The sequence below is a fragment of the Actinokineospora sp. PR83 genome, assembly GCF_021056305.1.
In the GTDB taxonomy this organism is placed as follows: Bacteria; Actinomycetota; Actinomycetes; order Mycobacteriales; family Pseudonocardiaceae; genus Actinokineospora; species Actinokineospora spheciospongiae.
Genome location: NZ_JAJCXD010000093.1, coordinates 1 through 57,671 on the forward strand (window position 1 = coordinate 1; position 57,671 = coordinate 57,671).

The following is a 57,671-nucleotide window of genomic DNA, read 5'->3' on the forward strand; positions in this document are numbered from 1 at the left end:
CGCCACCCCGGACATGGCGGCGGCCAGCGCGGCCCGGTCGGTGAACCCGCCCGCCGCCAGCTCGACCCCGGCTGCGGCCAGCCGGGCCGCCGCCGGGGCGGCCGGGTCGCGGACCAGCGCCCGCACCGGCCGCCCGGCGTCGCGCAGCGCGCGCAGCACGGCGCCGCCCTGCCCGCCGGTGGCCCCGAGGACCAGGACGGGCGGTTCGGGCCGGGTCACGCTGCCCCCTCCACCGCGCGGAGGGCTTCTCCGCTGACGTCGGTGCCGTCGGCGAGCAGCGCGGAGATCACCGGGGCGAAGCCGGAGGCCCCGTGGACCGGGACGACCGTGGCGGCGCTCACGCGTGCAGGGCGTCGCGCAGGAAGTCGCCGCCCTGGCGGGTGGCGGCCTTCGCGGCGTTCGTGTCGCGCATGGCGTCGACCATGACGAAGTCGTGGATGATGCCCTGGTAGCGGACCGCGGTCGTGGGCACGCCCGCCGCGCGCAGCTTGGCGGCGTAGGCCTCGCCCTCGTCGCGCAGGACGTCCGCCTCGCCGACGATCACCAGCGCCTGGGGCAGGCCCGCGAGGTCGTCGAGGGTGGCGCGCAGCGGCGAGGCGGTGATCTCGGCGCGCTGGGCCGGGTCGGTCGTGTACTGGTCCCAGAACCAGCGCATCCCGTCGCGGGACAGGAAGTAGCCGGAGGCGAACTCCTCGTAGGACGCGGTGTCGAAGTTCGCGTCGGTGACCGGGTAGAACAGCAGTTGCGCGGCTAGGGCGGGGCCGCCGCGCTGCTTGGCCATGAGGGTGATCGCGGCGGTCATGTTGCCGCCCACCGAGTCACCGGCCACGGCGATGCGGGCCGGGTCGATGTCGTGCTCGGCACCGCTGGCGGCGATCCACTGGAGTGCGGTGTAGACCTCCTCGATCGCCACCGGGTAGCGGGCCTCGGGCGAGAGGCTGTAGTTGGTGAAGACCACCGCGGCGCCCGCGCGGACCGCCAGCTCACGGACCAGGCGGTCGTGGGTGTGGGCGTTGCCGAACACCCAGCCCGCGCCGTGGGTGTAGAGGACGGCGGGCAGCACGCCGGTGGCACCCGCGGGGCGCACGATGCGGATCGACACCTCGCCGGAGGGGCCGCCGGGGATCGTCAGGTCGGTGATGTCGGCGTCGGGGCGTTCCACGCCCTCGCCGGACTGGACGCCGTCCACGGCCTTGCGCCCCTCTACGGGGCCGAGGTCGTAGAGGAACGGGGGCTTGCTGGTGGCGTCGGCGAATTCCTGGGCGGCGGGTTCGAGCACCGGTGTGTCGGTCATGCCGCCAGCCTGCGCCGCGCGGCCCCGGTCGCGCATCGGTCGAACGACGCAAGTGGCCTCAGCGCGGTGCCAGTGCCTCGGCGAGGAAGGCGGCGCCCTGGCTGATCGCCGCTCGGGCCGCCGGGGTGTGTTGCAGGGCACGCAGTGACACGAAGTCGTGGGTGGTGCCCAGGTAGCGGGTCGCGGTGACCGCCACCCCGGCCGCGCGGAGCTGTCGGGCGTACTCCTCGGCCTCGTCCCGGACGACGTCGGCTTCGGCGGAGATGACCAGGGCGGGCGGTAAGCCGGTGAGCTGCTGCGGGGTGGCGCGCAGGGGGGCGGCGGTGGGCTCGGTGAGGTCGGCGGGGCGGTCGGCGTACTCCTGCCAGTACCAGTGGGTCTGCTCGCTGCTGAGCAGGTAGCCGTCGGCGAAGAGGCGGTGCGAGCGGCTGTCGCAGCTTGGGTCGGTGAGGGGGTAGTAGAGGAGTTGGGCGCGGATGCGGGGGCCGCCGCGCTGCTTCGACAGCATGGTCAGGGCTGTGGCCAGGGTCGCACCGGCGCAGTCGCCCGCGACCGCGAGGCGGGTGCCGTCCAGGTCGAGGTCGGTGGCGTTGGCCACGGCCCAGGTCAGCAGCGAGTAGCACTCCTCGATCGCGACCGGGTAGCGGGCCTCGGGGGTGCGGGTGTACTCGGGGACGACAAACGCCGCCCCGGAGGCGAGGGCGAGTTCGCGGACCAGCCTGGCGTGCGTGCGGCCGTCGCCGAGCATCCAGCGTCCGCCGTGGACGTAGAGGACGACCGGGAGGGGGCCCGGGAGGTGGGCCGGGCGGAAGACGGTGAAGCCCACCAGGCCGGACGGTTCCAGCGGGGCAACGGCGAACCGGGCGTGTACGCGCTCGTCGTCGCCCGTGTGCTCCTGGGACTCCAGCAGGGCCAGCCTGCCGTCGTCCGGGCCGAGCTGTTGCAGGTGCGGCGGGGCGGCGGAGGCGCGCACCAGCCGGTCCACCGCGGGGTCGAGGACCACGGGGACGCGCTCCGGGGGGACGTCACCCGCGTCGATCCGGTCGGATCCCATCGGCCTCACCTCGGTGCGATCCTACGGCTCGGGGCGCCGCGTCCACCACTCCCCGGCCGTTCGGAGGTACCGTTCCGGGACAGTCGAGGGGGCGGTCGGCGGAGCACCCGGGAGGCGCGTGTGGACCTGGTCGGGCGCACGGCGGAGCACACCGCCGTCCGCGACGCCGTGGACGGTGCGGCTTCGGGGCCGCGGGCGTTGCTGCTGCTCGGGGACCCCGGCGAGGGCAAGACGACGCTGTTGGCGGTGGGCACCGAGCGGGCGACCGCGGCCGGGTACCTGGTGCTGGCCGCGCAGGGGTGCCCGGCGGAGTCGGAGCAGTCGTTCGCCGCCCTGCACCAACTGCTGCGCCCGGTGCTGCCCGCCGTGGACAACCTGGCCGCGCACCTGCGCGACGCCGTGCTGACCGCCTTCGGCCTGGCCCCGGGCGTGCCGGACCCGACGTCGCTGCGGGTGGCGGTGCTGACCCTGCTCGGGGCGCTGTCCGCGCGGCGGCCGGTGCTGCTCGTGGTCGACGACGTGCACCTGGTCGACCGGGACTCCTGCGCGGTGCTGGGCTTCGCGCTGCGCCGCCTGACCACCGAGCGGCTCGCGGTGCTGCTGGCCGCGCGCGGCGCGGTCCGCCCGTCCCGGGTCGACGCGTCCGTGCCCGCGGTGGTGCTGGGCCCGCTGTCGGAGGGCGACGCCGCCCGGCTCCTCGACGGGCTGCCCGGTGCCCCGACCGGTCGGGCCCGGCTCGACGTGCTCCGGCGGGCGGCGGGCAGCCCGCTGGCCCTGGTGGAGCTGTCGCGGGCAGCGGGCGGCACCGCCGCGCCGCGGGTGCAGGAGGTCTTCGCCGAACGACTCCGCGACCTGCCCGAGGACACCCGGCGGCTGCTGGTCTACGCCGCTGCCGCCGAGCACGAGGACCTGGCGACCACCATGGCCGCAGCGGGCATCGGCGACGACCTGACCCGCTGGGCGCCCGCGGAGGACGCGGACCTGCTGTCCATCGTGGACGGGCGGGTGCGGTTCCGGCACCCGCTGGTCCGCGCCGCCGCCCACGACGGCGCACCCGCCGCGCTGCGCGCCCGCGTCCACCGCGACCTGGCCGACGCCCTGGGCGCGGACCCGGCCCGCCGGGCCTGGCACCTGGCCGAGGCGGCGGTCGGACCGGACGAGGACGTGGCAGGCGCCCTGGAGGAGACCGCGGCCCTGGCCCGGTCGCGCGACGGGGTTTTCGCCGCCGCGCGGGCGCTCGAACGCGCCGCGGAGTGCACCCCCGACCCCGGGGAGCGGGCACGCCGGTACGCCGCGGCGATCACCGCGGCCGACGACGTCGGCGACCCCGCCTGGGTCCTCGACCTGCACCGGCGGGTCACCCGGTTGACCGACGACCCGGACGTGCTGGGCGTGGCGGCCTGCGGGGCCGGGCACGCCCTGTCCCTGTCGGCGCACCAGCGCGAGGCGTTCACCCTGCTGTTGGCCTGCCTGCGCGAGCACCGCCCGCGGGCCGTGCGCACCGCGCTGGCGCTGACCGGTGTGCTCGCCGCGGTGTCGGTCCAGTCAGGACTGCCCGAGCACCGCGCGCCGCTGCCGGGCCTGCTCGCCCGCCTCGACCACGACGTGGTCGATTCGCAGGTGTGGCCGGTGCTGCGGGAGAACCTGCTCGCCCAGGCAGGCCCCGCCGCGAACGCCGTGCGCCTCATCAGGTCCGAGCGCGCCGCGGTGCACCGCGGCCTGACCGGGGCCGCCGAGGTCACCCGGCTGCTGTGCCTGGCGTCGGTGGCCTGGCTCGCCGACGAGTCCGACACCGCCGTCACCGCGTTCCGGCAGGCGCTCGCCGTGCTGCGCCCGCAGCGGTCGACCGGCGCGGTCGCCGCGTGCGCGCCCGCCCTGGCCTCGGCGCTCATCGCCACCGGCCGCTGGGCCGAGGCCGACGACCTGCTGGACGAGGTCTCCACGGTGGCGGCCGTGCACCGCCTGCGTCACCTCGCCGCCGACGTGGCGGCGCTGCGCGCGGAACTGCTGGTCCTGCGCGGCGGCCCGGGCGCCGGGGTGGCGCCGGTGTGGCCGTCGATCGAACTGGACGAGAACCGCGCCACCCACGCCAGGCTCCTGCGCGCCGCGGGCCTGGCCGCCCTGGTCGACGGGGACGGGGAGACCGCCTACCGCCACCTCCGGGCCCTCTTCGCCGCCGACGGGACGCCCCTGCACCACGTCCTGTCCGCCCACTCCGTCGCCGACCTCGCCGCCGCCGCCCGCCTCACCGGCGACCCCGGGCACGCCGACGACACCGCCGCCCTGGTCGCGGCCGAGCGCGCCCGCCACGGCGAGCAGCCCACCACCCGGGTGCGCCTGCTCCTGCGCCACGCCGAAGCCCTGGTCGGCGAGGTCGAGCGCGCCGACGGCCCGGCCCCGCTCGCCGACACCGAACGCGCCTACCGGCTGGCCGTGGTCGACCCGGCCGGTGAGCAGTGGCCGCTGGAACGGGCGTGCGCCCGCCTGCACTACGCCCGCTGGCTGCGCAGGCGCCGCCGCGCCCTGGAGGCCCGGCCCCTGCTCAGCGCCGCCCTGGACACCTTCACCCGACTGGGTGCGGTCGACCTCGCCGACCGCACCCGGGCCGAACTGCGCGCCAGCGGCGCCGCCACCGGTCCCGCGCCCGCGGCCGACCCGCTCGCGGACCTGACGTCCCAGCAGCGCGAGATCGTGCGGCTGGCCGCCCGCGGCCTGCGCAACCGCGAGATCGCCGAGCAGCTCTTCCTGTCGCACCGCACGGTCGGCTCCCACCTGCACAACGCCTACCCGAAGCTGGGCATCAGCGGCCGCCACCAACTCCGCGACGTCCTCGGCGACCGCTGAGCGCGCCGGACGGGCTGCCTCCCCGCGCGGGCGGGGATAGGGTTGGTGGCGTGGCAGAGCAGAGCGCGCAGAACTCCGAGCACACCGAAGGCGGCAAGTACACCGTCGTGGGCAAGGAGTTCACCAGGGACACCAACTACATCAGCACGCGGATCACCGCCGACGGGCGCGACGGGTTCCCGGTGGAGGCCGGGCGGTACCGGCTGATCGCGGCCAGGGCGTGCCCGTGGGCGAACCGGGCGATCATCGTGCGCAGGCTGCTGGGCCTGGAGGACGCGATCTCCATGGGGCTCGCGGGCCCCACGCACGACGCGCGGTCGTGGACGTTCGACCTCGACCCGGGCGGGCGGGACCCGGTGCTGGGCATCGAGCGGTTGCAGGAGGCGTTCTTCAAGCGGCAGCCCGGTTACCCGCGCGGCATCACCGTTCCCGCCATTGTGGACACCACCACCGGCGCCGTGGTCACCAACGACTTCCCGCGGATCACCGAGGACTTCTCCACCGAGTGGCGCGAGCACCACCGCCCCGGGGCGCCGGACCTGTGGCCCGAGGAGCACCGCGACGAGATGGCCGAGGTCAACAAGCGGGTCTTCACCGAGGTCAACAACGGCGTCTACCGGTGCGGGTTCGCGGGCAGCCAGGAAGCCTACGACAAGGCCTACGACCGGCTGTGGACCGCGCTGGACTGGCTGGAGGAACGCCTCACCGACCGCCGCTACCTCGTCGGCGACACCATCACCGAGTCCGACGTGCGGCTGTTCACCACGCTGGCCCGGTTCGACCCGGTGTACCACGGGCACTTCAAGTGCAACCGGAACCGGCTGACCGAGATGCCCGCCCTGTGGGCCTACGCGCGCGACCTGTTCCAGACCCCGGGTTTCGGCGACACCACCGACTTCACCCAGATCAAGCAGCACTACTACATCGTGCACAAGGACATCAATCCCACCGGCATCGTCCCCGAGGGCCCGGACCTGTCCGACTGGGTCACCCCGCACGGCCGCGAATCCCTGGGCGGCAGGCCCTTCGGCGACGGCACCCCGCCCGGTCCGACCCGCGAGTCCGAGCGGGTGCCCGAGGACGCCACTCCCCTGCGCTGAACCCCCGCCCGGCCCTCGGGTCGGGCGGGAGCACGCGGTGTGACCCGAGTCCGGCGGACTCGGGTCACACCGCACCGGAGCGCGTGCGCGCCGACCGGGTGGTGCCGATCAGGCGCAGGTCTGCGGGTCGGCCTGCAACAGCGGGTCCTGGCTGCCGCCGGTCACGGGCGTCCGGGACGTCTCGGTCGCCACGCGCCCGGTCACCGCGTAGGTGACGCGCTCCCCCTCGTAGACCCCGTTGTCCCAGTCGGTCAACTGGGCACCGACCGTCACGAGCTGCCGTCCCGTGGCCGTCTGCTCGCAGCCGTAGCGGCTGATCGCGCTGATGCCCCCGCCTTCCCAGAGCAGCAGGGGTGCCCGGTCGGCGGTGAGCATCGGGCGGAGGCCGCCGTAGAGGCCCCACACCCCCGACGAGGTGGTGTTGGCCCCCACGGATTGGACGACCAGCACCTCGTCCCGGCCGTCGCCGTCGAGGTCGACCACGCGCAGCGGCTGGACGCCCCCGTAGTTGTCCATCGGCGGCCGGGCGGTGAGCCGGACGCCGTTCACGGTGGCGACCAGGGACTGGACCTCCGGCGCACCGGCGACGGCCTCGACCACCACGCGATCCGCGCGGCCGTCCCCGTTGAGGTCGGCCTGGGCGGCTTCCCTGGCCGTTCCCGCGCTCGCGGGCTGGGCGAGCGCTGTGACACCCGCCAGGGCGGCGAGCACGGGCATGACGAACTTGTTCATCTGATTCCCCCAGAGATTCCGGCGCCCCCGGGGATTCCCGGGTGCCGGTGAGTCGACGCGATCCGCGTCACCCCCTGAGACGTGTCCACCTCAGCCTCGTTGGGCGACAGTGACCCGGGTCACATTCCAAGGGTGTTGATCAGGCGAACCGGCGGGGACCGACCAGTGCGGCGATGCCGATGAGCAGGTAGCCCGCGGTGGGGCCGAAGGCGCCCGGGCTGAGGTCGGCGAGTTCGACGCCCTTCGCCAGGTCGACCACGGCGGAGACGTGGACCCCGGACAGCGCCAGCAGGATGACCCCGGCGATGCGGCGGAACATGCTGATCGCCGTCTTCAACGCGAACGCCACGCCGATCGCCAGGACGAGCGCACCCGCGCCGATCGCCAACTGCTCGGCGCTGAACCCCTCCTCGACGCCGAACAGGCCGGTGAACGGGCCGAGCCCGAAGCGCAGGGCCACGTAGCCGAGTCCGAGGAGGGCGAGGCCGCCCCAGACGACCTTCATCGCCACCGACTCCAGCACAGCGGTGAAGGCGAGCAGGACGCCGAGCACGACCAGGGGGTAGCTGAACAGCAGGACGTACCAGTCGCCGAAGTCCTGGGGACCGCCGTCGGCGGAGACGGCCTTCCACAGGTCGATCAGGGAGGCGGAGTTGCCGCCCGCGCCGGTGAGCCAGGGCAGGAGGGTGAGGCTGACGACCTGGACCAGCGTGCCGAGGAGGGCCAGCACCATGCCGAGGCCGGGGACGCGGAACCCGCCACCGCCCGATTCGGCCCGCTGCGGCCGCTCGGGCCGCGACTGGGGAACGCGCGGCTGCGACTGGGGAACCCGCGGCTGCCGAGCACCGGGTTCTCGAACTTCCCGGCGGGGGGCGGAGGGCTGGTGTCCGCCATCCTGGTACCCGGCCTGGTAGCCGCCACCCTGGTACCCGGCGTCCCAGCCGCGACCTTGGTGACCGGCTTCCTGCTGCTCCCAGGCGCCCGGGTCCTGGTGGCCGGGGTCCTGGTACCCGGACTCGCGGTACTGGTCGCGGTACGGCTGCTCGGGGTTTCCCTGCTCGCGCCACTGTTCCGGGATGGGCCTGCGCGGCGGGTGGGGCGGTTCCGACATGCGGAAGACCGTACAGTCCTCAGGCAGGGACCACGAAGTACCCGCCACCCACCGTGAGCAGGTACGGGTGCAGGGCGTCGGCGGTGAGGCGCTGCTGGGCGAGGGCGAAACCCGTGCTGAAGTCGTTCTGGAAGGCCATGAACACGACCCCGTCGTCGCGGAGAGCACCGGCGGGGGTGCCCTCGTAGATCCAGGAGCGGCGGAGCATGCGCGGGGCCGGGGTGCCGGGGGTGCGCGGGTTCATGGTGCGCACGTGGGAGTCCAGCGGGGTGGTGGCGCCGTCGGGGTCGGCGGTGAAGTCGGGGGTGCCCAGTGGGGGTGTGCCGTCGAGCCAGGTGCCGTCGGGGTGGCGGCCGAGGATGCGGCGCTGGGTTTCCGGGGGATCGGCGTCCCAGAGCTGGTGGGCCATGCGGATGACCCGGACGGCGACGAGGCTCGCGCCGGAGGGCAGGAGGATCGCGTCGGCGGTGTTGGTCTGCCCTTCGACGAAGCCGAAGGGGTTGCGCTGCAACGGTTTGTCCCCCACGGCGTCGATGACGTCGCGGCGCACGGGGGTGCGCCAGCGGACCGCGAGGCCGGGGAGGGTGGCGAGGACGGCGTCGAGGCGGCGGGAGCACTCGGCCTGGTCGTCGCCCTCCACCTGGACGAAGGCGTCCGGGTGGGTGCGTTCGGGGAGCAGGACCTCGCCGGGGAAGTCCGGCATCCGACCGGCCTCGGGGGCCAGGGTGGCGCCGAGGCCGACCGTGACGTCCGCGGCCCGGGCGGCCAGCAGTGCCTCGCGCGCGGCGGGGGCCGCGCCGAGGAAGGCGATGGCCCCCGCCGGGCGCGGGGTGCGCAGCGCCGGGTGCAGCCCGGCCCGGTCAGGGGGTGAGCCGGGGTCGGCGCAGGCGGCGAGGCAGGCCAGGGCGGCCAGCCCGGCCGTGCGGCCCAGCAGTTCCCGCCGGGTCAGCGGGCTCATCCGGCGCTGCCGCCCGGGCGGCTGCCGACCTCGAACACCAGGTGGCCCCTGGCTTCCCGCTCGGTCAGCCGGGCGGTGACCGCGTCGGCCACCGCCGCGTCGGCGGCGTCCACCGCGAGCAGGTTGGGCGAGGACCACTCCAGCAGGCCGCCCGCGGCGGCCAGGTCGGCGGCGACCGCGTCGCGTTCGGCCTTGCCGAGCGGGGAGTCGCCGAACCAGGCGCGCAGGACCGAGCGGCCGGAGCGCACCTGCACCCCGACCAGGTCGTAGGCGGCGTCGGTGGTGACGACGTCGCCCAAGGCCACGTCGTAGAGGAAGAACGGGACGCAGCACACCTCGAACCGGTGCTCGTCGAGCCTGCGGGCCCAGAGCTGCTCGCTGCGGCCCGGTTCCGGCAGGGGCGCCCCGATGATGAAGTCGGAGCGCTCCCGCCACACCGGTTCCGGGTGCACGGCGTCCTGGGTCACCGAGGCCACCAGCTCGGCGGCCAACTGCCGCGGTAGCCCGCAGGCGGTGTCTTCGGCACGGTCCCGGAGCCCTTCGACGCGTTGCAGTGCGGGCAGGTCGTCTGCGCGTTCGGCAACGTGGCGTCGCCGCCCTTCACCCGGGGGATCGCGTGGTCGACCTGCGGGGTCTTGGTCTCCATCCGACAATACACACAGGTGCTGGGGTTCTCCTTGAGTGCCTGCTGCCGCACGCTTTCCGGGAACCGCTTGCCCGCGGTGGGACCGCCGGAGGAGCCGGGCTTGATCCCCGGGAAGGACTTGCCCGCCGACCCGAGCCAGCCGCCGAGGGCGCCCACCGCGCAGCCCGCTGCCGCGGAACCGCCCACGCCGCTCCAGCCCCAGTCGACCTTGCGGCCGGAGAGGCGCTGCCCGAGGTAGTCCATCGCGGCACCGGAGGCGGCGCCGACCAGGCAGCCGACCACGATCGGGTTGTTGCCGGACGGGTCGGTGTAGTTGGTGGGCGAGTTCTCCACGTAGGCGTAGAGGTTCGTGCCGCCCTGCAGGCCGATCGGGTCCTCGGAGACGAACCGCTGCGTGCCCGGGCTGTAGTAGCGGCCCCGGTACTGCATCAGCCCGGTGCCGTCGTCCTGGCGGCCGGTGAAGCCGAGGTCGGACCCGCGCTTGTCGCCGGTGGTCGTCGGCACGCCGAACGGGTCGGTGGCCAGGTCGGCCGCGGTGGTGCCGTCGGCGCGGCCGAGGGCGATCGGGGAGCCGAGGGCGTCGGTCAGGGTGGTGTCGGTGATCCCTGCCCTGGTGCGGGCGAACCACTGGTCCACTCCCCCGGACAGCAGGCTCGCCGACAGCGCGCCGGTGCCGTCGAGTTCGGCGGCGGCGTTCGCCCCGTCGTAGAGGAACCTGGTGGTGACACCGCCGACCGTGCGGGCGCTGCGGTTGCCCGCCGCGTCGTAGGTGAAGGTGGCGGTGAGGCCGGTCCTGCTGGTGCCGGTCAGCTCGCCGCGGGCGTTCCAGGTGTAGCCGGTGGTGCCGTCCGCGGTGAGGTTGCCGTCGTTGTCGTGGGTGACGCCCGCGGCGACGAGTTGGTTGGCGTCGTTGTAGTTCAGCGCGGCGCGGGCGGCGGGCAGGGTGGTCCTGGCGAGGGTGCCGGTGACCGCGGCGAGCCTGCCGGTGGGGTCGTAGGCGTAGCCGATGGCGCCCTTGGCGGTGCCGCCCTGGGCGTAGGCGATGCCGGTGACCTGGTTGGCGGCGTCGTGGGTGTAGGTCTGGGTCCAGCCGCCGGGCAGGGTGACGGTGGTCGGCCTGCCCGTGGTGTCGCGGGCGACGGTCACCGACTCGGTGCCGCGGGTGACGCCGGTGAACCAGCCCGCCGCGTCGTAGCCGTAGGTCGTGGTGGGCAGGCCCGGCAGGGTGGTCGAGGTCCGCCGGTCGACGGCGTCGTAGCCGTGGCCGACGGTGCCGTTGGGGCCGGTGGTGCTGACCAGCCGGTCGCGGGCGTCGAAGGTGTGGGTGGTGGTGCCGCCCGCGCTGTCGGTCAGCGCGGTGAGCCGGTCGAGGGCGTCGTAGGTGTAGGTGACCTGCGACTGCTGCGCGGTCGCGCTGGTCACCCCGAACCGGGTCTTGGTCGGGCGGTCGAGCGCGTCGTAGGTGGTCTCGGTGCGCAGGCCCGCGCGGCTGACCGACGCGGTGGGTCGGCCCGCGGCGTCGTAGGTGGTGGTGGCGCCGCGGTTGAGCGGGTCGGTGGTGGAGGTGGCCCGGTCCTGGCCGTCGTAGGCCCAGCGGGTGACCTTGCCGCGCTGGTCGGTGAAGGTGGTGATGTTGCCGCCCGCGTCGTAGGCGTAGCGGCTGACGCCCCCGTTCGGGTCGGTGACGGCGATCGGCTGGTTCTGCGCGTCGTACTGGGTGAGCGTCGAGGCGCCGAGCGGGTCGGTCTCCTTCACCGGCCTGCCCGCGGCGTCGACGAACATCGTCGAGACGCGGCCCAGCGGGTCCTTGACCGAGACCGGTGCCCCGGCCTCGTGGGTGATGGTGGTGACGGCGCCGCCGGGTGTGGTGACCGTCGCCGCCCGGCCCGCCGAGGTCCAGGTCATCGTGGACTTGCGGCCCAGCGGGTCGGTGACGGTGAGCGGGTTGCCCTTGGCGTCGTAGGTGTAGGTGGTGGTCTTGCCCGCCGCGTCGGTGGTGGTCAGCGGCTGGTCGAACGGGCCGTAGGTGACCTGGCCGGTCACGTACTGGTCGGCGGTGCCCACCAGGGCGGTGATCGCGGTGGGCCGTTGCTGGGCGTCGTAGGTGTAGTTGGTGCGCCGGTTGTAGGGGTCGACGACGGCGTCGATGCGGTTGTCGGGACCGCGCACGTACGTGGTGGTGCGGGCCAGCGACGTGCCGGACGCGGTGGTGTCGGAGGCGACCATGTGGTTGGCGTCGAAGGTGACGCGCCGGACCGAACCGTTGGGTTGGGTCACCCTGGTCTCGGTGACCTCGTTGGCGGCGTCGAGGGTGTAGGCGAACTGGTAGCTGCCGCCGTCGGCGAGGTTCTGCCGCTGCACCCGGCCGTTGGCGTCGTAGACGACGTCGAGGTAGGCCACGCCGCGCGCGTCGGTCATCCGGGTGATGCGGTTGGCCGAGTCGTAGGTGTAGCTGGAGACCTTGCCCGCCACGTCGGTCACCGTGGCCAGGCGGCCCGCGGTGTCGTAGGTGTAGAGGACCTGGCGGCCGATGTTGTCGTGGGCGCGGGTGACGCGGGCGGAGGAGTCGTAGTCGAAGGAGATCCACCGGCCGCTGGGCGAGAGGATCTGCGAGACCTCGCCGTTGCTGCCGCCGTTGCGCACGAACGTGATCTGGTTGCCGTTGCGGTCCTGCATGGCGCGGGCGCGGGCGTACCAGGGGAAGAAGTACTTGGTGCCGTCGCGCATGGCCAGCACCCAGTCGCCGTTGACCTGGGTGATGGTGGAGCCGGTGAACCTGCCGGGTGAGCCGACGGCGGCGAAGGCGGCGTCGCTGTACCCGGTGCCGGGCGAGGTGCGGGTGTAGTGCGCCCGCCCGCCGCCGGGGGTGTAGACGTCGACCTCCTGGTACTGCTGCTCGGAGGCCAGGAACAGGTTGAAGTCGGAGCCGGAGTTGAGGCCGAACTCGCGGCTGTGGTTGTCGCCCTGCCAGTACTGGCGGTTGACCGCGATGGGCAGGGTGTCGTTGAGCCCGAGGTCGGTGTGGGTGTCGGTGAGCAGACCGGTGGACAGGTCGACCGGGTCACCGGAGAGCTTGTCGAGCAGGTCCTGCCACCACGGCTTGTCCGGCTTGGGGTTGCCGCCGGTGTTGAACATGGCCCCGTCGAGGGTCCACAGCCGGGTCTTGTCGTCCGGCACGACCTGGCGGGCGTCGGCGCTGACCCTGCCGTGGCCGTAGACGTACCAGCCCTTGTCCAGCGGGTCGTAGTTCCAGAAGTCCACATCGGACCCGGCGGGCAGCCCGGTGTAGTTCGGGTACACCACGCTCGCGCCCTGCGGGAAGATCGACGCCCCGCCCGGCTGCACGGTGAAGTACACCGGCACGATCCCGTTGCGCGGCAGCGGGTACGGCGACCGGTCCAGCGGGATGGCGGTGATGCCCAGCTCGCGCACCACGTTGCCGTCCATGTCGCGCACCACCGACCCGGCGGGGATGCGCACCTCCAACCCGGGGATGTCCGGGGTGGTCAGCACGGTGTCGCGGGCGGTCGGCGCGTCGAGCTTCTGGGTGTGCTTGGTGTCCAGCCGCGGCAGCCACACCGTGGCGTCGAGCGCGGTGGTGGCGCCCTCGACGACCTTCGCGCGGATGCGGAAGGTGCCGTAGCGGGCGGGTTCGGTCTTCGCGGCCAGGCCGTCGACGATCAGCGTCGTGGCGTTGGCGCGCACCCCCGGGACCAGGAACCGGCCCTGGGCGTCGGTGGTGGTGCGGACGTTGTCCACCCGGACGGGGATGCCGCCGAGCGGGGCGCCGTCGAGGCCGCGGACGTGGCCGCTGACGGCGGTGACGCCCTTGTCGGCCACCAGGTCGACCACCGGGCCGGGGTCGGCGCGGCGGGTCAGCCAGTCGCGGCCCGCCAGGCTGCCCGCGTCCGGCTTCCAGGCCGCGGACGTCCTCGGGTCGCCGTCGGGCAGCGGGGTGGCGGCGTTCGGCGAGTCGGCGGCGGCGTCGACCACGGCTTCGCGGGCGGGCGGGGTGCCGACCGGGGCGGGCGTGCGGTCGAGCGCGGCCAGGCGCCTGGTCTCGTCCTGCGCGGCCACCGCGGGGTTGACCGGCTGGGTGGCCTTGGGCGCGGGCGGCGGGTTGGCGAGCGGGACGGCGGCGAGGGCGGTGGTGACGGTGGCGGTGAACGTGCTGCCGCCGACGAGCGCGGCGCCCGGGCCCATGACCAGCTTGTAGGCGCCCGTGGTGGGCAGGGTGATGTCGAAAGTGTAGTTCGGGTACTGGGTCGAGCCGACCCGGCTGCCGTCGGGGCCGGTGACCCACCAGGTCATCCCGCAGCAGCCGAAGGCGGCGGAGGTGGCCGAGGACTGGATGACGAGCCGCTGACCCGCCGTGCCGGAGAAGCCGGAGTAGGCGTCCTGGCCGGGGTTGGTGACGGTGATGGTCTTGGCCGTGCCGGTGAGCGGCAGGGCGCCCGCGTCGAGGTCGGCAGGCACGTTCCAGGCCGTGAGGGTGGTCGAGCCGACGAGCGTGCTGTCCGGGTCCACCCAGAGCTTGTAGGTGCCGGTCTGCGGCAGGACCGTGGTGTCGAGGGTGTAGTTCGGGTACTGGGTCGAGCCGACGCGGCTGCCGTCGGGCGCCTGCAACCACCAGGTCAGCCCACAGCACCCGAACACCGGGGACGTCGCGGACGACTGGATGATCACCCGCTGGTTCGCGGTCCCGGAGAACGTGGTGAAGGCGTTGCGGCCGGGGTCGGTGGTGGTGACGGTCTTGGCGGTGCCGGTGAGCGGCTGCGTACCCGCGTCGAGGTCGGCGGGGACGTTCCACGCGGTCAGGGTGGTGGAGCCGACCAGAGCGCTGTCCGGGTCGACCCAGAGCTTGTAGGTGCCGGTCTGGGGCAGTGTGGTCGTGTTGAGCGTGTAGTTCGCGTACTGGGTGGAACCCACGCGGCTGCCGTCGGGCGCCTGCAACCACCAGGTCAGCCCACAGCAGCCGAAGGCCGGGGACGTCGCGGACGACTGGATGATCACCCGCTGGTTCGCGGTCCCGGAGAAGGTGCTGAAGGCGTTCTGGCCGGGGGTGCCGATGGTCAGCGTCTTGGCGGTGCCGTTGAGCGGCTGGGCGCCCGTGTCCGCGTCGGCCGGGACGTTCCAGGCGGTGAAGGTAGTGGAGCCGACCAGGGCGTTGTCCGGGTCGACGATCACCTTGTAGGTGCCCGTCTGCGGCAGCGTGGTCGTGTTCATCGTGTAGTTCGGGTAAGACGTGCTGCCCACCCGCGTGCCGTCCGGCGCCTGCAACCACCAGGTGAGGCCGCAGCAGCCGAACTCGGGCGAGGTGGCGCTCGACTGGATCAGCACCCGCTGGCCGGTGGTACCGGAAAACGTGGTGAATGCGTTCTGACCAGGGTTGGCAATCGTGACGGTCTTCGCCGTGCCGGTCAGCGGCAGGGCGCCCGCGTCCGCGTCGGCGGGCACGTTCCAAGCGGTGAACGTGATCGACCCGATCAGGGCGTTGTCCGGGTCCACGATCACCTTGTACGTGCCCGTCTGCGGCAGGGTGGTCGTGTTCATCGTGTAGTTCGGGTAGGACGTGCTGCCCACCCTCGTGCCGTCCGGCGCCTGCAACCACCAGGTCAGTCCACAGCAGCCGAAGGCCGGGGACGTTCCGCTGGACTGGATCAGCACCCGCTGGTTGGCCGTGCCGGAGAACGTGGTGAACGCGTTCTGACCGGGGGTGGCAATCGTGACGGTCTTCGCCGTGCCGGTCAGCGGCAGGGCGCCCGCGTCCGCGTCGGCCGGGACGGTCCACGCGGTGAGGGTCAGCGAGCCGACCAGGGCGTTGTCCGGGTCGACGATCACCTTGTAGGTGCCGGTCTGCGGCAGCGTGGTCGTGTTGAGCGTGTAGTTGGGGTACTGCGAGTTCCCGACCCGGGTTCCGTCGGGGGCGGCCAGCCACCAGGTCAGGCCGCAGCAGCCGAACGCCGGGGAGGCGCCGCTGGACTGGATCAGCATGCGCTGGCCCGCGGTGCCGGAGAACGTGGTGTAGGCGTTGCGGCCGGGGTTGGTGGTGGTGACGGTCTTGGCCGTGCCGTCGAGCGGTTGCACACCGGCGTTGAGGTCGGCGGGGACGGTCCAGGCGGAGAAGGTCAGCGAGCCGACGTTCGGCCCGGAGGGGTTCATCCAGATCTTGTACGTGCCCGCCTGGGTGAGGGTCGTGGTGTTCATCGTGTAGTTCGGGTAGAACGTGCTGCCCACCCGCGTGCCGTCCGGGGCTTCCAGCCACCACTCCAGCCCGCAGCAGCCGAACGCCGGGGACGCCGCGCTGGACTGGATCAGCACGCGCTGGTTCACCGCGCCGGTGAACGTGGTGTACGCGTTCTGGCCGGGGCCTGCGATGGTCACGACCTTGGCGGCGCCGGTCAGCGGCTGCGCGCCCGCGGCGAGGTCCTTCGGGACCTTGTGGACGGTGACGGTGGTGGTGCCCGCCGAACCGGTGTTGTTGTACAGCAGCAGGGAGCGCAGGCCGGGGCCGGTGGCCGGGCCGGGCTCGATCCAACCGCCGGTGCCGACGCAGCTCGCCGCGCCCGCCTGCTTGTTGCGCTCGTCGTAGGTCCACGCGTCCAACCCGCAGTAGCCGAACGTGCCGCCGTCGAGGGAGACGGCGAACCGCTCGCCGTCGGCGGCGGCGAAGTGGCGCAGGGCGTACTTGCCCGCGGCCACCGGGACCGCGGTGGCGGTGCCGACGGGGATGGCGGCGGCGGTGTCGAGGGTGGCCGGGGTCGCCGCACCCGGGGGCACGACCAGCACGGCCGTGCTGGTGGCGGTGCCCGCCGGGGTGCTGAGCTGCACGGTGCCGCTGCCGACGCCCGGCGGCACGGTGACGGTGAGCGTGGTCGCGGTGCGGGCGGTGACCGCGGCGAGGATGCCGTTGACCCGCACCAGGTTGTTGGCGAACTCGGGGTCGGGGTTGGTGACGGTCAGTGTGACGGCGGTGCCGACCGCGGCGGTCTTCGGGGTGAAGTCGGAGATCGTCGGCTTGTCGTTGGCGATGACGGTGATGCCCGCCAGCGACGCCGTCCCCGCCGAGGTGGTGACGGTGACCGCGCCGCTGGTCGCGGCCGTGGGCACGGTGATGGTGAGCTTGTCGGCCGCGGCGGTCTTGACGGTGGCCGCGGCGCCGTTGACCTTGACGGTGTTCGCCGCGGTCGTGGTCGCGAACCCCTTGCCGGTCAGGGTGACGGTGTCCCCCGCCCGCACCCGGTTCGGCACGGCGGACAGCACGGCGATCGCCGGGGTGCCCAACCGGTCGACGGATAGGACGTTGCCCGCGGCGTCGTAGGTGTAGCGCGCGATCGACCCGTCGGCGGCGACGACGCCCACCAGCCTGCCCGCGGCGTCGTAGGCGTAGGACGCCGCGCCGGGCGGTGGATCGGCCTGGGGTGCCGCGGCCCGGGCGGGAGCGGCTGCTGGGGCGGGTGCCGGGGCCGGTGCGGCCTGGGCGGGAGTGCCCACGGCCGTGACCGTCGAGGCGACCACCGCCAGGACGGACAGCAGGACCGAGGGCAGTCGTCGTCTCTGGCGCACGTCAGTCTCCTTGACCGGCAACGCGAACGGCGGCACGGATGTCGATCCGCCCATCGCGTTGCGGACCGGCCGCGTAACAGCGCCGCGCCCCCCGGCGGGGAGATTGGGACGAGCGCCGCAAACCCGGGTACCGGACAGTCCAACGGCGGCGTCCGAACGGCCCTCGACCGCCGCGCCCCGGCCGTCCGGCCGACGAGACGAGCCGCCCTAGACGCCGAAGGCCGCCGGGTAGCGGACCACGCCGGCCGGGGTGGGGCGGGTGGGGTCGAGGGCCAGCGCCAGGAAGGCGTCGTCGGGGACCTCGAACGGGGCGCGCACGCCGAACCGGGAGGCGGGGGTGAACCCGAAGCGCGGGTAGTAATCGGCGTGGCCCAGGACCACGACGAGGTTCTCGCCGAGGCGGCGGGCGGTGTCGAGACCGGTGCGGATGGCGGCGGACCCGGCGCCCGTGCGCTGGTGGGCGGGCAGGACGGCGCAGGGGGCGAGGGCGAGAGCCGGGGTGTCGCCGACGTGGCAGCGGGTGAGCAGGGCGTACCCGACGACCTCGCCGTCCCCGGTCTCGGCCACGATCGAGAGGCCGTCGACCCAGGCCAGCGGGTCGGCGCGCAGTGCGTCGACCAGGTCGGCCTCGTCGGTGGTCGGGAAGGCCGCGGCGTTGACGGTGTGGATGGCCGCGGTGTCGTCCGGGGTTTCCGCTCGGGTGGTCCACATGGGATTGTCATCCTTTCCGGTGCACCGCGCGCCGCGCCCGGGGTGGCGCGAGCGGTGGAGGGATGAATCCTAGAGGTCAGTTCAGGATGGGTGTGCGGAGCCAGGTGATCGAGCGGCTCCGGCATCTTCGAGCTGGGCTGAGGTGGCGTGCACGGCAAGCTGCGGAGCCGGTACACCCGCCCGGCCCGCGATGATCAGGCGGTCGGAGAACCGTTGCAGCGGGCGGAAGTGGCGCTGCGTGCCAGCGGTCCGCCCGAACTCGCACTGCTCGAAATGGCCCAATCGGACGACCCGCTGCCACTCGCCCCCACCCCGCCGAACCCCTATGCTGCCTCGAAAGCGGTGCCACAGGCTGTGCCTGCGGGGTAGCATGAGCTGCTCGTCGCCGAAGTGCTCGGCATGCACATCCTCATGTCCCAGCGCCCGCTCGCGTTCCGCGGCGGCTGCGCGTCCACCAGCCGAGCCCCCGACCACCGGAGAAGACATGACCGCACTCACCGACTTCACCACCGCCCGGGCCGAATTGGTCGCGCACCCGCTCTACGCGCAGATCAACACGGAGGACCGGTTGCGGATCTTCATGAAGCACCACGTGTTCGCCGTGTGGGACTTCTTCACGCTGCTGAAGCGCCTGCAGGTCGAGGTGACGACGGTGACGTTGCCGTGGCGGCCGAGAGGACACGCCGAGCACGGCCGGTTCATCACGGAGATCGTGCTCGCGGAGGAGACCGACGAGGACATCGGCGGTGGTCACACCAGCCACTTCGAACTGTACCTGCGGGCGATGGCGGAGCTCGGTGCGGACACCAGCCTGATCGACGCGTTCCTCGCCGCGTTGGACGGCGGGGCCGACCCGATCGCGGCGCTGGCGGATCCGCGCATTCCCGAGGGCGTGCGCCGGTTCGTCGGCCACACCCTCGAAGTCGCGTTGCACGGTGCGCCGCACGAGGTGGCGTCGTCGTTCTGCCACGGCCGGGAGAACCTGTTGCCGGACGTGTTCTCGGAAGTGCGGTCCAACGTGAACGACGTGCTGGTGAACGCGCCGGTGCTCCGGCACTACCTCGACCGGCACATCGCCCTGGACCACGACGAGCACGGCCCGCTGGCGTTGAAGCTGCTCGCCGCCCTGTGCGAGGGCGACCCGGCCCGCGAGACCGAGGCGGAACGGGTGAGCATCGAGGCGATCCAGGCACGCATCGGGCTGTGGGACGGTGTGCTGGCCGAGTTCGAGGCGAACGAGGAGTCCGGGAACCACTGAGCACCACCGCGACCCGCGGGTCTGGCGAGATCGCCGAACCGGTGGCGTCCCCGGCGTCGCGTGGGGTGCCCGACGTGAGCGGCGCAGACCTCGTCGTCGACGGTGGTACGACCACGGTGTTCTGACGCGGGACCGCCCGCCCCGGGCTACCGGGGCGGGCGGCGCGGCCCGGCTGCGGCTCGGTCTCCTCCATTGATCACCGTGCGGTGGGGACCGGTGCTGCGGACAGCCGTGCGGCGAGGGCGGCGTTGGCCTCGGCTTCCGACGGTGTGCGACGGCCGAGTCCACAGGCCGCGGCAACCGCGTCGACGGGCCTGCCCAGGGCCTGTTCGACGAGTTCGAGCGCGCGGGCGGAGGCTTCCGGGTGGTGTTCGTCGACCAGGCCCGCGAAGATCCGGACGTCGCCGCGCAGGTCTCGCAGGACCTCGTAGTCCGCTGCCCTGGTCGAGGGCGCGGTCTCGCCGTCGCACAGCGCGACGTGCACCGGCGGCATCGGGCGCCCGACGTGGTGCAGGCGCGCGGCCAGGGCGTTGAGGAAGTCCACCAGCGGGCTCAGGTCCCGCGTGCGGGCGATCGGCTTGTGCTCGAGGTCCCCGTGGCACCAGCCGTGCAGGATGAGCGGGGTCTCCCGGGGCAGGGTGTCGATGACCCCGGCGAGCTGGCGGGTCAGCAGCGCGGTCACCAGCGGTCGCGCGGCGCGGGGTGCCCGGTCGTAGGCGACCATCACCGCGGGACTTTCCAACTGGACGACGACCTGATCACCCCGCAGGTCGGCGAGTTGCCGGATCTGTTCGACCTCGGCGGTGATCGCGGCGGTGAACGTCGGCAGGTGTGTGATCGCGCTCCGGATCGCGCGCAGCGCCGCGACCGCGGGCAGCAGGCGCATCACCGCGCTGGGGACGCCGAAGGCGAACAGGCTCAGGTCCAGGGGCGCGGGCATCGACACCTGGTACGGGGGCAGGTGTGCGGCACCGAGCTCGCGGCGGGCGGTGATCGCGGCCTCGACCTCCCGGGCGCGTCGGGGGCCGAGGTCGCCGGGGCCGAGGGTGGCGCCGCGGCGCACGCGGTAGACCGGCATGCGGGTGTAGCCGGAGGAGTCGCCGTCGAGCACGAGTTCGAACGGGCCGCGGTCGCGCAGGCCCTCCAGCCAGTCGATGATCCAGCGCGGATCGCGGTCGCACGGCAGGGTGGTCAGCCGCGCGGGGGGCGTGTGGTCGAGCAGCCACCGCATGCCTGCCCGGTCGGTCTCCGACAGCGCGGGCGGCAGCGAGCCGACGAAGTGCACGCGGCGCCGATCACCCGGTGTGGTGCCCGCGGCCTGTGCCACATCCGAACCGCGGTGGTCCGGCGGCGGCACGGTCGCTCCCCCACCGGAGCCCGACCGTGGGCGGTCTCGCCGGGAATCGCGCCGGTGACCCGCCGCCACCGGCAGGAGGTCCATCAGCCGCACGGCGATTCCGGGCTCGCGCCCTGGGTGTCGACGTCGACGGGCACGGCGTGCGGATGCCTGGAAGGCGGGTAGCGCCGGGTTTTGCGGCGTTCGGTGCGCGACGTGTTCGAGACCCGCCTCCCGTTCGTCGACTTGGTCCACTGCGGACCCGGAGTGTCCACATGGGCAGGCGGGGTTCGGGGCGCCGACCCCGCGTGGAGTGGTGGTGTCGAGCGGGACCGGTGTCCCACCGACCGGCGCGGTTCCGATGACGACCGCGAGGATGGCTCCGGTGAGTCCGGTGTGGATGGCTGCGCGCATGTGCTTACCTGACTTTGGTCGTCGAACAGCGGCGAGATCGACGATAGCCAAGGCGAACACTCTGCGTATCCGTATTTAGACGTCATTTCCTCGACGTGGAGAAGTGACGCGGAAGGGATAACCCCCAATACCACGCGGACGTGCACGCGCCGGGGCCATCACGCTACACAGCGCACTTGTCTTCCAGCGGGCAGAAGCCTGCGACACAACACTTCCGTCTCCGCTTCGATGACACTGCGTGCCACGTTCGGCGCGAACAGTTTTCCAGCGTGTTAGTGAAACATGAAATTTAAAGCTGGTGATCTCCATTGCAGGGCTTGCTCGCAGGCGATTCAGGGTTTTCCCGGATGCTCGGCCCCGGCAACACCACCCATCGCCTCGGTCGACGGGCTCGGTTCGTGCTCACACCGTGGCGCCGGGCCGGCTGGTGAGCCACGTGGCCAACGCGGTCCGGTTGGGCAGTCCCAATCGTTCGCGGATGCGGCGCACGTGCGACTCCACGGTGCGCGGGGACAGCCGCAGCACCTCGGCGACCTCGGTGTCCTTGAGCCCCTGCGTCACCAACCGGGCCACCTGCCACTCGCGTGCGGTCAGCTCGCCCCGCCGCTCGACCGAGTCGGTGTCGTCGACGTCGGTTTCGATGGCGCACAGCAGGCGCAGCGCCGAGGCGACCGCCCCGTGCGCGCCCATCCGCTCCCCCGCGGCGGTGTGGCGGTCCATCTCGGTCTCGCCCAGTTCGACCACGCAGCGGGCGATCGCCTCGCGCTGCACCCGCCACCACGGCCGCAGCCCGCTCACGACGACGCCGATGGACCGCAGCATCACCGCGACCGCTCCGAACAGTTCCGCCGCCTCCTGCCAGGAGCCCGCCGCCGCGGCGAGGACCGCGGACTGGTGCACCGCCCACGTCCTGCCCCAGGTGTCACCCATCCGTTCCTGTGCCTGCAGTGCAGGCCGCAGGGCCGCCGCCGCCCGCCCGAGGTGCCCCCGGTGGTACTCGGCAACAGCCAGGCCGATGCCCACCCACGACGCCGCCCACGACGCTTCCGCCACCTCGGCCCTGCGGCGGTACCCCGAAGCCAGCTCGACAGCGGACACCTCACCGCCGAACGCGGCCACGAGGACCAAGAACAGCTCGGCCATCGCCTCCTCGCCGGGCGCGCCTTGGTCCCGGGCAGCGGCCACCGCCCGCGTCAGCACCTCGGACGCCCTGCCCGCCACCACCGCGTCCGGGGACAGCCACAACGACACGCCGTGGGCGGTCAGCAGCACCGGCGGTTCCGGGCCGCCCACGGCCCCCTGCAGCAGCCACGCCTGCTCCAGCAGGTCCCGACCCGGGTCGGGGCGGCCCTGGCACAGCGCCAGGAAGGCACCGGACGCCATCGCCTCCACCTCCACGGCGCGGTGTTCCCCGGGGCGGTGGTGGGCGACGGCGGCGAGGGCGAGGGCGATCTGCTCGCGGTCCTGGCGAAGCCGCCCGGCCCAGATCCCCGCCCGCGTGCGAGCCCGGTCGACCACCAGGCGCAGCCCGTCCCACACGGTGTCGGGGCTCGCCAGCAGCCGCTCCAGCGCCGCGCCCGCGTTCGGCCCGTTGGCGGTGAGGGTGCTGAGGACCTGTTCCTCGCGCGAGCTGTACCAGGTGCTCGCGGCACGGGCGGCTTGGTCGAGGTAGAGGACGGCGTGCGCGTCCCGGACCTGGTCGCGGGTGACGCCGTCCGGGAGCAGGTCCAGGCCGTAGGCGCGGACCTGCGCCTGCATGCGCAGCCGCACCTGTCCGCGCCGCTGCTCGCGCACGAGCACCGACCGGTGCAGCAGCCGCCCGATCAGCGTGGCCATCCGATCGCGGTCGACCCCCAGTGCGCACCCGAGGTCGTGGGCCTCTTCGGGGAAGAAGCACCCGGAGAACTGCGACAGCGTCGCCCACGTCGCGACCTCGTCCGGCGTGAGCAGCCCCCGCGCCCAGTCCAGGACCGCCCGGAGGGACTGGTGGTGGGCCCGCTCCTGGTGTTGCTCGACCCCCGACAGCGCCAGCGGGTCCTCGCGCAGGCGGCGCACGAGCTGACCGAGGTCCTGCCCCTCCAGGTTGGCCGCGGCGAGCACGATGGCCAGCGGCAGCCCGGCGAGCAACCCGCACAACTCGCGCACGGTCCTGTCGTGCGGGTCGATGCCCACGTCGTGGTCCGCGGCCAGGTGCGCGAGCAGCCGCACCGAGTCCGGCACCGCGTCGCAGCCGTCGGGGCTGTCGGTGCCGAGCGCGGGCACCACCAGCGGGCGTTCCCCGCTCAGCAGCAGGTGGTGGGTGCTGGTCGCCAGGACCCGCACACCGTCCCCGACGGCCAGCAGCCGCGGCACGAGCGCGCGCACCGCGTCGATGACGTGCTCGCAGTTGTCCAGCACCAGCAGCACCCGCCGCCCGGCCAACCGGTCGAACAGCGCCGCCTCGGCGCCCTCCTCATCGGTGTTGTCCGGTACCCGCAGCGCGACCAGCAGCCGCGCCAGCACCCCGGCCCGCACCCGCGCCGGGTCCTCCCCGGGCTCAGCGCGCTCGACCTCGGCCAAGCCGACCAGGACCACACCGTCGGGGTGCGCGCCCGCGTCGGCCACCCGGTGCGCCAGCCGCAGCGCCAAGCGGGTCTTGCCGACGCCGCCGGGGCCCACCAGCGTCACCAGCCGCCGGGCCGCCAGCAGCTCCAGCCCGCGGGCCACCTGCTCATCACGCCCCACGAGCACGTCCAGCTCCGGGGGCAGCGCCCCGCGCCCGTCAACCAGCCTGCTCACCGCCACGCGACACCTCCGCCCCGGTGGGAACGACCCAGTGGGCGAACTACTCCCCGTAGTCGTCACCGCCTCGGGATCGTCCGTCCAACTCGGACTCGTCCGGCTCCCGCACGCATCCGCACAAGCCGATAGAAGCAGTTCAGGACGTCATACCCGGGCAGTTCGCCGAGTATAGACATGCGACAACACTGCTCGACGGCACGATGTGGACAGTCAGCAGAACGAACTCACCCCCTCACCAGGAGTGACAGTCCGATTCGGCGCGGCCCGGCGCGGCAAACGAGGACAACCACCTGCGCGTCCACACGTGAAAGCGAAGTCGGACAAGAGAACTCGACTCGATGCCGACTGCGTTCAGCTCGCCGAAGCCTTCGACCCGGCACCCACCAACCGGATGCCTGCCGAACCCAACGGACCCAAGTTCATCCTTCTGCATTAACCATGTCCCTGACGGACGTGGATATGGATCTTGGCCTGGACAACGGGTCAATGGCACCCCGGCTTCGCCGTACCCCTGGGATCAGTTCAGAACGAGCCGATCTCTCAGCCCATCACCGTTCCCGAGTTCTCGGTGTTCTGATCGCGCTCGCGGGAGAACGCGCCCAGGTCGATCTCCAGGCCGGTGCGCGGGGCCCGGAACCGGACGGGCACTGCGTCGTGCCCGAGGTGGCCTGCCCAGTCGAGCCAGCCGGAGCGCGCCTCCCACGCCGTCGCCACCCCGGCGGTGGTGGAGAAGTTTGAACCGGACGATCGCACTCACATCGGCACCCGGGCGCTCACCGGGCACGGCAGGTCCTGAGGTAGCTGAGGAACGATGCCTGCAAGCCGGTCACGTGCGTTTCGCGCAGGACCGCGCTGGTGACGGCTCCGCCGCGGGCGGTCAGGTGGTGCAGGACGGTGGCCGTGTTCTTCGTGAGATTCTGGTAGACGGCCAGGTCTCCGAGCAGCTCCTGCTCGTTGATGGTCACGTGGAGCTTGGTGGCGGGCAGGACGTCACCCATTTCTCCGAGCCGCACGAAGACTCGGCTGTCCTCGCTGACGACGCCGGGGCTGCCCGCTCCGATGCTCTCGAAGAGGGTGCTGCCGGTGAGCCAGGTGTAGAGGCTGAAGAGGCCGCCGTAGGAGTAGCCGAAGAGGCCGTGACCGCTCGTGGCCGTGCCATAGGTGCGTTCGATCCGCGGGTGCAGTTCCTCGGTGAGGAAGCGCAGGAACGCGTCGGCGTGGGTGTCGCGCAGTTCGGCGAGGTAGGCGTCGGCTTCCTCGCGCGTCCTCGCGCCCGCTCGGACTCCCGCCTCCACGGCGTCGATGACCTCCTGGGCGGCGGGCTCGCCGGGGGGCATGAGGTCCCTGTTTCGCAGCCGGTCCCAGTGCTGCGCGTCTTCGCCCGCGTAGCCGACGCTGACCTGGATGTAGGGCTGGATCCGCTGCATGGGGTCCGCCTGGGTGATGATGAGCGGTGCCGTCAGGCCCACGGCCCAGTTGCCGTCGAGCACGTACACGGCGGGCGCCCGCGTCGTGGTGGGGTCGTGGCCCGGTGGCGTGGTGACCCAGACGCCGTAGTCGTGCCCACCGCCGGAGCGCATCTCGAAGTAGTCGGTGTCGGCGAGGCAGCCGTGCCACATGGTGCTCATCGGAGGTCCTCCACGATCCGGCGCCACGAGGGCTTCCATCGGTGTTTCGAGCTCTGCGCGCAGCCTGAGCTCTTCGCCGCGGCTTCCCGGACGGCGTCATCGTCAGCCCCCGGCGTCGAGGCGCTCACCGCGTTCGCCGGAGGCACCGATTCGGGCGATGTGCCCGTCTTCGACGCTGACGTCGACGCCGACCGGGTCGCGACCCGATCCGTCGACGACCGTCGCGCCGACCACCTGACACCGTCTCACGGCCGTTCCCTCCGCTGGCGCCGACTGCGACCATGTGCGAGCAACACGACACAGTCGAACTCTTATCCAATGGATAAACCAGGGAAGCGAACCTGTCAAGCATGAAACGCACCGGTGATGCGCGCGAACGTCTCCTCACTCGGCTTCTCGACGCCTTCGGCGAGGACCTTCCCGCTCCGGAGGTGTCGCTCCGTGAGATCGCCGCCAGGACCGAGACCACCCACGCCCTCCTGCGGTACCACTTCGGGTCCCTCCCAGGCGTGTTGGCGGCCATGCTCAAGGAACAGCGATCCCGCGACAACGAGGCCCTCGTCGAGACAGCCCGGCACAGCACCTTCGACGACTTCGTCGTGGCGATCTGGCAGACCTACAGCCGCCCGGAGCAGCTGTCGCGCGTCCGCGGCTTCTTCCACGTCGTGGGCCTGGCCGCGTACAGCCCGGAGGACTTCCGCGAGTTCATCGACTCGCTCGACGACCTGACCAGGATCCTGGCCTCGCTCGCGGAACGCGAAGGGCTCGACACCGGAGAAGCACTGACCACGGCCTCCGTCACCACCGCCGCCCTCCGCGGCCTGCTCTTGCAGGAGGTCCTGACCCCAGGAGCCAACTCGGAGGACGCGATCGCGTTGATCCTGCGCATGAGCAGGGGCCGGTCCGTTCCACGGACGTGAGCAGGGCGTCGCACAGGGCGCGGTGGCGGTCCTCGGGCGCCGTCGGCCGCGCGCCGGGCGACCGATCCCCATGTCACCCGACCGGGTTCAGCCGCCTCCCGGCGGACCGCTCGCCGCGACGAGGTGCAGGAGCACGCGTCACCTGCCGGTGCAGCAGAACCATTCCTGTCCCGGTCGCGGACTCGGTGGGGCATCGGCGGCGCCTTCAGATCGCCTGCCCTGTGCGCTCGTCCCGCGCGTGCTCCAACTTGCCCGCCATCTCGGTCCACGTTGCACCCGCGATGAAGGTCTGGTCGTGCGCGGTCGACTGGTTGCGCCCGACGATCGTTCCCACACCGAGGTAGTTGACCACCTTCCCCCTGTGCACGCCCAGGAAACCGGAGTCGCCCGCGAAGGCGGAGACAGCCTCGTTGAACGCTTCCACGACCGCGGTGTGCCGAGCCGGTGCGACCCCCGCCAAGCCCGTCACGTAACCGCGCAGGTCGAGCTCACCGACGAGGTCGAAGAAGCGCCGGTGCTTTCGCGGCAACTGCGTGCCGCGCAATTCCCGGGCGAACACGCCCAGGGTCGAATCGTATCGCGTGCGACCGATCAACGCGTCGAAGAAGTGCACCAGCGGCGTGGCGGAGCCACTCGGCCCGGTGGGGTAGCCGGGAGGCGGGACCGTCCAGGTGACCAGGGTCTTGGCCCAGTCGACCGGGTCGCAGAAGGTCGCGCTGTCGCTGCGCGGGCTCACCCGGCGGAAGGACCTCGTCGCCGCGCGGGCGCACCCGGCCGCGACCAGCAGGATCCGGCAGACCTCGTCGTGGGCGTCCGGGCCGCCCTCGCGGATCACCTGCTCCAGGCGGCACACCTCCCGCACCATCGGCGTCACAGCGGCGTTGATCTCGAAGAACGCCGAGGTGAACACCTGCTCGGCCTGATTGCCGTAGACCGGGATCGACGGGCGCAGGTTCTCGATGACCGCATCCTCGATCCGGTACTCACCAGCGGGTCCCACCCGGCGAGGATCAGTGAAGGTGACGTTGTTGAACACCCAGTCCTCGATGGTGAGTCCCGCGCCGTCCCGTCCGAGCCTGCGGCACACCTGCTGCCACGGCTGCTCGATCGCCGGAGGAAGCTGGTCCGGGATGTCGCGGTTGCGGGAGAGGTACATGCGCGCGACGCCGAACCGCCAGTAGGAATGAGCCAGCAGGCCCAATACGGTTGCCGCCCGCTTGACCTGCCCGTCAGGGAGGTCGTCCGGGCCCGCGGCCAGCAGTGGGATGTCCGCGATGCTCGTCTGGGCACTCTGGGCGAAGGCGAGTTCTGGCAGCCGCGCGGCCACCTGTTCCCAAGCCGCGTGCGGGCCGGTCAACGGCGGACCCGCCACTGTGCGGGGCATGAACCCGTGGTCGTCGGTGAGATCTCCGTCCGAGTTGCGGACCGGGTCCGCGGAACAGGTGGAGACGTGCTGGGCGAGCGAATCCGGTTCAGGCACCATCGGGCTCCGCCTCGTCATCCTCGTGGACCCAGTTCTCGATCACCGACATGGCTTCCTCGACGTGGTCCGCCGGTTCGGTGCAGGACGTGCGGAGTGCGCGCACCGCCGCAGAACCACAGGCGATCACGTCGTCCAGCAGGGCAGTGCAGTGCTGCTGCACCCACTGCGCGAACGCCGCGGTGGCGGTCGCGTCGGCCTTGGCCACCGTGGCCTCCACACGAGCTTGGGCACTGGTCGAGAGCTCGTCCAGTCGCCGCAGCGACGCCGGATCGGCGGTCCGCCCGAGCAGCGCGGAGAACCCGTCGATGAACACGCGGAGGTGGTCGTCCAGGAGGTGCCGATAGGACTGACCGAGGTAGACCAGGTCGTGAACGGGATCCCGCCCGACGCTGAGCTGCACCGCGAAGGAGTTCCGCACCAGCCGCACGTGGTCGACCAGCTCGCCGAGCGGCGCCCACGCGGCGGGCAACGGGACGCTGTCGACCTCGGCGACGGCGAGTTGTCGCAGCTTCTGCCGCACTCCGGGGCGTGCGTGCGCCGACACGTGGTGGAAATCCGCGGACGCGTCTCGCCCCAGGTTCGCGAGCAGCACCGCCTCCCCACCGGGGTGCCTGCGCAGGAAGTCGGTGAGGTCGAGGACGTGGTGGTCCACCACGATCAGCGGACACGACGTGTCCGACTTCTCCAGGACGTTCTCCATCGACAGCGCGTCTCGGTTCACGCTGACGCTCCGAGCACAGCGATTTCGCGCTCCGATGTCTTCCCCGCGTCGACCGCCACGGCGATCTCCGACCCGGCGGTGCCACCGCGGCGGGCGCGCAGTGCGGTGACCGCGTCGGCGATGTCGTCCGCGAGTCGACGGGCGAGGACATCGGAGAGGTCGTTGCGGCAGACGATCCTCGCAACGGTGACGTCGGCCTGGTCGGCGGGGAGCGCGTAGGTCGGCACCAGCCAGCCGCGCAGGCGGAGGCGGTCGGCGAGGTCGGTGACGCTGAAACCGGCGTGGTCGCGGACCGTGAACGCGACCACGGGCAGGTGGTCCGCGGAGGAGATCACCCGCAGTTCGGGGAACCCGCCGAGGTGGGCGGCCAGTGACCGGGCGAGGTCGCGGCAGCGTCGCATGACAGCTCGGTAGCCTTCCGCGCCCAAGCGGAGGAACTGGTAGTACTGCGCGACGACCGGCGCGACGGGCCGGGTGAACGAGAGGGTCTGGGTGGACATGCGGCCACCGGTGTAGTCGGTCGAGAACCCGAGCGCGGCGGGCACCACGCTCGGGTCGCGCCACACGAGCCACCCCAGACCCGGGGCGACCAAGCCGTACTTGTGCCCGGAGGTGTTGATCGAACTCACCCTGGGGAGCCGGAAGTCCCAGGCCAGTGCGGGGTCGAGGAACGGCGCCACCATCCCACCGGATGCCGCGTCGACGTGCACCGGCACGTCCACGCCGTCGCGGGCGCACCGCCGGTCCAGCGCGGCGCACACCTGGCGCACCGGTTCGTAGAAGCCGTCGTAGGTGGTGCCCAGCACGGTCACCACGCCGATGGTGTTGCTGTCGCACAACTCCGCCGCGGTGCGCGGGTCGATGCCGGAGCCGCCTCCCGCCACCGGGACCTGCCTCGCCTCGACGTCCCAGTAGGCGCAGAACTTGGCCCAGCAGACGTGCACGGCGGTGCTCATGACCAGGTTGGGCCGCCCGCGTGATCCACCGGTGCGGGAGCGCCACAGCATCAGCATCGCCAGCCCGGCGAGCATGCAGGCCTCGCTGGAACCGCCGGTCGACGTGCCGACCGCGCCGTCCGGGTCGGGAGCGCGCCACAGGTCGGCGAGCGCTGCGACGCAGCGCCGCTCCAGGTCGGCCGTGTGCAACGGCTGCACGCCGTCGACGGTGTTGTTGTAGAGGAAGTCGGCCATCAGCCGCTCGGCTTCCGGTTCCATCCCGGTGGTGATGAACGTCGCCAGGTTCAGCTGTGGCCGCACGTCCGGGCGCAGCTCGTCCCGCACCGCCTGGTACGCCGCACCCGCCGTTGTCGACTCCTGTGGCAGCCGCCAGCTCGCAGACCTTGCGGACACGGTCCTCCGCATCGAGTTCCCTTGCAGGTCAACCATCATCACACCCCACTGGAGATCGAAAGGACATCGGCGTGCTCGGTGTCGACTTCACCGCGGGACGGGCCGCACGGCGTCGACCGCGAAGCGTTCTCGTCGCCCTGCGGCAAAGGTGGGGAGACGTTCGGGGAAATCAGGTCTTCGGCGCGCAGGGGTCGGGTGAGACGAGTATGCGACGGCCGGTGTCGATCACCCAGGACCCGTTCCAGCGCTTGGGACCGAATTGAGCCCGGGTCGACTGGGACGAAGTCCGTCCCAGCGAATGGAACGAGGAGTGGTCCGGTGCAGAACCGGTCCATACCGTCCACCGGAAATGCGCGCGAAGCGGCCGACTTCGTCATCGTCGTCGGCGGGAGCCCGCACTCCCCCTCCGCGACCGGACCAGAACGCGGCGTCCGGACGTGGGCGTGATCACCCCGGAAGGTGGAGGACGATGGCTGGACCGCTCAACCCAGTGCAGTCGGACACCCTGCCCACGTCCACACTGCCCACGTCGCCCGCGCTCGACTGGCGTGACGGTCGTGGCGCGGTGGACCACGCCTGGGTGCCGGAGCAGTTGTACCGCGCGATCCTGGAACGGATGCCCGTTGTCCGCGTCGACACGCTCATCACCCGCGCGGGCGAGGCGCTGCTCACCCGGCGCAGCCAGGAGCCCCAGGCAGGTTCCCTGTGGTTGCAGGGTGGTCGCGTGCGCAGGGGCGAGCAGCTCACCGAGGCCGCGGTGCGCACGGCCGAGCAGGAGTCCGGGCTGGACCTGACCTTGTGCGACGTGCTGGGAACCTTCTCCACCGTCTTCGGGGCCTCAGCGCACGGTGACTCCCCCACCCACACCGTCAACGTCACCTTTCTCGCCTTCGCCGAGCACGACGCCCAGCCGCGGGTCGACAGCACGCACGACGACTTCGTCTGGTGGCCGCTGGCGGACCCCACCGGGAACCCCTACCTCGACCAGCTCTTCGCCCTGGCGGTGGCGCGGGCGGCCGTCGCCGGGCGGGTTGACGCACCCACCCGCGCCCGACACGGTGCAGAAAAGTGATGGGCGAGTGACGTGCAGCGAAATACCAGCTCGCACACGTCGGCAAGGCCGCGTCGCATTCGAGACTTCGCTTACGAATTCTGCCGCCCGACCCAAGGGTTGGAACGCGGGCTTCTGGTTCTGCTCCGACGCCATTAGCGTGGTTTCCAGTCCCGTTCTGCCCGTTCACAGGCGCGTCGAAACGGAGTCCCCGGTGCTCTCAGTACATGTCGTTCCACACGATCTCAGCCGGTTCGCTCAATCGAGCGGCGATCTCAACCCGTTGCACGTGGATGCGGACTACGCGTCCAGGAGCGGATTCGGCGCGGAGGTGGCGCAAGGCGCGCTCACCGTCCTCCACGCACTGGCGGGCCTGTCCACCGAGGACGCCGCGGTGGTGCGACGGGTCCGAGCGCGCTTCCACACCGCCGTCTACTCGGGGCAGTCGTACTCGCTGGACGTGGGACGTGCCGAGAACGGGGATGTCCGGCTGGAAGTGTCGGACGGCGGGCAGCCGGTCGCGACCATCGACGTCGAGTCGGGTGACACGGGCAGCGCCGAGGTGGGCGCGGTGCGCGTGGGGTCCGGAGAGCGCAGGCAGCACGCCGCCGACCGCGTGCCCGCAGAACTCCACGTCGGGCAGAGCATCCCCGTTTCCTACCGCAGCGATCGCGGTGACTTCGCGGACCTGCTCGACCGCATCGGCAGCGGTGTGCGCGAAGAGGTCGCACGGCTGCTCGGCTGGGCGAGTTACCTGGCGGGCATGGAGGTCCCCGGACGGCAGTCGCTCATCTCCTCCATGACCGTCGAGTTCGACCCGGCCGCGGTCGGTGACGGCTCGATCCGGGTCGCGGCCGTGGACGAGCGCCGCGACATGGTGCGGTTCGGCGGTGCGCTGCCCAGTCTGGGGCGCGTCGATTTGGCCGTTGTCGCCAGGGCCGTCCCGGCCGAACCCGACGCGCGCGCCCTCGCCGCCGCCCTCGCGGGCCACCTCGCCGGGCTGGAGGACGTCGTGCTGGAGGGCGAGGTCGCCGTGCTCACCGGTGGCAGTCGCGGCTTCGGTGCCGCGTTCGCCGCCGCCCTGGCCCTGCGCGGTGCGCACGTGTACGTCACCCACCGCCGGGACCCGGGCTTTCCGCCGGAGCTGTTGGCCGGTCTCGGGGCGGCTGCTGACCGCGTGCACGCGGTGCGTTCGGACGCGTCCGATCCCGCCCAGTGCGTGCGGCTGCGCGAGCACGTGCTGGCCCGCGAGGGCAGGCTGGACCTCCTGGTGCTCAACGCGTTCCCGAGCTTCCAGCCGCTGTTGCCGGGGTCGGACACCGCCGACCGCGCCGCCGAGTACGTCACCTCGGCCGTCACCGCGGTGTCCGCACCGCTGGCCGCCCTGGGTGAGCCGCTGTCGGTCGCCGGGGGCCGGGTCGTACTCGTGTCCAGTGACGTGGTCTCCGGCGCCGCGCCGACCTGGCAGCACTACGTCGAGGCGAAGCGCCGCTGCGAGGAGCTGCTGCGCGCGACGATCACCGAGCACCCCGGCCTCGGCGGGCTCGTCCTGCGCCCGCCGAGGATGGACACGGGGTTCTCACCGACGGTGCGCGGGGTCGTCGACGGGCTCGCCGTCGAGGGGGTCGCCGCGGCCTCGGTGGCCGGGCTCGATCGGGTGAGCGCGGGCCGGGTCGAGGTGCTGGAGTCCTTCGCACCCGGAGCCGAGCCGCCGACGGCGGCGGACCCCGAGGCGACGGCGGACGCCGCCGTGCTCGCCATCGCCGCGACCTTCACCACCGACCCGCTGGCGGAGCCCGTCACCGCGTGGTGCCGCGACCTCGGGTTCGGACTGCGCCCGGTGCTCGCGCCGTTCGGCCAGGTGTTCCAGGAGTTGCTCGATCCCGCGAGCACCCTCGGCTCCGCGCGGTCAGGATGTGCGGTGGTGCTGGTGCGCTTCGACGACTGGCCCGCCGCGGAGACCGAGCGCAACCTGCGCGAGCTGGCCGCGGCCGTGCGGTCGTTCACCGCTCGGGCGCGCGTCCCGCTGCTGCTCCGCGTTTGCCCCAGCCCGTCTGCCACCGGCGTGGACCCGCGCAGGCAGAGGCTCTTCGACGACCTGCGCGACACCCCGGGGGTGCACCTCCTCGGCGCCGAGGACTGGCACGGTGGCACCGACCCCGGCGACGTGCACGACGAGGCCCGCTACCGCATGGCGCACCTCGCCTACACCCCGGCGGGCTACGACGCCCTGGCCACGGGGATCGCCCGGTCGGTGCACGCCCTGCTCGCCCGGCCGTTCAAGGTGCTCGTCCTCGACTGCGACAACACGGTGTGGGCGGGCGTGGCGGGCGAGGACGGCCCTGGCGGGGTCCGCCTCACCGACGGTCACCGCCACCTGCAGGAGTGGGCCGTCGCCCTGCGCGAACAGGGCGTGTTGCTCGCTCTGGCCAGCAAGAACGACCCGGAGACGGTGGCCCAGGTCTTCCGCGTCCGCTCCGACTTCCCGCTGCGCTCCGAACACGTCGCGGCACGGGCGATCGGGTGGGACCCCAAGCCCCTCGGCCTGTCGCGGCTGGCGGCGGAGCTGAACCTCGGCCTGGACAGCTTCGTCTTCCTCGACGACAACCCGGTCGAGGTCGCCCAGGTCCGCGCCGGGTGCCCCGGTGTGCTGGCGCTCACCGTGCCCGCCGAGCAGGAGGCCATCAAGCCGTTCCTGGACCGCGTGTGGGCTTTCGACCGCCTGGTGGTGACCGACGAGGACCGCGGTCGCGCAGCCGCCTACGACGCCAACCGAGATCGCGGTGAACTCCGCCGGTCCTCGCTGACCTTCGCCGACTTCATCGCGGGCCTGGACCTGGTCGTGGACATCTCGCCCGCGGCGGAGGCGGACCTGCGCCGTGTCGCGCAGATGACCCAGCGCACCAACCAGTTCAACTCCAGCACTGTGCGCAGGCAGGAGAACGAGCTCCGCGCCCTGCTGGCGGAACCGGGCGTGCGCTGTCGGGTCGTGCGCGCCACCGACCGCTTCGGTGACCACGGCGTGGTGGGCGCGGTGATCAGCAGGCAGGACGCCGACGAGCTGGTCGTCGACACGTTCCTGCTCAGTTGCCGGGTGCTCGGGAGGGGCGTGGAGCACCAGGTCCTGGCGGCCCTCGGGTCGGACACGTCCACGAAGATCCGCATTCCCTACGTGCCCACGACCAAGAACGAACCCGCGCGGCGCTTCCTCGACAGCGTCGCCGACGCAGTGCAGGCGGCCGGTGGCACGGATTACCTGCTGACGGCGGAACAGGCCGCCGAGGTCCGCTTCGACCCGGAGTCGGCTGCCGCGACCGACGACGCTCCGGCTGCTCCCACGGCCGCGGTGGCCGACGCGGGACCGCGCCTGAGCACGCTCGTCGCGCTGGCCGAGAACCCGACCGGCGCACGCCAACTCGGCGAGGCCGCGGGCGTCGACCGGCGCGACGCCCTCGACATCGTGGTCGACGCGCTGACCGACGTGCTCGCACTGCCGCAGGGGTCGTTGACGGCCGACAGCGCGCTGGCCGACCTCAGTGCCTCGTCACTGGCGTTGGTCGAGGCCGCGGTCGCGTTGCAGGCGCACTTCGGCGCTCTGGAGTTGGAGGTGTTCTACGAGCACCGCACCGTCGGCGACCTCGCCGCCTCCCTCGGCCCGGTCACCCACCGTCCGCTGCCGCCCGCCCCCGGGCGGGAGGAGGACGTGGAACCCCTCGTGGACGGTCTGGTCCGCGGCGCGCTGGAAGCGCTGGAGGCGTTCCACGCTCTCGGGCAGGAGCAGGTCGACCACATCGTGGCGAAGGCGGCACGCGCCGCCGCGGCCAGGCACCTGGACCTCGCCGTGATGGCGGTGGCCGAGACGGAGCGCGGGGTCGTCGAGGACAAGGCGGTGAAGAACCTCTTCGCGGCCGAACACGTCACCAACAGCATGACCGGCCTGCGGACCGCGGGGGAGGTCCGCCGCGACGAGCTCACCGGCCTGGTCGAGATCGCCGAACCCGTCGGTGTGGTGTGCGCGATCACGCCCGTGACCAACCCGACCTCGACCGTCGTGTTCAAGGCCCTGATCGCGCTCAAGACCAGGAACCCGATCATCTTCGCCTTCCACCACCTGGCCCCCGGCTGCGGCGCCGAGGCGGCCCGCGTCGTGCGCGACGCCGCCGTCGCGGCGGGTGCGCCCGCCCACTGCGTGCAGTGGGTGGACACGCCCAGGCGGGCGATCACCCGGGCGTTGATGCACCACGACGGCGTCTCGCTCGTGCTGGCCACCGGCGGCAACGACGTCGTGCGCGCCGCGCACTCGGCGGGCAAGCCCGCGATCGGCGTGGGAGCGGGCAACGTGCCCGCCTTCATCGCCGCCGACGCCGACCTGGCCCGCGCCGCGCACGACATCGTCCTCTCCAAGAGCTTCGACAACGGCATGACGTGCGCCGCCGAGCAGACCCTGCTCATCGACGCCCAGGTGTGGGACCAGGCCGTGGACAACCTGCGCGCACGACACGCGCACGTCGTCTCCGCGCACGAGAAGCGCGCACTGGAGGACTTCCTGTTCGGGCCCGACGCGCGCAGGGACGGCAAGGTGTCGGTCAACCCGGTCGCCTCCGGCCGCTCGGCGCACTGGATCGCCGAACGCGCCGGGTTCAGCGTCCCCGAGCACACCACGCTCCTGCTCGCCCAGGTCGACGACATCGGCCCGGGCGAACCGCTGACCAGGGAGAAGCCGTGCCCGGTCGTGGCGGTGCTGCGCGTGGCCGATGCCGGTGAGGGCATCAGGCGGGCCTCGGAGGTCGTCGAGTTCCACGGCCGGGGCCACACGGCGGTCGTGCACACCGCCGACGAGCGCCTGGCCGGGGACTTCGGCAACGGCGTCAAGGCCGTGCGGGTGGTGTGGAACTCACCGGCCGCGCAGGGCGGCATCGGCGACCTCTACAACGCCTTCCTCCCCTCGATGACCCTCGGCTGCGGCAGCTACGGCGGCAACTCGGTCTCCGGCAACGTGACCGCGGCGAACCTGCTCAACATCCGCCGCATCGCCCGCCGGAACAACAACATCCAGTGGTTCAAGGTGCCGCCGAAGATCTACTTCGAGCCGGGCTCGATCCGCTACCTCGGCGAGATGGCCGGGGTGCACCGGGTGAGCATCGTGACCGGTCGCACGGTGGCCAAGCTCGGCTACGCGGACAAGGTGCGGTCCGTGCTGGCGGGCCGCTCCGAGCCGGTGGCCGTGCAGCTTATCGACTTCGTCGAGCCGGAACCGTCGTTGCAGACGGTGCAGCGCGGCGCGGAGATGATGCGCGAGTTCCAGCCGGACACCATCGTGGCCGTCGGTGGTGGGTCCTCGTTGGACGCGGGCAAGCTCATGTGGCTGTGGTACGAGCACCCCGAGGTCGACTTCGCCGAGGCGAAGGGGCGGTTCGCCGACATCCGCAAGCGCCTCTACCGCTTCCCCGAACCGGAGCGGGCCAAGCTCGTGTGCGTGCCGACGACCTCGGGCAGCGGGTCGGAGGTCACCCCGTTCGCGGTGGTCACCGACCGGGAGACGGGCCGCAAGTACCCGCTGGCGGACTACGCGCTGACCCCGAGCGTGGCCATCGTCGATCCGGTGCTCGTGCGTTCGCTCCCGGCGGGGCTCGCGGCGGACTCCGGTTTCGACGCGCTCACCCACGCCACCGAAGCCTACGTCTCGGTCTACAGCAACGACTTCACCGACGGGCTGTGCCTGCAGGCGATCAAACTGGTCTTCGAGAACCTCCAGGACTCCGTGCTGCTCGGGACGGAGAAGGCACGGGAGGCCATGCACAACGCGGCCACGATCGCGGGCATGGCCTTCGGCAGCGCCTTCCTGGGCATCGTGCACGCCATGTCGCACACGCTCGGCGCGACCTTCGGCCTGGCACACGGGCGGACCAACGCACTGCTGCTGCCACACGTGATCCGCTACAACGGCCTGCCCCCGTCGAAGCTCACCGGCTGGCCCAAGTACGAGAACTACCGGGCACCGGAGCGCTTCCAGCACATCGCCAGGACCCTCGGACTGCCCGCCGCCACGCCCGAGGAGGGGGTGGGCTCCTACGCCGCCGCGATCGAACGGCTGCGCTCGGCCGTCGGGCTGCCCGCCTCGTTCGCGGACGCGGGTGTGCCCGAGGCACCGTTCATGGACTCGTTGCCGCAGCAGGCGCTCAACGCGTTCGACGACCAGTGCGCTCCGGCCAACCCCCGGCAGCCGGTGCTGGCCGACATGGAGGAGCTGATGCGCACCGCCTACACCAACGACGCACTGGACCCGGGAACCGTGCGCGCCGCGGCCCACATCCGCCACTGAGCGGATCCCGGTGGGTCCGCCCGCGCGGGCCCACCGGGGTCCTCCGTCATTCGAAAGCCGAGGAAAGACGTTGGAGCGAGGCTTCGAGCTGCTTGCGGAACGCTCGCTCGATGACCTTGTTGAGCGGTCCGAACAGCAACGGGCTCTCGAACTTGATGTACAACGAGACCGTCGAACGACCGTCCGGGAGTTCCTCCACGGTGAAGACGAGGCTGACCGTCGAGCCGGTGCTGCCGGAACCGGAGAGGCCGACCTGCCGGGGTGGCGTGAGCTCTTCGGTGGTGAAGGTGATCGTGTCCACAACGCCCTTGATGGTGACGACCTCGGTGATGACCATGCCCACCGCCAAGGCGTCGGGCGGTGGCGTCACCCACCTGGTGTGCAACGTGTTCCAGTCCGCAAAACGCGACGGGTTCGCCACGAGCGCCCACACATCCGCCTGCGGTGCGTCGATGTCGCGAGTTATGGTGATCTCGGGCATGTTCGGAGCTTGCCTCTCAGTTCCAGCGGCGAACGCGCGGTGCGCTCAGGGGTCGTCAGATGATGGAAGTGATGTGATCGGTCCGGCTGAGCAGCGCCTTGCCGTACGTTTCCATCGACACCTGCGGGAGTATCACCGCGTGCCGGGCGCCCACGTTCGAGTCGCGCCAGATCCTCTGCAGGGGGTTGACCTCGGCGAAGCTGGACGCCCCGCACGCGTCCAGCAGGATGTCGATGGCGCCGGTGATGCTGCGCAGCGCGACGGCCGAGTCCGCCCGCATCCGCGCACGGGCGTCGAACTCCGGGAACACCCCTGCCTCCGCGTAGCGGATGACGTCGTCGGCGGCCCGGAAGGCGTGCAGGTGGGCTGTGTCGATCTTGGTCGCCGCTTCGGCGACCATGAGCTGGAACGCGACCGAATCGCTCTGCCGCTCGATGTTGGTGTAGGCCAGCGCCTTCTGGGAGGCTTTCGACACGGCGATGTCCAGCGCCGCCCTGCCCAGTCCCAACTGGGGGCCGACCAGGACGAGAACCAGCATCGGTCCGTACGCCGAGCGGTAGAACGCCGAGTCGGGGTGCTCGGCCAGGTAACTGCCGGATGACACGGGGAGGAGTGAGACCAGTCGGTGTTCCGGGACGAACACCTCCTTGGCGACAGCGGTATTGCTCCCCGACGACCGCATACCCGCGACGTACCAGGTGTCCTCGACCTCGAGTTCGCCGCGCGGGATCATCACCAGCCCCTGGTCTTCCACCTCGCCGTCCTCGTCCTCGACCCACACCCCGCCCGCGCACCAGTCGGCGTGCAGACTGGCCGAGGCGTACGGCCACTTCCCGCTCACCCGGTAGCCGCCGGGAACCCGGCGGGCGGTCGCCGACGGCGCGATCACACCACCGAGGACCCGGTCCGGGCCCTCGGCGTAGATCTCGTCCACGGTCTCCTTGGGGTAGATGCCCGTCGCCCACGCGTTGACGTTCGACAGCGTGACGACCCACGAGGTACCGCCATCGGCCTCCGCGATGAGAGCGGACAGTTCCATCATCGACCGGAGGCCGGCCTCCAACCCCCCGTGCCGCCGGGGCGACGCGATCCGGAACGCACCCGCTGCCCTGAGTGCTTCGATGACCTCGGGTGCGATCTTCCGCTCCCGCTCGTTTTCCGCGGCGTGCTTCTTGATCATGGGCAGCAGCGACGTGACCTGTGCGCGGACCTCGTCCATGGTGGTCGGGGGTTGCGCTTGCGGAGCTGCCATCTTCTTTCCTTTTCCTGGGAGGAGTGAACAGTGCGATCAGCGGGGGAGGCGGGTGAACGCGGATCGGTGGAAGATCAACGGGCTGAGGCCGGGGCGTGTCCCGTAACTCTCGATGCCCAGGAGAACGATCACGTGGTCGCCTGCGGGGATCTCGTCGCGGATCGAGCAGGTGAACCAGGCGACGGCATCGGGTACGAGAACAGCTCCCTGGTCCGTCACCACGATGTCGGTGCCCGCGAGCCGCTCCGGTCCGGCACCGGCGAACCGGGCGCACAACCGGTCCTGGGAGTCGCTGAGGAAACTGACTCCCACTTCCCCGGAGGTCCGCAGGCTCGCCCACGTCCGTGACGACGACTGGATGCAGATCGACAACATCGCCGGGTCGAGCGACACCGAGGTGCACGAGCTGACCAACATCCCCGTCGCAGTGGTCCCGACCTGGGCGCACACCGCCGCGACTCCGCTCGGGACCAGCGCGAAGGCCCGCCTGAGCTGCGTCGGATCGGTTGTCGGCGACGACGCGGCCGGATGGCCCGTCCGGGTTTCCGCCATCACTCGCCCTCCTCGGTCCAGTCTCGATCCGCTTGGCGAGGGCCACGCTACTGACTCGTTGAGTTCAAATCAATGACTTGCTGTCAACTCGTTCCGGTTTCCCCGCCCGTCCTGACATCGGCGACAATCGACCGCATACCGTGCGTGCCCCACCGCCAGTCCCCCGAGCCTCCGAGAAGAGCCAGCATGTCCTCGCCACGAAAGCCACGTGAAGCCGCGACCACGCGAGCGGCACAGGCGTTGGAGACCCGCAGGCGCATCCTCGCCGCCGCGGCCGACCTCTTCGCCGAACACGAGTACGGCGACGTGCAGGTCGGCGAGATCGCCGCCCGGGCCGGTGTCGCACACGGGTTGCCCTTCCACTACTTCGGCAGCAAGCACAACCTGTACCTGCAGGTGATGCACGAGACAGCCGAACAGATGCGCGTGTCCTTCACCCCCTCCGACGACGCGAATCCAGGCTCGCAGCTCCGCGCCGCTCTCGCCGCCCACCTCCGCTACCTCGCACACCACCGCGGCCTGGCGCGTCGACTGATACTGGGAGGCCGCGCGACCGACCCCGCCGCACGGGAGGTGTTCGAGGCCGCGAGGTGGGACGCCCTCAAGGCGGCCGCGCAGTTCCTCGGGCTGGACGCGGAGAACGCCGCCCTGAAGCTCATGGGAAGGGCCGCGGTCGCGGCGCTCGACGAGGCGACCGTCCAGTGGCTCGACTCCGAGCACGACTTCACGGTCGAGGTGATGGTCGAGGCCCTGCTGCAGCTCATCGTGTCGGCGGTGCGCTCGGCCTCGGTCATCGACCCGACCATCGAGACCAGCGCCGCGCTCGACCTGCTCGTCGACAGCGCGGCCCAACCGGCACGCTCGCAGGACCAACCGGTTGAGCCGTAGTCATTGACTTGCATTCAACGTTCTGCCTATCCTTCGACGAGGTGCTTCGGCGTCCGACGGTGTGACCACCCGGTCGGCCACGCCGGGACCGGCCGTCTCGCCGGGCGGGGTCGCTCACCACACTTCGGCCAGGCGGGTGAGACCTGAAGGGAGCGGGACTTCATGCTCTACCTGACCCACTATCGCGTCGCAGGTCACCGGGAGTGGGGTGTTGTCGCCGACGGCATGATCAGCCCGCTGTCCGGTGCGTATTCCAGCACCGGGGAACTGATCCAGAACGGACAGGCGGACTGGCTGGCGGCCCGCGACGCGACGCCGGTCCACGCGGTCGGCGACGTCGACCTGCTCTCGCCGGTCACCACCCCGTGCCGGGTCCTGTGCCAGGGCGCGAACTACCGGCAGCACGCCATCGAATCCGGCATGGACCCCGACAACCGCGAGTTCAACCTGTTCTTCGACAAGACGGACGCGTCGGTGACCGGCCCCGACACGCCGGTGGTCCGCCCGGCCCACGTCCGGCTCCTCGACTTCGAGATCGAGCTGGCCCTCGTGATCAAGAAAGCGATCACCCGGCCGGTCACCATCACCGACGCGAACCTGCACGACTACCTCTTCGCGATCACGATCGCGAACGACCTGTCGGCCCGCGACGTCCAACTGCCGCAGGGACAGTTCCTCAAGGGGAAGAGCTACCGCGGGTTCTGCCCCATCGGCCCGTTCCTGGGCGTCCTCGACGAGGACACCGTCCCCCTCATCGACGACCTCGACCTCCGCCTCGACGTCAACGGGGTCACCCGGCAGCGGGACAACACGGCGAACATGCTGTACCGGCCCGCCGAGACCCTGACCGAACTGAGCACCTTCTGCAACCTGAGCCCCGGCGACGTGGTGCTCACCGGAACACCCCACGGCTGCACCGCAACCTCACCGCCCGCGATCGTCCGCAGGCTGGCGACGGCCCTGCTCCCGGAGCGGAAGATGTGGTCGGCCTTCATCCGGCGCAACCTCGACAAGCCCTACCTCGCCCCCGGCGACACCATCTCCGCATCGATCCGCAACAGCAGTGGCTCGATTGACCTCGGTGTGCAGAACACGACCATCACAACCTCCCAGGAGGTGTAGGACCATGGAACAGCACAGCGCCCCCACGCCGACATCAGTCCCCCAGCCACCCCAGTCCCTCGCGCACTGGGTCATCAAGACGGCCCGTCCACGCGAGATGATCGACTGGTACGGACGTGTGTTCGGAGCCAGTGTCGTCCACGAGGACAAGCAGATCGCGTTCCTGACCTGGGACCACGAAAGCCATCGCCTCGCGCTGATCAAGGTCCCGCGGTTCCTCCGGCTGCTCTTCCCGTTCAGCCGCTTCCGGCGCAAGGTCTACGGGATCGACCACCTCGCACTCACGTACGACTCGCTGGAACCCCTGCTCCTGAACTACGAGCGCCTCAAGAAGATGGGGATCACGCCGGTGTGGTCGATCAACCACGGACCGACGACGTCGTTCTACTACGAGGACCCCGACGGCACCAGGCTGGAGTTCCAGACCGAGAACTTCCCCACCGCCGAGGCCACGGCCGAGTTCTTCGCCACGCCGGAGTTCGCCGAGAACCCCATCGGGATCAACACCGATCCGGACTACCTGCTCGAACGGCTCCGCGCGGGAACCAGCGCGACCGAACTGCTCCGACTCGGAGCCGGGACGCGGCCCGGGACCAAGCCCCGGGCCAACAAGCGCGCGATCACCTTCAAGACCCTGTGAGCACCGGCCGCTGCCCGGGCACCGGGTGAGTCCGGGCAGCCGTGGTCACCGACAGGCCACCTCGCGCAACGCTCTCGGACTCCCCCACGCACGATCGGAATGACTGAACCATGACCCCGAGGACCGCCCTCGTCACCGGCGCTTCGTCAGGCATCGGCCGTTCCACCGCCCAACTGCTCGCGGACAGGGGTTATCGCGTCGTGGGCACCAGTCGGGATCCCGGCAAGATCGCGGCTGGTGACCGCATCCCGAACGTCGAGTACCTCCCGCTCGAAGTCGGGGACCCGGACAGCATGCGGGCGTGCCTCGTAGCCGTCGGCAAGGTCGACGTCCTGGTGAACAACGCTGGCGAGAGCCAGTGCGGGCCGATCGAGGAAATCCCGGCAGCGGCGATCGAGCGCCTGTTCACGGTCAACGTCCTGGGCCCGGTGCAGCTCATGCAGTTGGTACTGCCCGAAATGCGCGCGAACCGGTTCGGGCGGGTCGTGATGGTGGGATCGATGTTGGCGAGCTTCCCCGTCGCCTTCCGGTCCTCCTACGTCGCGTCGAAGGCCGCTCTCCGGGGGTTCACCTCCGCGGCCCGTGCCGAACTCCAGCCGTACGGGGTCTCGTTGACCACGGTCGAACCCGGCTCCATCAACACGGGGCTCAGCCAGCGGAGGACGAAGTACCTGGCGCAGTCGTCGCCGTACCGGTCGGCTTTCGACACCGTGCTGTCCGCACTCGACCGGCGTGAGTCGCGTGGCATCCCTCCCGAGAAGGTGGCCGCCACGATCGTCAGGGCCGTCGAGTCCGACCGGCCCCGGTCGCTGTACGCGGTGGGGAGCCGGGCGCCGTTGGCTTTCGCCGTTCGCCGGGTCCTCACCGACGGCGGCGTCAGCAGACTGGCCAACGCCCAGCACGACTACCACCCCCGCCGCGTCCTCCGCGCGTCCCGTGGCGCCGCCCCGTCGTGATGGCCGCTGACGCCTCCCACGGCTGTCGGCTCGGGGTGCCGGACGCTCCCTGAGCAGTCGCCGCGACCGGCTCGCCTGCCACGGCAGGGTGACCGATGCGCCAGGACCGTCACACCAGGTCGAGGCCAGCGGCGACGACGGAGTCCGCGTCGATGCCGTGGTACCGGTACACGCTCTCCAGGTCGCCGGACTGGCCGAAGCGGGTCACGCCGAGGTGGGTGGCGCGGACCTGGTTGATGCCCGCGAGGAACGCCAGCGTGTGCGGGTGGCCGTCGAGGAGGGTGACCAGGGGCGCCGCCCGGTGGGCGGGGAAAGCCGCGCCGAGCACCCCGGTGTCGGCGTGGCCGTGGCCCGAGCGGGCCCGCACGGCGTCGAACAGCAGCCCCGGGCTAGTCACGACGACCACGTCGACCGCGGTGCCCATCGACTCCAGCCGCTGCGCCGCGGCCAGTGCCTCCGGGACCAGTGCCCCCATGGCGGCGATCGTCAGCGCGGGCGTTCCGGAGGCCCGCCGCAGCGGGTAGGCACCGGCCACGACCTGCTTGCGCCGCCGCTCCCGGGCGGCCGCGTCCGCGGGCACCGCGGCCAGGGTCTGGTCCACCGGCCGGGTGGACAGCCGCAGGTAGGCACTGGTGCCGTCCGGGCGGCCCAGCCGCGCGAGCGAGGCCAGCAGGGTCCACTCGACCTCGATCGCGAAGGCGGGCTCGTAGGAGGTGCAGCCGGGCTGCTCCAGCCCCACCGAGGGGGTGGTGATCGACTGGTGCGCGCCGCCCTCGGGCGCCAGCGACACACCCGACGGCGTGCCGACCAGGATCGACTGCCCGCCCGCGTAGATCCCGAACGACCACGGCTCCAGTGCGCGTTCGACGAACGGGTCGTAGAGCACCCCGATCGGCAGCAGCGGCTGCCCCCACCGCGACCAGGTGGCACCGAGCTCGCCGAGCGCACCGACCAGGTTGCCCTCCGCGATACCGAGCTCCAGGTGCTGCCCGGTCGGGTGCTCCCGCCAGTGCAGGAGCGTCTCCGGGTCGTCGTCGAACCAGTCGCGCCGCTCGTCCGGCGACCAGACCCCGACCTTGTTCACCCAGCCGCCGAGGTTGGTCGACGAGCTGACGTCCGGGCACAGCGTGACCACCCGGCGCGCGGCCTCCGGGGCCTCGCGGATCAGGTCGAGCAGCGTGCGGCCGAGCGCGGCCTGCGTGGTCGCCCGCCCGGACGGGGTGCGGCCGATGTCCGTGGGCAGCGGCGGAACAGCGGTCGGGGGCACGGGCTGCCTGCGCAGCCGCTCGGCCGTCGCGGCGCACACGCGCCCGGCCGCGGTGCCCGCATCGAACCGCTGCCACGGCGCCTCGACCGACATCCCGGAACGGGTGGCCAGCTCGGCGAACTGCTCGGCGGTCAGCAGTGACGAGTGGTTGTGCGGGTGCCCTTCACTGGCCAGCCCGAATCCCTTGACGGTGTAGGCGAAGATCACCGTCGGGCGGGTGTCGTCGATGCGGGCGAACGCGTCACCGACCGCCCGCATGTCGTGCCCGCCGAGGTTGCGGACCGCGGCGCGCAGCGTGTCGTCGTCCACAGAGGTCACCAGGCGGGCCAGCTCCGGCGTGTCCGGCAAGCGGTCCCGAAGCTGCGCGGGCGTGCACCGGAGCAGCCGCTGGTACTCCGGGTTGCTCATCTCGTCGATCCGCCGCCGCAGCGCGTCCCCGCCATCGCGTGCGAACAGCTCCTCCAGCAGCCGCCCGTACTTCACGGTGAGCACCTGCCACCCCGCGGCGTCGAACATCCCCCGCAGCCGGGTGCTGCCGATGTTGGGCACCACCCGGTCCAGGCTCTGCCGGTTCAGGTCGACGATCCAGACGACCTCCCCCAGTTCGGCGACCACCGGGTCCATGAGGGCCTCCCACACCGCGCCCTCGTCCAGTTCCGCGTCGCCGACCAGCGAGTACTGCCTGCCCGTGCCCGCCTGCCCGCCCAGCGCGCCGACGTAGCGGCGGGCGAGCGCACCCCAGATGGGGGCGGTGGCGCCGATGCCGACCGATCCCGTCGAGTAGTCGACCGGGTCGGGGTCCTTCGAGCGCGACGGGTAGGCCTGGAGTCCGCCGAAGGCCCGGAGGGTGGTCAGGTACTCCTCGTCCAGCTCGCCCAGGAGGTAGTTGATCGCGTGCAGCACCGGTGAGGCGTGCGGCTTGACCGAGACCCGGTCGCCCGCCCGCAGGTGCTCGAACCAGAGCGCGGTCATCAGCGTGGTCATCGACGCCGACGACGCCTGGTGCCCGCCGACCTTCAGACCGGTCGGGTTCGGGCGCACCCGGTTCGCGTGGTCGACGATCGCCGTCGCGAGCCACCGCACGCGCTGCTCGATCTCGCCGAGCACGGCGAGCCGCTCCTCGGTGCGGGTGGGGGCAGCGGGCGCCGATGGTGCGGACATCGTCGACTCCTTCTCGTGCAACATGTTTGCTCAGCACACCATGTGTAATCTCACCGCACAAGAGAACCTCACCGGGGTGTGCATTTCGCACACGCCAGCGGTCTCCGGTCACGGGAGGACGAGCATGATGCACACGGGCGAGCAAGACGAGCAGGAAGGTGGGAAACCGGTTCGGGTCGACGCCATCGACGCACGGCTGCTGCTGGCGCTGGCGGAGAACCCGCGCGGCACGGCGCTGGCGCTCGCCGAGCGCGCCGGGCTGTCCCGCAACACCGTGCAGGCCCGGCTGTCCCGGCTGGAGGACAGCGGCGTGCTGGGCAACCTGGAGCGACGGATCGATCCCGCGGCGCTCGGCTACCCGCTGACCGCGTACCTCAGCGTCGTGGTCGAACAGCGCAAGCTCGATCCGGTCGGCGAGGCACTGGCCGGGGTGCCGGAAGTCGTCGAGGTGCTGGGCATGAGCGGCGAGAGCGACCTGCTGGTCCACGCCGTCGCCCGGGACGCCGACGACCTCTACCGCATCGCCGGTCTGGTTCTCGCGATCGACGGCGTGGAGCGGACCACCACCTCCCTGGTCATGCGCCGCATGGTGGATCACCGAGTCACCACGTTGGTCGAACGCGCCGCCGGACAGCGCTGATGGTGCCGCGCCCGGCCCCCTTCGAGCGCGACACCTCCGGCAAGGCCGTCGTCGCTATGCGGCCTGCCCCGTTCGACGTCACCCGCCGGGCGCGATCATGACCACCTGGTGGTCCCCGGGCCGTCCGGTGAGGGCGTCCATCATCGCTGTGACCGATCCGCCGTCCAGCGGGACGACGTCGGTGATGATCCGCCCGACCGGGACGTCGCCGCCCGCGAGGAGGTCCAGGGCCGCCTCGAACGCGCCCCTGTTCTGGGCGAAGCTGCCCACGATCCGGATCTCCTTGGTGATCAGGGCGACCGAGTCCAGTTCCGTGGGCCGCTCGTTCACCCCGAGTGCGACGATCGTCCCCCCTGTCCGCAGGCGCCGGGCCGATTCCGAGAGCGCGGTCACCGAACCCACGCACTCGAACACCACGTCCGCGTCCGGGTTGCGTTCATCGACGTCCACCGCGGTGATCCCGGTCGCGGCCAGGCGCGCGCGCCGCACGGCGTTCGGTTCCACCACCCGCACGTCCTCGACTCCCCGCAGCAGCAGCACGTGTGCCAGCAGGAAGCCGACCGTGCCGCCGCCGAGGATCGTGACGGTGTCCGACCCCGAAACTCCGGAGCGGTCGACCGCGTGGACCGCGCAGGACAGCGGTTCCGTCAGCGCGGCGTGCTTCAGCGGAACGCCGTCCGGCACCGGGTAGACCGTGTGCTCGGGGACGACGATGCTTTCGGCGTAGCCACCGGCGCGTGTGCCCAGGCCGAGGGAGCTCAACTGCCAGGGCTGCACGGCGCACAGGTGGTTGTCGCCCACCCGGCAGCCGTCGCAGGCACCGCAGCCCGCCTTCGGCCACACCACCACGGCCTGTCCCGCCGCCAACCGCTCCCCGCCCGGTGCAGCGACGTGCCCGGAGATCTCGTGTCCGAGCACGGCGCCCGCCGGGACGACGTGCGGCATGGCCCGCAGGTGCAGGTCGGAACCGCAGATGGCGCAGAACGCCACGTCCACGCGTACCCAACCGGGCGCGGGCTCGCGTTCCTCGACCTCCGCGAGACGCAGCCCGCGCTCCTCGGTGACAACCAGCGCCCTCAATTTCCCTCCACAGCCTTGTCGTCGGTGAGGTGAGCCCGGATCCGCGCGACCAGGACGTCTGGTTGCTCCTCGGCCGGGAAGTGCCCGCAGGAAGCGATCTGGGCGCCCTCGACCCTGGTGGCGTAGTCCCGCCACAGGTCGAGCACGGGCAGTGTTCCCACCAGCCCCTCGGCGCCCCACGCCACCTGCACGGGCATCGTCAGGCGGCGGCCCGCGGCGGCGTCGGCCTCGTCGGCTTTCAGGTCCTCGTGGCGAGCGGCCCGGTAGTCGTCGAAGCTCGCGCGAAGCGCCCCGGGCCGGGCGTACGTTTCCGCGTAGTGCCGCAGGTCCGCCTCGGTGAACGCCTCGTGCCGGAATGCCCCGGCGGCCAGCATGAACCGGACGTATTCCCCGGCCTTTCCCTCGGTGAGGAACTCGGGGAGGTCGGGAACGAGGTGGAAGAGCCAATGCCAGTACGCGGTTCCGACCCGTGCGTCCATGTGCCGCCACATCTCCCGCGTCGGTACGACACTGAGCAGCACCAGGCGGCTGATCTCGTGTGGTCGATCCAGGCCCCACCTGTGGGCGACGCGCGCGCCCCGGTCGTGCCCGACCACAACGGCCTGCGTGTGTCCCAGCTCGTGCATGAGTCCGCTCATGTCGGCCGCCATGGTCCGCTTGTCGTACCCGCCCCGGGGTCGGCTGGACGCCCCGTACCCGCGCAGGTCCGGCGCGACCACCAGGTGATCCCGCGCGAGAGCGGGGAGTACGTGGCGCCAGGCGTGGCCGGTCTGCGGCCAGCCGTGGAGGAGGAGGATCAGCGGCCCCTCTCCGGCACGCCGCAAGTGGAATCGCAGACCGCCCACCGCCCGCGTCTCTTCGTGCACACGCATCGCCACAGCGGCTCACCTGCCCTGCAACGGGATGGGCATGCCCACCGCCCGCGCTGAAGACGTGAACTCCGCCAGGTAGCTGTCGTCGATCATGGGGGCGGTGACGAGTTCCGGCAGGGGCGCGAGCAATTCGGCCAGGAGGTCGACCTTCTCCCTGTCGGCCGACAGGGGCCGGTGCGGTTCCCGCAGCCGGTGCGCGGCGAAGTCGGCCACCAGGTCGTCCAGAACCTGCTGCGGCACCTGCGGGTCGGCGTCGTGCTCGTCCAGGATGAGGTCGAGCATGCGGGCGTGGACGAGCACGACGGCCTCGGCGTGGGTGAACGACCCGTCGGGACGGCTGCGCCACACCTCGGTCAGTTCCCCCTCGACCCGCTCGGGCAGTGTCACAGGCGGACACTCGGCGAACCGGTCGGAACCCAGGGCACTGCGCGCCACCTGGTAGGCCATCACGGAGTTGTCGCCCGCAAAGGTCACGTTGACCTCGAAGTCGGTCCGCAGGGTGACGATCTGGTTGTGGCCGTGGAAGCCCTGCGAGCCGCACATCTCACGGCACGCGGCCAGGACTTCCAGGACCAGCCAGGAACCGCACTTCCCGGTCGCGGTGAGGAGGTGCGTGTTCTTGCGAGCGGGGTCGGTGTGCCAGTCGCGTTCGACACCCCTGACGACGGCGCGTTCCAGCAACCGCAGCGCGAGGCAGCGCAGTTGGACCTGGTAGAGGCGGTCGAGGAACAGCGGCTCGTCCAGGAGGGTCCTGCGCTTGGGCGTGCTGCGGGTCTCGCGGTGACCGGCGAACCGCCAGGTGAGGTGGGCCGCGAGTTCGGCGGCCCGTGCCCCGGCGCTGAGCGGGAAGATGCGTTCTTGGACGAAGGTCTCTATGGACTTCACGAAACGGGTACCGGCATCGGGGAGGGTGCTGGAAAAACGTCCGCCCTCATCGACGCGCGAGTATCGCCCCATCAACGCCTCGCGGGGCAACCGGACCCCGGTGAAGCGGGCACCGCCGACCTGGTTGGCCTGGATGCCCCCCTTCGGGTCGCAAGAGAGGATCGTGATACCCGGGAGAGGGGGACCGTTCTCCTCGTTCCGCAGCGGGACGCGGAACCAGTGGTGGCCGAGGTCTTCGCCCTCGATGACGAGGCGGGCCAACACCATGCCGACGGTCGCGGCGTGCTTGATGTTCCCGATCCAGAACTTGCACGCGGCGTCCGTGGGGGTGTCGAGTGTGAAGCACTGCTCCGCGCGGTCCCAGGACACCGTCGTGCGGATCTCCCGCAGGTTGGTCCCGCCCCCGATCTCCGTGCAGCAGAAAGCGTAGACCTGGTGCATCCGCGTGATTTCGTCGTGGTACCGGGCGACCTGCTCGGGAGAGCCGTGGTTGAACAGCGCGCTCCCCGCGATGAGGTGATCGGTGATGGTCGAGGTGAGCGCGAAGTCGAAGGCGCCGGTCAGGCCCATGACGTCGCACATGGACCGGAACGCGTGCTCCCGGGGCCTGCCCATCCACATGTCGTTGTCGACCAACCCTTCTCGGAAGATCGCTTTCATCCGGTCGATGGTCAAGTCCATGTAGCCCCGCAGGGGCAGGTCGTCACGCAGTCGCGGGTCGAACAACTCCTGCCGCAGCAGGTCGCGCATCGCCTGCCGGCAGGCCGAGATGCCCTGCTCCGCGTCCACGGCAGTCAACCGCTTCGCCTGCGTGGCACGGGCGTGTGTGAACAGTTGTCGCCCATGAGGGCCTGCGGTCGCGGTCATGTGATCGAATCCTTTCGGTCCACGGGCATCGCGCATGCCGGTGGACAGGCGCCAGTCGGAGTTCCGGTTCGCGGTTGACCGATGTGCTGTGGGGTCATCTCAAGCCGTGGCCGCACTGTGCGATCATGCTGACCACTGGGGTTTCAACTCGGCGCTCCACGTTGAGGCTTCCCGAGATGAAACTACCGACGCCCCACGGGCCGATCACGTCTTCGTCCCACGAGATGACACGGGCCCGACGTGTCCTGCGACACGTGGTGAACGGCTGGCGCCGTTGAACACCCGTGTTCACCCGGTGAGTCGGTGGCCCGGGGAAGGAGGAGTGGAACGGAGCTCTCGGGTCGCGGTCTCGGCGGCGTGGTGGACGCGGCGCGCGATGGCATCCGGGGTGAGGCGGTGTACGGGACCGAACACGGAGATCGTGCCGACGAGGGTCGGGCCGGGTCCCCAAATGGGTGCCGCGACACCGGTGAAGCCCGGGAGCCACTCGCTGCGGTCGAAGGCGACACCGTGTTTGCGAACGCCGGTCAGCGCGGACTGGAGCATCTCCGCGGTGGTGATGGTGGCGGGGGTGCGGGCCTCCAGCCCCTGGGCGCACAGGACGGGGAACAGGCTCGGGTCGCCTGCCAAGAGGATTTTCCCGGGTGCGGTGCAGTGCAGGGGGAGCGGGTCGCGCAGGCGCGTCGCGAGCTTGCTCGACTGCCTGCCGTGCAGGCGTTCGACGACGCGGGCTTTGGTGCCGCACAGGACGGAGAGCTGGACGGCCTCGCGGGTGGTCTCGTAGAGGTCCGCGAGAACGGGGAACAGCCGTTCGCGGGTGTGGTCGGAGATGTCCAGGGGGACGGCGGTGGACAGCTCGGTGATCTTGTGAGTGAGGAGGAACCTGTTGCCCGCCATCTCGACGAGGCCCTCGGCCCGCAGGAAGCCGACCATGCGGTGGACAGTGGACTTCGGGAGGTCGGCGCGACGGGTGAGCTCGGTGAGTGATGCCGCGCCGTCGCACGCGCCGAAGGCCTGGAGCACGGACAGCACCTTCGTGGCCGCGGTGCGCCGTGAAGGATCGGGGTCTCGACTGGGCGGCACTGGAGCGGGGGCTTCCAAGGCGGTGTGTCGCTTGGTTATCACGGTGGTCTTCCTTCCGCCTGTAGGTTCCATCCCACCGTATGAAGAGCGTCGCTTTGTGTAACTACGGAGTTCCACAAGGTTGAGGGCGAAAGGGTGAACCTGCGGGCCGCCGGTTGCTACTCGCGGCAACGGGACCCGCGGGGCAGGCACGGTCGGGACCGCCGGTCTGCTGTGGTCAGGTGGTCGACACGCGAGAGGTTCCACCGGTTGGCACGGCTGGTTGACCAGACGGATCCGATGTCACTAGCGTCGTTTGCACCGAGCGGGTTCAGCGTGACGGGAGCCGTTCCCTACCCACTGTTGCCACCCGAGTAGAGCATTGCCGCCAACTGCGTGCGCCGCTGGATCCCGAGCTTGCGGTAGACGTGCGTGAGGTGGAACTCGACAGCCCGCCGGGACACGGACAACTTGCGGGCGACCTCGTCGTTCGAGTCGCCCGCGGCGACCAGGCTCGCCACGCGGTGCTCTCGCGGTGTCAATGGAGAGCCTGCGGGAACAGCGGTGGCAGGCGGGGCGTCGGGTCGTCCCACCGCCTCCGGCGGCAGCTCGGCGAGCTTGGTGAGCAGCGGCGAAGATCCGCACCGCTCGGCGGCGACCTTCGCCTGGGCCAGCTCCTCCCGAGCGAGTTCCCGCTGCCCGTGGTGCCACCTCGTCGTCCCGAGTTCGACGAGGACCGTCGCGCGCAGCAGCAGTGCCTGTGCGTCGCGCAGGACGTGGTCGGCCTCCACGAGCCAGGGCAGCGCCGCGGCGCCGCCGGTGGCGATGCCGACGGTGAGCAGCGCGCGGGCCAGGCTCGGCGCCGAGGTCCACTTCTTCGCCAGCTCCAGCTCCTCGAAAGCCAGTTCCAGCGCCTCCGGTGCTTGACCGAGGTGGAGGTGCGCAACGGCCGCGTACGACCGCCACGGCAGCACAGCGGGGCTGGGAGCACCCCACGACTTCAGTCGTCGCCCGCACTCCAGGTGGTCCGCGAGTGCGCCGACGCCGTCTCCCGACTGCATGCGGAGGTGACCGCGCCCGTGCAGCAGGCTGGTGTGGTGCCAACTGCTCGGCAACGGGCTCGCGCGGCCGATGGGTTCGACCAGCTCACGTGCCGCTTCGACGTCACCGAGGTGCAGCAGTGCGGACAGGAGTGCGTCCACCGACCAGACGTGACCGGGGTGGTGTCGGTGCAGGTCCATCTGCTGGGCCTTGGCCAGTGCCAGCCTGGCGTCGACGACCGATTGGGCCAGTGCCCCGCGGTGGAAGTGCACCCTCGACCGCAGGGCGTGCCCCAGGACGAAGACCAGGTCGAGTTTCCGGCGGTGGGCTTCCAGGATCACCTCACTGGAGTACCGCAGGGCCAGCTCCAGCTCGTTGGTCCGGATCAGCGAGTTGATGGCGGCCATCATCCGCTGCGGGTCCTGCATGATCGACACCGCGCCCGCGGACAACGCGACCAGGGCGGCCTCGCGGCACGTGGTGAGGTCTTCGCCCCGGTTGCCCAGGTCCTCCGCGATCAGCGCCGCCAGCCCGCGGCCACGAGCCCCGCCGCGCCGCCAGTCGACGGGGAAGCGGTCCGCGACGACGTTGTGCTCCTCGGACTCCTCGGTCGGCAGGGTGACGCGGAGCGCGAGGCGCAGTTGAGCGGAGAACTCCGGGGCGGAGGCGCACATCCTGGCCATGGACTCGCTCAACGCCCCGCGCGCCTCCTCGTAGCGCCCGTCGAGGTACAGCGCTCGGGACAGCAGCGATGTGGCGTCGAGGAGGAGCTCGGGCTCCTCGACGTTCTCCAACGCCTGCTTGAGGTGCGTGGCCGCCAGGCGGGGGTCGAAGAACGATTCGGCGTGACCGAGCTTGATCAGCAGCTTCGTCCTGAGCTCGTTCGGCACGTCTTCGTGCAGTGCCCTGGTGAGGAAGCTCGCGGCAGTGGTCGCGTCACCGTCGTCCAGCAACTCCTCCGCTGCCTGCAACAGCGCGTCGGCAGCCCACCCACCGAGCTTCGAAGTTGTGCACTGGACGTGCCGTGCGACGAACGCCGCTCGCGCCCGGGACGCGTGCAGACTTGCCGCGGTTCGCGCGTGGAGGCCGTCCCTGGCCGCGCGGGTGATCGAGTTCGCGATCGCGTCCTTGATCACGGAGTGGGTGAACGCGGGCTTTTCTGCGCCGGTCATCAACCCCATCCGCACCAGCAGGCGAACGCCGTCGGCGGCGTCGGGCAACGTCATCCCGGCCACCTCGGCCGCGAGCCCGAGTTCCGGGGGCTCCACGACCGCGATCGTCCTGGCGAGCCGGACCAGTCGGTCGGACTCGCGGAGGAGTCGGGCGAGCACCGACTCGCCCAGCTCCTGCACTCCGTACGAGGCCGGGGTCTCCGGCACGGCTGCGCCGGGGTGGGCGGAGGACTCAGCCATCGTCGACAGCAGGTGGCGAAGAGCCAGCGGATTTCCCCCTGTCGCCGCGTGGCAGGCTTCGGTGAACCCGGGTTCGGGCGCACGGCCGAGCACCAGTTCGGCGAACCTCGACAGGTCTTCCGTGGTGAAACCGCCGATCCGCACCCGAGTGGCGTAGATCTGCATCTCCGCGATCTGGAGCGGATCCGCGGGGTACACCCCGGTCGTGCAGCCGAGCAGGACGGCGAGGGGCAGCTTGGTCGCCCGCCGCATGAGGTAGTTGAGCCACCGCAGCGACGAGACGTCGGCCCACTGCAGGTCGTCGACGATGAAGCAAACCGGTCCGCGGTCCGCGAGTCCGCTCACGAGCTGGTACAGCTCGTAGTACGTCTGGTGGGTCGCCAGTCCGTCGAAGTCGGCCGCGGCCCACCTGTCCGCTCCTGACCGGTCGGCCGCGCCGGGGTCCACGCCGATGATCGACTCCACGGCGCAGGCCTCCGGCCCCGCGGTGAGGTCCTCGAACAACTGCCGAACGACGGAGAACGACATGAACCTGTCGAGAGTGGACGTCACGGCCCCGGCCACTTGGAACCCGCGCGCCCTGGCGACATCCGCCACCTCGCCCAGCAGTGTCGTCTTGCCGGCCCCGGTGGTGCCCTCCACCAGCACCACCGCGGGCATGCTCGTCTCCGCGGTGTTGAGGGCGCTGACCAAGCGACCCAGTTCGTTGCTCCGCTGTATGATCCCCGGTGCACCAGGGGAAATCCGGTCGGCTTCGTCAGGCTGCTGGGCCATCTGTGGAGCTCCGTTGCAAGTCGGTCCGGTTGTTGAGCACCAGCGACACCGTGGCCCGGCCGACGCCCGCCATCCGAGCGGTGCCCTGCCGGGTGGGCCTCTTGCCCGCGACCCCCTGCCGATTCGGATGAGCAGGCAGCCCGCGTCAGCGCCGGGATCGCCGTCGATCCCGCGGTGGTGGGAATTGTCGTCGCGACGAGTCGCTGCCGGTGCGGCGAGGGAGCTCGGCCGAGGATGTGGACCGGTCAACGTCCTCAGCCGACGCAACCTGATCACCGGTGCCACCGCGGTCGAACTGCTCGCGGCTCGGCCTGCCCGCGCCCCCGCTCGCCAGTCAGCGGTGGCGGCTTGCTCGTGCCGGACCTCGACAGGGTCCGCCAGGGTATTCGGCGTCTACGTACCGGCCCGGTCTGACGACACAGCAGGCGTCATGCCTTTGCCATCGCCTTCGATGGTGACGTCGACAGAACCACGGCCCGACCCGTCGACTACCGCCCCGCCGACTGCCTGACAAGGTCTCACGAGTCATGCCCTCCGCCCTCGGTGAGCTGAACGCGACCATGGTTGAAGCTACGGCGCCATCAGTCTCTGCCCAATGGATAAACTGTGGGGGTGACCTTGTCAAGCAGTGGGGTTTTCATCCTGGCGTGCTTACCTTGACGAGCAAGGCTTTCGCTTGATCTCAAGGTGAGGGTGCTTCGGTCTGCTGTGGCCCGGATGCGGCGAAGTCCCTGGTGGCAGCACTTTCGACCACGACCGTCGTGCGTCACCCAGAACTCGGAGATGTTGTCCTACCGTGCCGTGTCGCAGTTGTCACATCGAATCTCGACTCTTGCGAGCCCGAGCCGGTCCCATCGCGAGGGTCACGTACTGCTGAACAGCCGGTGCAGGTGCGCGTCGATCGCGGCCAACGCGTCCCGGGGCTCGATCACGTCGAGTTCGATCAGGGGGGTGAAGCCGGTGAGGGCGAGGAGCAGGTTGGTCTCGGTCGCCGGGTCACGACCGGAGTCGATGTGCCCGTCGGCGATCGCCTGGCGGACCACCTGCTCGACGAGGGCCCGCCCCTGGACGAGGCCGCGACGCGCCTGCTCGTGCACGGCCTCGTCGTGCAGCGCCTCCAGGACGTAGGCGGCACTCATCCGGCTGGTGGCGCGGGCGTCGGCGTGCAGGGGGAGCATTTCCGCGAGTGCCAGTCGCAGCACGTCGCGGGGGTGCGGGCGGTCACCGAGCTTGTCGAGCCCCTGGCGTACGCGCACCGAGGTCTGCTCGGACGCGAAGTCCACGGCGAAGGAGAGCATGGCGGTCCGGGAGGCGAAGTAGTGCTGCAACTGCCCGAGTGACATGCCCGCCTCCTGCGCCACCACGCGCATCGTGAGCTGTGCGACGCCGCGCTGCTCCACCACCCGCCACAGTGCGCGGGCGATCGCTTCGCGGCGCCCGCGGTGATCCACCTGCTTCGGCATCGTCGGCCCCTCCCCCGAACCCCGGGCTGTTCCAATACAGTTGACATAATACACCTGACCCATAATCCTGGAGGCCACCTGCGGGGGAAGGAATCGCCATGTCCGAACAGCCGAGGATTCGGACCACGGAAGGGGTGGTGCAGGGGCGCTGGCGGCAGGGGCACGCGGTGTTCCGCGGCATCCCCTACGCCCAACCCCCGGTCGGAGCGCTCCGCTTCGCCGCGCCCGCACCGCCGCACCGCTGGGAGGGGACGAGGCAGGCGGTCGAGTTCGGCCCCGTGGTGCCGCTGTCCCTGCCGATCGACGTGCGCCCGCAGGGCACCGACTGGCTGACGCTCAACGTCGGCACCCCGGATCCCGGCGCGGCGGGGCTGCCGGTGCTGGTGTGGATCCCCGTGGGCGGCTACCTCTCGGCGGCGTCGAGCGACCCGATGTTCGACCCGGCAGCGCTGGCCGAGGCGGGAGTCGTCGTGGTGACCGTCAACTGCCGCGTGGGCGCGGAGGGATTCGCGTTCCTCGACGACGTGCCGCCCAACCGCGGGTTCCTCGACCAGATCGCGGCCCTGGAGTGGGTGCAGCGCAACATCGCCGCCTTCGGCGGCGACCCCGGCCGGGTCACCGTGGGCGGGGTGTCCGCCGGGGCGGGCTCGGTCGCCGCCCTGCTGACGATGGAGTCCGCGCGCGGCTTGTTCCGGCGGGCCATCGCCCATTCGGTGCCGGGGCTGCACAGCACCCCCGCGCTGGCACGGCAGGTCACCGCCGCGTTCGCGGAGCGACTCGGCGCGGCGACCCCCACCGCCGAGGCCCTGCGCGACACCGATCCATGGCACCTGGCCGCCGAGCTCACCTCCTTCAACGCCGACCTCCACGCGCACCGGGAGAACTGGGGGCGCCTCACGGAGACCGGCACCGCGCTGTGCCCCGTCGTCGACGGCGAGGTCCTCCCGGAAACGCCTTGGTCCGCGCTGACCGGCGGGCGCGCGAGCGGGACCGAACTGCTCGTCGGCCACACCCGGGACGAATTCCGCTACTTCAGCGTCATGAGCGGGCGGTACGGCACCTTCACCGAGGAGGACGCCCACGCAGCCCTGCAACTGCTCGCCCCGCGGCCGGGCGGTGCGCGGGCCTACCGCGCCGCGTTCCCGCAGGCGGGCCCGGAGGAGTTGGTGGAGACGGTGTACTCCGACGCCCTCTTCCGCATGCCGTCGCAGAAGCTGGCCGAGGCGAACGCCGCAGCCCGCGGCACCTCGTACCTGTTCGAACTGCACTGGGTCGCCCCGGTCCTCGGCGGCGTCCTGGGCGCCTGCCACAGCCTCGACGTGCCCCTGGCGTTCGGCACGCTGGACAGCCCCGTCGGCACCCGGCTCATCGGCGAGGAGCCCACTCCCGAGGCCGTCGCGCTCTCCCGCGAACTCCAGGGCGCATGGGTCCGCTTCATCACGACCGGCGACGCGGGCTGGTCCGCTCACCGGCCCGACGGGCGCCTCACCCGCGTCCTGGACACCGAGTCGAAGACCCTGCCCTACCCCGAACAGGCATCCCGCCGGATCTGGGAAGGCCACTCCCCCGCCCCCTTCGACCTCTCGTAGTTGTCCGGGTCGGCTCCCACGACTGCGACCCCGCCACAGCGGCGAGCCGACACACCGCCTCCTTCCGAACTGACCTCTCGGTGCCCGTTCCGCCGCCCGGAGCACACCCGTGGCGGCGGACCGGGCCGAACGGGTGATCCACTCGCCGTTCGCTGCGGAGCGTGCCGGGGGTGACCGCCCTTCTGGAGGCTGGGGAACGGTCGGGCGGTGTGCGACCGTGGGTGGGCCGTATCACAACCACGGGCGGCGCGACCTCGCTGGAGGTGGGGGTGTGGACTGGGTCGCGGCGGGCGTGGTGGTGGGGAGCGGGGTGGTGGCCGCGCTGGTCGGGGCGGTCGGGCTGGTGCGGCGGCGGGCGCGCGGTGCCCGGCGGGCGGCGGCCAGGGAG

42 protein-coding genes (1 of these 42 running past the window's edge) are annotated in these 57,671 nt (G+C 71.7%); 14 read left to right on the top strand and 28 right to left on the bottom strand.

Annotation, left to right across the window (positions count from 1 at the left end; all coding sequences use genetic code 11):
• The 4 genes from L6E12_RS28490 to L6E12_RS28500 all read right to left on the bottom strand — a co-directional run.
• The coding region (locus L6E12_RS28490) for an NmrA family NAD(P)-binding protein (RefSeq protein WP_236231011.1) at nucleotides 1-219 on the bottom strand (219 nt) is incomplete at its 3' end.
• Complete coding sequence (locus L6E12_RS34900) at nucleotides 216-341, bottom strand: hypothetical protein (RefSeq protein ID WP_255683538.1); 126 nt, start codon at nucleotides 339-341, stop codon at nucleotides 216-218. The genes L6E12_RS34900 and L6E12_RS28490, both read right to left, overlap by 4 nt.
• A complete protein-coding gene (locus tag L6E12_RS28495; RefSeq protein ID WP_236231012.1) occupies nucleotides 338-1,294 on the bottom strand; it encodes an alpha/beta hydrolase in 957 nt (318 codons plus the stop codon). The genes L6E12_RS34900 and L6E12_RS28495 overlap by 4 nt, the downstream gene beginning before the upstream one ends.
• Nucleotides 1,295-1,352: 58 nt before the next feature.
• Nucleotides 1,353-2,348 carry an alpha/beta hydrolase gene (locus tag L6E12_RS28500; protein ID WP_236231013.1) on the bottom strand — a complete coding sequence of 332 codons (996 nt, stop codon included), beginning with the start codon at nucleotides 2,346-2,348 and terminating at the stop codon, nucleotides 1,353-1,355.
• A 120-nt stretch (nucleotides 2,349-2,468) separates the two neighbouring features.
• Here L6E12_RS28500 and L6E12_RS28505 point away from each other — a divergent pair, with 120 nt between their 5' ends.
• A complete protein-coding gene (locus L6E12_RS28505; protein WP_236231014.1) occupies nucleotides 2,469-5,192 on the top strand; it encodes an AAA family ATPase in 2,724 nt (907 codons plus the stop codon).
• Between the two features lie 107 nt (nucleotides 5,193-5,299).
• Nucleotides 5,300-6,292 carry a glutathione S-transferase family protein gene (locus L6E12_RS28510; protein WP_236231111.1) on the top strand — a complete coding sequence of 331 codons (993 nt, stop codon included), beginning with the start codon at nucleotides 5,300-5,302 and terminating at the stop codon, nucleotides 6,290-6,292.
• Nucleotides 6,293-6,400: 108 nt separating this feature from the next.
• On the opposite strand, the gene L6E12_RS28515 is transcribed toward L6E12_RS28510, so the two are convergent.
• The 6 genes from L6E12_RS28515 to L6E12_RS28550 all read right to left on the bottom strand — a co-directional run bounded on the left by L6E12_RS28515 (nucleotide 6,401) and on the right by L6E12_RS28550 (nucleotide 18,016).
• On the bottom strand, nucleotides 6,401-7,024 hold the full coding sequence (locus L6E12_RS28515; protein WP_236231015.1) for a VCBS repeat-containing protein: 624 nt from the start codon (nucleotides 7,022-7,024) through the stop codon (nucleotides 6,401-6,403).
• Between the two features lie 139 nt (nucleotides 7,025-7,163).
• A complete protein-coding gene (locus tag L6E12_RS28520) occupies nucleotides 7,164-8,135 on the bottom strand; it encodes a hypothetical protein (protein WP_236231016.1) in 972 nt (323 codons plus the stop codon).
• Nucleotides 8,136-8,154: 19 nt separating this feature from the next.
• Nucleotides 8,155-9,093 (bottom strand): Dyp-type peroxidase domain-containing protein, encoded by a 939-nt coding sequence (locus L6E12_RS28525; RefSeq protein WP_236231017.1) that lies wholly within the window; start codon nucleotides 9,091-9,093, stop codon nucleotides 8,155-8,157.
• Nucleotides 9,090-9,560: a DUF4265 domain-containing protein gene (locus tag L6E12_RS28530; RefSeq protein ID WP_236231018.1), complete on the bottom strand. Its 471-nt coding sequence runs from the start codon at nucleotides 9,558-9,560 to the stop codon at nucleotides 9,090-9,092. The genes L6E12_RS28525 and L6E12_RS28530 overlap by 4 nt, the downstream gene beginning before the upstream one ends.
• A complete protein-coding gene (locus tag L6E12_RS28545) occupies nucleotides 9,557-17,305 on the bottom strand; it encodes an RHS repeat-associated core domain-containing protein (RefSeq protein ID WP_308075338.1) in 7,749 nt (2,582 codons plus the stop codon). The genes L6E12_RS28530 and L6E12_RS28545 overlap by 4 nt, the downstream gene beginning before the upstream one ends.
• A 207-nt stretch (nucleotides 17,306-17,512) precedes the next feature.
• The gene (locus L6E12_RS28550) at nucleotides 17,513-18,016 is read right to left on the bottom strand and encodes a GNAT family N-acetyltransferase (protein ID WP_236231019.1); all 504 of its coding nucleotides are present in this window, start codon (nucleotides 18,014-18,016) and stop codon (nucleotides 17,513-17,515) included.
• A gap of 484 nt (nucleotides 18,017-18,500) precedes the next feature.
• Between L6E12_RS28550 and L6E12_RS28555 the strand changes: the two genes are divergently transcribed.
• On the top strand, nucleotides 18,501-19,274 hold the full coding sequence (locus L6E12_RS28555; protein WP_236231020.1) for a DUF3050 domain-containing protein: 774 nt from the start codon (nucleotides 18,501-18,503) through the stop codon (nucleotides 19,272-19,274).
• A 196-nt stretch (nucleotides 19,275-19,470) separates the two neighbouring features.
• On the opposite strand, the gene L6E12_RS28560 is transcribed toward L6E12_RS28555, so the two are convergent.
• The 5 genes from L6E12_RS28560 to L6E12_RS28580 form a co-directional block, all read right to left on the bottom strand.
• Nucleotides 19,471-20,631, bottom strand: coding sequence for a hypothetical protein (locus tag L6E12_RS28560; protein ID WP_236231021.1), 1,161 nt, complete (start codon nucleotides 20,629-20,631; stop codon nucleotides 19,471-19,473).
• A 795-nt stretch (nucleotides 20,632-21,426) separates the two neighbouring features.
• Nucleotides 21,427-23,802 carry a LuxR C-terminal-related transcriptional regulator gene (locus L6E12_RS28565; RefSeq protein WP_236231022.1) on the bottom strand — a complete coding sequence of 792 codons (2,376 nt, stop codon included), beginning with the start codon at nucleotides 23,800-23,802 and terminating at the stop codon, nucleotides 21,427-21,429.
• Between the two features lie 543 nt (nucleotides 23,803-24,345).
• Nucleotides 24,346-24,519, bottom strand: a complete 174-nt coding sequence (locus L6E12_RS28570; protein WP_236231023.1) for a hypothetical protein — start codon at nucleotides 24,517-24,519, stop codon at nucleotides 24,346-24,348.
• 59 nt (nucleotides 24,520-24,578) lie between these two features.
• Nucleotides 24,579-25,433, bottom strand: coding sequence for an alpha/beta hydrolase (locus L6E12_RS28575; protein WP_236231024.1), 855 nt, complete (start codon nucleotides 25,431-25,433; stop codon nucleotides 24,579-24,581).
• A gap of 102 nt (nucleotides 25,434-25,535) precedes the next feature.
• A complete protein-coding gene (locus L6E12_RS28580; protein ID WP_236231025.1) occupies nucleotides 25,536-25,682 on the bottom strand; it encodes a hypothetical protein in 147 nt (48 codons plus the stop codon).
• A gap of 182 nt (nucleotides 25,683-25,864) precedes the next feature.
• Here L6E12_RS28580 and L6E12_RS28585 point away from each other — a divergent pair, with 182 nt between their 5' ends.
• Nucleotides 25,865-26,353 carry a TetR/AcrR family transcriptional regulator gene (locus L6E12_RS28585; RefSeq protein WP_236231026.1) on the top strand — a complete coding sequence of 163 codons (489 nt, stop codon included), beginning with the start codon at nucleotides 25,865-25,867 and terminating at the stop codon, nucleotides 26,351-26,353.
• 205 nt (nucleotides 26,354-26,558) lie between these two features.
• On the opposite strand, the gene L6E12_RS28590 is transcribed toward L6E12_RS28585, so the two are convergent.
• Genes L6E12_RS28590 through L6E12_RS28600 form a run of 3 tightly spaced genes read right to left on the bottom strand, consistent with a single transcriptional unit; the run spans nucleotide 26,559 to nucleotide 29,906 of the window.
• Nucleotides 26,559-27,833, bottom strand: a complete 1,275-nt coding sequence (locus L6E12_RS28590; RefSeq protein ID WP_236231027.1) for an indoleamine 2,3-dioxygenase — start codon at nucleotides 27,831-27,833, stop codon at nucleotides 26,559-26,561.
• On the bottom strand, nucleotides 27,826-28,557 hold the full coding sequence (locus L6E12_RS28595) for a cytochrome b5-like heme/steroid binding domain-containing protein (protein WP_236231028.1): 732 nt from the start codon (nucleotides 28,555-28,557) through the stop codon (nucleotides 27,826-27,828). Before L6E12_RS28595 ends, L6E12_RS28590 begins: the two co-directional genes overlap by 8 nt.
• Entirely contained in the window at nucleotides 28,554-29,906 is a 1,353-nt protein-coding gene (locus tag L6E12_RS28600; protein WP_236231029.1) for a glutamate decarboxylase, read from the bottom strand. The genes L6E12_RS28595 and L6E12_RS28600 overlap by 4 nt, the downstream gene beginning before the upstream one ends.
• A 469-nt stretch (nucleotides 29,907-30,375) precedes the next feature.
• On the opposite strand from L6E12_RS28600, the gene L6E12_RS28605 reads away from it, so the two are divergent.
• Nucleotides 30,376-30,978: an NUDIX domain-containing protein gene (locus L6E12_RS28605; RefSeq protein ID WP_236231030.1), complete on the top strand. Its 603-nt coding sequence runs from the start codon at nucleotides 30,376-30,378 to the stop codon at nucleotides 30,976-30,978.
• Between the two features lie 193 nt (nucleotides 30,979-31,171).
• Nucleotides 31,172-37,279: a bifunctional acetaldehyde-CoA/alcohol dehydrogenase gene (adhE, locus tag L6E12_RS28610; protein ID WP_236231031.1), complete on the top strand. Its 6,108-nt coding sequence runs from the start codon at nucleotides 31,172-31,174 to the stop codon at nucleotides 37,277-37,279.
• A 46-nt stretch (nucleotides 37,280-37,325) separates the two neighbouring features.
• Here adhE and L6E12_RS28615 read toward each other — a convergent pair whose 3' ends face one another.
• The 3 genes from L6E12_RS28615 to L6E12_RS28625 are packed head-to-tail and all read right to left on the bottom strand — an operon-like array spanning nucleotide 37,326 to nucleotide 39,429.
• A complete protein-coding gene (locus L6E12_RS28615) occupies nucleotides 37,326-37,760 on the bottom strand; it encodes an SRPBCC family protein (protein ID WP_236231032.1) in 435 nt (144 codons plus the stop codon).
• A gap of 55 nt (nucleotides 37,761-37,815) precedes the next feature.
• Nucleotides 37,816-39,012: an acyl-CoA dehydrogenase family protein gene (locus L6E12_RS28620; RefSeq protein ID WP_236231033.1), complete on the bottom strand. Its 1,197-nt coding sequence runs from the start codon at nucleotides 39,010-39,012 to the stop codon at nucleotides 37,816-37,818.
• Nucleotides 39,013-39,048: 36 nt separating this feature from the next.
• On the bottom strand, nucleotides 39,049-39,429 hold the full coding sequence (locus L6E12_RS28625) for a flavin reductase family protein (protein WP_236231034.1): 381 nt from the start codon (nucleotides 39,427-39,429) through the stop codon (nucleotides 39,049-39,051).
• Between L6E12_RS28625 and L6E12_RS28630 the strand changes: the two genes are divergently transcribed.
• The 5 genes from L6E12_RS28630 (at nucleotide 39,371) to L6E12_RS28650 (ending at nucleotide 43,170) form a co-directional block, all read left to right on the top strand.
• Nucleotides 39,371-39,640: a hypothetical protein gene (locus L6E12_RS28630; RefSeq protein WP_236231117.1), complete on the top strand. Its 270-nt coding sequence runs from the start codon at nucleotides 39,371-39,373 to the stop codon at nucleotides 39,638-39,640. The genes L6E12_RS28625 and L6E12_RS28630 overlap by 59 nt on opposite strands.
• 110 nt (nucleotides 39,641-39,750) lie before the next feature.
• Nucleotides 39,751-40,452, top strand: coding sequence for a TetR/AcrR family transcriptional regulator (locus L6E12_RS28635; RefSeq protein WP_236231035.1), 702 nt, complete (start codon nucleotides 39,751-39,753; stop codon nucleotides 40,450-40,452).
• 162 nt (nucleotides 40,453-40,614) lie between these two features.
• Entirely contained in the window at nucleotides 40,615-41,574 is a 960-nt protein-coding gene (locus tag L6E12_RS28640; protein ID WP_236231036.1) for a fumarylacetoacetate hydrolase family protein, read from the top strand.
• Between the two features lie 4 nt (nucleotides 41,575-41,578).
• The gene (locus L6E12_RS28645) at nucleotides 41,579-42,214 is read left to right on the top strand and encodes a VOC family protein (RefSeq protein WP_236231037.1); all 636 of its coding nucleotides are present in this window, start codon (nucleotides 41,579-41,581) and stop codon (nucleotides 42,212-42,214) included.
• Between the two features lie 110 nt (nucleotides 42,215-42,324).
• On the top strand, nucleotides 42,325-43,170 hold the full coding sequence (locus L6E12_RS28650; RefSeq protein ID WP_236231038.1) for an SDR family oxidoreductase: 846 nt from the start codon (nucleotides 42,325-42,327) through the stop codon (nucleotides 43,168-43,170).
• Between the two features lie 109 nt (nucleotides 43,171-43,279).
• On the opposite strand, the gene L6E12_RS28655 is transcribed toward L6E12_RS28650, so the two are convergent.
• Nucleotides 43,280-45,598, bottom strand: coding sequence for a pyruvate dehydrogenase (locus L6E12_RS28655; RefSeq protein WP_236231039.1), 2,319 nt, complete (start codon nucleotides 45,596-45,598; stop codon nucleotides 43,280-43,282).
• Between the two features lie 127 nt (nucleotides 45,599-45,725).
• Here L6E12_RS28655 and L6E12_RS28660 point away from each other — a divergent pair, with 127 nt between their 5' ends.
• Complete coding sequence (locus L6E12_RS28660) at nucleotides 45,726-46,238, top strand: Lrp/AsnC family transcriptional regulator (RefSeq protein ID WP_374201960.1); 513 nt, start codon at nucleotides 45,726-45,728, stop codon at nucleotides 46,236-46,238.
• A 78-nt stretch (nucleotides 46,239-46,316) separates the two neighbouring features.
• On the opposite strand, the gene L6E12_RS28665 is transcribed toward L6E12_RS28660, so the two are convergent.
• From L6E12_RS28665 to L6E12_RS28695, 6 genes are all read right to left on the bottom strand, one after another.
• Nucleotides 46,317-47,318 (bottom strand): zinc-binding dehydrogenase, encoded by a 1,002-nt coding sequence (locus tag L6E12_RS28665; protein ID WP_236231041.1) that lies wholly within the window; start codon nucleotides 47,316-47,318, stop codon nucleotides 46,317-46,319.
• Nucleotides 47,315-48,190: an alpha/beta fold hydrolase gene (locus L6E12_RS28670; protein ID WP_236231042.1), complete on the bottom strand. Its 876-nt coding sequence runs from the start codon at nucleotides 48,188-48,190 to the stop codon at nucleotides 47,315-47,317. The genes L6E12_RS28665 and L6E12_RS28670 overlap by 4 nt, the downstream gene beginning before the upstream one ends.
• A 12-nt stretch (nucleotides 48,191-48,202) precedes the next feature.
• Nucleotides 48,203-49,942: an acyl-CoA dehydrogenase family protein gene (locus L6E12_RS28675; RefSeq protein WP_236231043.1), complete on the bottom strand. Its 1,740-nt coding sequence runs from the start codon at nucleotides 49,940-49,942 to the stop codon at nucleotides 48,203-48,205.
• 288 nt (nucleotides 49,943-50,230) lie between these two features.
• The gene (locus L6E12_RS28680) at nucleotides 50,231-51,097 is read right to left on the bottom strand and encodes an IclR family transcriptional regulator (RefSeq protein WP_240013784.1); all 867 of its coding nucleotides are present in this window, start codon (nucleotides 51,095-51,097) and stop codon (nucleotides 50,231-50,233) included.
• A 260-nt stretch (nucleotides 51,098-51,357) separates the two neighbouring features.
• Entirely contained in the window at nucleotides 51,358-54,231 is a 2,874-nt protein-coding gene (locus L6E12_RS28685; RefSeq protein WP_255683541.1) for an AAA family ATPase, read from the bottom strand.
• Nucleotides 54,232-55,094: 863 nt separating this feature from the next.
• Complete coding sequence (locus L6E12_RS28695) at nucleotides 55,095-55,694, bottom strand: TetR/AcrR family transcriptional regulator (protein ID WP_236231047.1); 600 nt, start codon at nucleotides 55,692-55,694, stop codon at nucleotides 55,095-55,097.
• A 98-nt stretch (nucleotides 55,695-55,792) separates the two neighbouring features.
• Between L6E12_RS28695 and L6E12_RS28700 the strand changes: the two genes are divergently transcribed.
• On the top strand, nucleotides 55,793-57,283 hold the full coding sequence (locus L6E12_RS28700; protein ID WP_236231048.1) for a carboxylesterase/lipase family protein: 1,491 nt from the start codon (nucleotides 55,793-55,795) through the stop codon (nucleotides 57,281-57,283).
• A 271-nt stretch (nucleotides 57,284-57,554) separates the two neighbouring features.
• Nucleotides 57,555-57,671: the 5' end (the start) of a tetratricopeptide repeat protein gene (locus tag L6E12_RS35560; RefSeq protein WP_236231049.1), read on the top strand. It continues 2,562 nt past the right edge of the window; only the first 117 of its 2,679 coding nucleotides appear in the window; the start codon lies at nucleotides 57,555-57,557; its stop codon lies off the right edge, out of view.

Excerpts from the sequence above, each read along its gene's own strand:
- L6E12_RS28515 (WP_236231015.1), bottom strand. The coding sequence starts at position 7,024 with ATGAACAAGTTCGTCATGCCCGTGCTCGCCGCCCTGGCGGGTGTCACA.
- L6E12_RS28605 (WP_236231030.1), top strand. The coding sequence starts at position 30,376 with ATGGCTGGACCGCTCAACCCAGTGCAGTCGGACACCCTGCCCACGTCC.
- L6E12_RS28660 (WP_374201960.1), top strand. The coding sequence starts at position 45,726 with ATGCACACGGGCGAGCAAGACGAGCAGGAAGGTGGGAAACCGGTTCGG.
- L6E12_RS28670 (WP_236231042.1), bottom strand. The coding sequence starts at position 48,190 with ATGCGTGTGCACGAAGAGACGCGGGCGGTGGGCGGTCTGCGATTCCAC.
- L6E12_RS28675 (WP_236231043.1), bottom strand. The coding sequence starts at position 49,942 with ATGACCGCGACCGCAGGCCCTCATGGGCGACAACTGTTCACACACGCC.
- L6E12_RS28615 (WP_236231032.1), bottom strand. The coding sequence starts at position 37,760 with ATGCCCGAGATCACCATAACTCGCGACATCGACGCACCGCAGGCGGAT.
- L6E12_RS28630 (WP_236231117.1), top strand. The coding sequence starts at position 39,371 with ATGCAGATCGACAACATCGCCGGGTCGAGCGACACCGAGGTGCACGAG.
- L6E12_RS28635 (WP_236231035.1), top strand. The coding sequence starts at position 39,751 with ATGTCCTCGCCACGAAAGCCACGTGAAGCCGCGACCACGCGAGCGGCA.
- L6E12_RS28645 (WP_236231037.1), top strand. The coding sequence starts at position 41,579 with ATGGAACAGCACAGCGCCCCCACGCCGACATCAGTCCCCCAGCCACCC.
- L6E12_RS28525 (WP_236231017.1), bottom strand. The coding sequence starts at position 9,093 with ATGAGCCCGCTGACCCGGCGGGAACTGCTGGGCCGCACGGCCGGGCTG.
- L6E12_RS28575 (WP_236231024.1), bottom strand. The coding sequence starts at position 25,433 with ATGAGCACCATGTGGCACGGCTGCCTCGCCGACACCGACTACTTCGAG.
- L6E12_RS28550 (WP_236231019.1), bottom strand. The coding sequence starts at position 18,016 with ATGTGGACCACCCGAGCGGAAACCCCGGACGACACCGCGGCCATCCAC.
- L6E12_RS28695 (WP_236231047.1), bottom strand. The coding sequence starts at position 55,694 with ATGCCGAAGCAGGTGGATCACCGCGGGCGCCGCGAAGCGATCGCCCGC.
- L6E12_RS28520 (WP_236231016.1), bottom strand. The coding sequence starts at position 8,135 with ATGTCGGAACCGCCCCACCCGCCGCGCAGGCCCATCCCGGAACAGTGG.
- L6E12_RS28680 (WP_240013784.1), bottom strand. The coding sequence starts at position 51,097 with ATGGAACCTACAGGCGGAAGGAAGACCACCGTGATAACCAAGCGACAC.
- L6E12_RS28625 (WP_236231034.1), bottom strand. The coding sequence starts at position 39,429 with ATGTTGGTCAGCTCGTGCACCTCGGTGTCGCTCGACCCGGCGATGTTG.
- L6E12_RS28685 (WP_255683541.1), bottom strand. The coding sequence starts at position 54,231 with ATGGCCCAGCAGCCTGACGAAGCCGACCGGATTTCCCCTGGTGCACCG.
- L6E12_RS28640 (WP_236231036.1), top strand. The coding sequence starts at position 40,615 with ATGCTCTACCTGACCCACTATCGCGTCGCAGGTCACCGGGAGTGGGGT.
- L6E12_RS28650 (WP_236231038.1), top strand. The coding sequence starts at position 42,325 with ATGACCCCGAGGACCGCCCTCGTCACCGGCGCTTCGTCAGGCATCGGC.
- L6E12_RS28700 (WP_236231048.1), top strand. The coding sequence starts at position 55,793 with ATGTCCGAACAGCCGAGGATTCGGACCACGGAAGGGGTGGTGCAGGGG.
- L6E12_RS28500 (WP_236231013.1), bottom strand. The coding sequence starts at position 2,348 with ATGGGATCCGACCGGATCGACGCGGGTGACGTCCCCCCGGAGCGCGTC.
- L6E12_RS28555 (WP_236231020.1), top strand. The coding sequence starts at position 18,501 with ATGACCGCACTCACCGACTTCACCACCGCCCGGGCCGAATTGGTCGCG.
- L6E12_RS28495 (WP_236231012.1), bottom strand. The coding sequence starts at position 1,294 with ATGACCGACACACCGGTGCTCGAACCCGCCGCCCAGGAATTCGCCGAC.
- L6E12_RS28620 (WP_236231033.1), bottom strand. The coding sequence starts at position 39,012 with ATGGCAGCTCCGCAAGCGCAACCCCCGACCACCATGGACGAGGTCCGC.
- L6E12_RS28655 (WP_236231039.1), bottom strand. The coding sequence starts at position 45,598 with ATGTCCGCACCATCGGCGCCCGCTGCCCCCACCCGCACCGAGGAGCGG.